This window comes from Paenibacillus terrae (assembly GCF_000943545.1).
Lineage (GTDB): Bacteria > Bacillota > Bacilli > Paenibacillales > Paenibacillaceae > Paenibacillus > Paenibacillus terrae_A.
The window spans coordinates 57,672-115,342 of the sequence record NZ_JTHP01000006.1; the positions used below are offsets into that span (position 1 = coordinate 57,672).

The 57,671-nt window shown below is 47.5% G+C and carries 52 protein-coding genes and 1 other annotated feature (2 of these 53 cut by a window edge); of the genes, 8 read left to right on the forward strand and 44 right to left on the reverse strand.

Going from position 1 to position 57,671, the window contains the following annotated elements:
- The 14 genes from QD47_RS05155 to gpr all read right to left on the reverse strand — a co-directional run.
- On the reverse strand, positions 1-26 hold the start of the coding sequence (locus tag QD47_RS05155; RefSeq protein ID WP_044645107.1) for a 2-hydroxycarboxylate transporter family protein. 1,321 nt of this gene lie to the left of the window's left edge; the window shows 26 of its 1,347 coding nt (coding positions 1-26); its start codon is at positions 24-26; its stop codon lies beyond the left edge, outside the window.
- Between the two features lie 121 nt (positions 27-147).
- Entirely contained in the window at positions 148-855 is a 708-nt protein-coding gene (gene dcuR, locus QD47_RS05160) for a two-component system response regulator DcuR (RefSeq protein ID WP_044645108.1), read from the reverse strand.
- A complete protein-coding gene (gene dcuS / locus QD47_RS05165) occupies positions 848-2,503 on the reverse strand; it encodes a DcuS/MalK family sensor histidine kinase (protein WP_152643765.1) in 1,656 nt (551 codons plus the stop codon). Before dcuS ends, dcuR begins: the two co-directional genes overlap by 8 nt.
- 200 nt (positions 2,504-2,703) lie before the next feature.
- A complete protein-coding gene (gene dnaJ, locus QD47_RS05170; protein ID WP_014282519.1) occupies positions 2,704-3,834 on the reverse strand; it encodes a molecular chaperone DnaJ in 1,131 nt (376 codons plus the stop codon).
- Between the two features lie 251 nt (positions 3,835-4,085).
- Positions 4,086-5,930 (reverse strand): molecular chaperone DnaK, encoded by a 1,845-nt coding sequence (gene dnaK, locus QD47_RS05175; protein WP_044645109.1) that lies wholly within the window; start codon positions 5,928-5,930, stop codon positions 4,086-4,088.
- An 85-nt stretch (positions 5,931-6,015) separates the two neighbouring features.
- Complete coding sequence (gene grpE, locus QD47_RS05180; protein WP_044645110.1) at positions 6,016-6,588, reverse strand: nucleotide exchange factor GrpE; 573 nt, start codon at positions 6,586-6,588, stop codon at positions 6,016-6,018.
- 181 nt (positions 6,589-6,769) lie between these two features.
- On the reverse strand, positions 6,770-7,801 hold the full coding sequence (gene hrcA / locus QD47_RS05185; RefSeq protein ID WP_044645111.1) for a heat-inducible transcriptional repressor HrcA: 1,032 nt from the start codon (positions 7,799-7,801) through the stop codon (positions 6,770-6,772).
- Positions 7,802-8,158: 357 nt separating this feature from the next.
- Complete coding sequence (locus QD47_RS05190) at positions 8,159-9,037, reverse strand: hypothetical protein (RefSeq protein WP_044645112.1); 879 nt, start codon at positions 9,035-9,037, stop codon at positions 8,159-8,161.
- A gap of 141 nt (positions 9,038-9,178) precedes the next feature.
- A complete protein-coding gene (locus QD47_RS05195; protein WP_014282525.1) occupies positions 9,179-9,655 on the reverse strand; it encodes an N-acetyltransferase in 477 nt (158 codons plus the stop codon).
- 156 nt (positions 9,656-9,811) lie between these two features.
- Complete coding sequence (gene hemW, locus QD47_RS05200) at positions 9,812-10,999, reverse strand: radical SAM family heme chaperone HemW (protein WP_025681999.1); 1,188 nt, start codon at positions 10,997-10,999, stop codon at positions 9,812-9,814.
- A 319-nt stretch (positions 11,000-11,318) separates the two neighbouring features.
- A complete protein-coding gene (lepA, locus tag QD47_RS05205; RefSeq protein ID WP_044645113.1) occupies positions 11,319-13,133 on the reverse strand; it encodes a translation elongation factor 4 in 1,815 nt (604 codons plus the stop codon).
- 71 nt (positions 13,134-13,204) lie between these two features.
- Entirely contained in the window at positions 13,205-13,714 is a 510-nt protein-coding gene (locus tag QD47_RS05210) for a hypothetical protein (protein WP_044645114.1), read from the reverse strand.
- 27 nt (positions 13,715-13,741) lie between these two features.
- Entirely contained in the window at positions 13,742-15,013 is a 1,272-nt protein-coding gene (locus QD47_RS05215) for a stage II sporulation protein P (protein ID WP_044645115.1), read from the reverse strand.
- A gap of 226 nt (positions 15,014-15,239) precedes the next feature.
- The gene (gene gpr / locus QD47_RS05220) at positions 15,240-16,241 is read right to left on the reverse strand and encodes a GPR endopeptidase (protein WP_044645116.1); all 1,002 of its coding nucleotides are present in this window, start codon (positions 16,239-16,241) and stop codon (positions 15,240-15,242) included.
- Between the two features lie 198 nt (positions 16,242-16,439).
- On the opposite strand from gpr, the gene rpsT reads away from it, so the two are divergent.
- A complete protein-coding gene (gene rpsT / locus QD47_RS05225) occupies positions 16,440-16,712 on the forward strand; it encodes a 30S ribosomal protein S20 (RefSeq protein WP_044645117.1) in 273 nt (90 codons plus the stop codon).
- A gap of 134 nt (positions 16,713-16,846) precedes the next feature.
- Here rpsT and holA read toward each other — a convergent pair whose 3' ends face one another.
- From holA to QD47_RS05250, 5 genes are all read right to left on the reverse strand, one after another.
- Positions 16,847-17,878 carry a DNA polymerase III subunit delta gene (gene holA / locus QD47_RS05230; protein ID WP_044645118.1) on the reverse strand — a complete coding sequence of 344 codons (1,032 nt, stop codon included), beginning with the start codon at positions 17,876-17,878 and terminating at the stop codon, positions 16,847-16,849.
- Positions 17,879-18,092: 214 nt separating this feature from the next.
- Positions 18,093-19,565 carry an anti-sigma factor gene (locus QD47_RS05235; protein WP_044645119.1) on the reverse strand — a complete coding sequence of 491 codons (1,473 nt, stop codon included), beginning with the start codon at positions 19,563-19,565 and terminating at the stop codon, positions 18,093-18,095.
- The gene (locus QD47_RS05240; protein WP_014282534.1) at positions 19,562-20,110 is read right to left on the reverse strand and encodes an RNA polymerase sigma factor; all 549 of its coding nucleotides are present in this window, start codon (positions 20,108-20,110) and stop codon (positions 19,562-19,564) included. Before QD47_RS05240 ends, QD47_RS05235 begins: the two co-directional genes overlap by 4 nt.
- A 232-nt stretch (positions 20,111-20,342) precedes the next feature.
- Entirely contained in the window at positions 20,343-21,332 is a 990-nt protein-coding gene (locus QD47_RS05245) for an iron-hydroxamate ABC transporter substrate-binding protein (RefSeq protein ID WP_044645120.1), read from the reverse strand.
- Positions 21,333-21,486: 154 nt separating this feature from the next.
- On the reverse strand, positions 21,487-22,458 hold the full coding sequence (locus QD47_RS05250) for an aldo/keto reductase (protein WP_044645121.1): 972 nt from the start codon (positions 22,456-22,458) through the stop codon (positions 21,487-21,489).
- A 174-nt stretch (positions 22,459-22,632) separates the two neighbouring features.
- Between QD47_RS05250 and QD47_RS05255 the strand changes: the two genes are divergently transcribed.
- A complete protein-coding gene (locus QD47_RS05255; protein ID WP_044645169.1) occupies positions 22,633-23,301 on the forward strand; it encodes a TetR/AcrR family transcriptional regulator in 669 nt (222 codons plus the stop codon).
- 92 nt (positions 23,302-23,393) lie between these two features.
- Here QD47_RS05255 and QD47_RS05260 read toward each other — a convergent pair whose 3' ends face one another.
- The 3 genes from QD47_RS05260 to QD47_RS05270 all read right to left on the reverse strand — a co-directional run bounded on the left by QD47_RS05260 (position 23,394) and on the right by QD47_RS05270 (position 27,551).
- A complete protein-coding gene (locus QD47_RS05260; protein WP_044645170.1) occupies positions 23,394-26,069 on the reverse strand; it encodes a ComEC/Rec2 family competence protein in 2,676 nt (891 codons plus the stop codon).
- A 233-nt stretch (positions 26,070-26,302) separates the two neighbouring features.
- Positions 26,303-26,821 (reverse strand): deoxycytidylate deaminase, encoded by a 519-nt coding sequence (locus QD47_RS05265; RefSeq protein WP_044645122.1) that lies wholly within the window; start codon positions 26,819-26,821, stop codon positions 26,303-26,305.
- Between the two features lie 85 nt (positions 26,822-26,906).
- Complete coding sequence (locus QD47_RS05270) at positions 26,907-27,551, reverse strand: ComEA family DNA-binding protein (protein WP_044645171.1); 645 nt, start codon at positions 27,549-27,551, stop codon at positions 26,907-26,909.
- 281 nt (positions 27,552-27,832) lie between these two features.
- On the opposite strand from QD47_RS05270, the gene comER reads away from it, so the two are divergent.
- Positions 27,833-28,678: a late competence protein ComER gene (comER, locus tag QD47_RS05275; protein ID WP_044645123.1), complete on the forward strand. Its 846-nt coding sequence runs from the start codon at positions 27,833-27,835 to the stop codon at positions 28,676-28,678.
- On the opposite strand, the gene leuS is transcribed toward comER, so the two are convergent.
- Positions 28,659-31,097 (reverse strand): leucine--tRNA ligase, encoded by a 2,439-nt coding sequence (gene leuS / locus QD47_RS05280; RefSeq protein ID WP_044645124.1) that lies wholly within the window; start codon positions 31,095-31,097, stop codon positions 28,659-28,661. The genes comER and leuS overlap by 20 nt on opposite strands.
- 61 nt (positions 31,098-31,158) lie before the next feature.
- Positions 31,159-31,416: a binding site (T-box leader), on the reverse strand.
- 175 nt (positions 31,417-31,591) lie between these two features.
- Here leuS and QD47_RS05285 point away from each other — a divergent pair.
- Positions 31,592-31,978, forward strand: a complete 387-nt coding sequence (locus QD47_RS05285) for a tautomerase family protein (RefSeq protein WP_044645125.1) — start codon at positions 31,592-31,594, stop codon at positions 31,976-31,978.
- Positions 31,979-32,063: 85 nt separating this feature from the next.
- On the opposite strand, the gene QD47_RS05290 is transcribed toward QD47_RS05285, so the two are convergent.
- The 15 genes from QD47_RS05290 to spoVAC all read right to left on the reverse strand — a co-directional run bounded on the left by QD47_RS05290 (position 32,064) and on the right by spoVAC (position 44,954).
- Positions 32,064-32,837 carry a class I SAM-dependent DNA methyltransferase gene (locus QD47_RS05290; RefSeq protein WP_044645126.1) on the reverse strand — a complete coding sequence of 258 codons (774 nt, stop codon included), beginning with the start codon at positions 32,835-32,837 and terminating at the stop codon, positions 32,064-32,066.
- Between the two features lie 3 nt (positions 32,838-32,840).
- Entirely contained in the window at positions 32,841-33,749 is a 909-nt protein-coding gene (locus QD47_RS05295) for a CvfB family protein (protein ID WP_014282544.1), read from the reverse strand.
- Positions 33,746-34,093 carry a ribosome silencing factor gene (gene rsfS, locus QD47_RS05300; protein ID WP_025682016.1) on the reverse strand — a complete coding sequence of 116 codons (348 nt, stop codon included), beginning with the start codon at positions 34,091-34,093 and terminating at the stop codon, positions 33,746-33,748. The genes QD47_RS05295 and rsfS overlap by 4 nt, the downstream gene beginning before the upstream one ends.
- Positions 34,090-34,686, reverse strand: a complete 597-nt coding sequence (gene yqeK / locus QD47_RS05305; protein WP_044645127.1) for a bis(5'-nucleosyl)-tetraphosphatase (symmetrical) YqeK — start codon at positions 34,684-34,686, stop codon at positions 34,090-34,092. The genes rsfS and yqeK overlap by 4 nt, the downstream gene beginning before the upstream one ends.
- Positions 34,670-35,260 (reverse strand): nicotinate-nucleotide adenylyltransferase, encoded by a 591-nt coding sequence (gene nadD / locus QD47_RS05310; protein ID WP_044645128.1) that lies wholly within the window; start codon positions 35,258-35,260, stop codon positions 34,670-34,672. Before nadD ends, yqeK begins: the two co-directional genes overlap by 17 nt.
- A gap of 18 nt (positions 35,261-35,278) precedes the next feature.
- Positions 35,279-35,575, reverse strand: coding sequence for a ribosome assembly RNA-binding protein YhbY (gene yhbY, locus QD47_RS05315; RefSeq protein ID WP_014282548.1), 297 nt, complete (start codon positions 35,573-35,575; stop codon positions 35,279-35,281).
- Between the two features lie 68 nt (positions 35,576-35,643).
- Positions 35,644-36,513: a shikimate dehydrogenase gene (gene aroE / locus QD47_RS05320; protein ID WP_044645129.1), complete on the reverse strand. Its 870-nt coding sequence runs from the start codon at positions 36,511-36,513 to the stop codon at positions 35,644-35,646.
- Positions 36,514-36,618: 105 nt separating this feature from the next.
- Positions 36,619-37,746, reverse strand: a complete 1,128-nt coding sequence (gene yqeH / locus QD47_RS05325; protein WP_044645130.1) for a ribosome biogenesis GTPase YqeH — start codon at positions 37,744-37,746, stop codon at positions 36,619-36,621.
- The gene (locus tag QD47_RS05330; RefSeq protein ID WP_044645131.1) at positions 37,739-38,269 is read right to left on the reverse strand and encodes a YqeG family HAD IIIA-type phosphatase; all 531 of its coding nucleotides are present in this window, start codon (positions 38,267-38,269) and stop codon (positions 37,739-37,741) included. The genes yqeH and QD47_RS05330 overlap by 8 nt, the downstream gene beginning before the upstream one ends.
- Positions 38,270-38,442: 173 nt before the next feature.
- Positions 38,443-40,635 (reverse strand): transglutaminase TgpA family protein, encoded by a 2,193-nt coding sequence (locus tag QD47_RS05335; RefSeq protein WP_044645132.1) that lies wholly within the window; start codon positions 40,633-40,635, stop codon positions 38,443-38,445.
- Positions 40,632-41,879, reverse strand: coding sequence for a DUF58 domain-containing protein (locus QD47_RS05340; RefSeq protein ID WP_044645133.1), 1,248 nt, complete (start codon positions 41,877-41,879; stop codon positions 40,632-40,634). The genes QD47_RS05335 and QD47_RS05340 overlap by 4 nt, the downstream gene beginning before the upstream one ends.
- 3 nt (positions 41,880-41,882) lie before the next feature.
- Positions 41,883-42,842: an AAA family ATPase gene (locus QD47_RS05345; protein ID WP_044645134.1), complete on the reverse strand. Its 960-nt coding sequence runs from the start codon at positions 42,840-42,842 to the stop codon at positions 41,883-41,885.
- 239 nt (positions 42,843-43,081) lie between these two features.
- A complete protein-coding gene (spoVAE, locus tag QD47_RS05350; protein ID WP_014282555.1) occupies positions 43,082-43,432 on the reverse strand; it encodes a stage V sporulation protein AE in 351 nt (116 codons plus the stop codon).
- Entirely contained in the window at positions 43,429-44,451 is a 1,023-nt protein-coding gene (gene spoVAD, locus QD47_RS05355; protein WP_044645135.1) for a stage V sporulation protein AD, read from the reverse strand. Before spoVAD ends, spoVAE begins: the two co-directional genes overlap by 4 nt.
- A complete protein-coding gene (gene spoVAC, locus QD47_RS05360) occupies positions 44,448-44,954 on the reverse strand; it encodes a stage V sporulation protein AC (protein ID WP_044645136.1) in 507 nt (168 codons plus the stop codon). The genes spoVAD and spoVAC overlap by 4 nt, the downstream gene beginning before the upstream one ends.
- Before the next feature lie 185 nt (positions 44,955-45,139).
- On the opposite strand from spoVAC, the gene QD47_RS05365 reads away from it, so the two are divergent.
- Positions 45,140-46,219 (forward strand): M42 family metallopeptidase, encoded by a 1,080-nt coding sequence (locus tag QD47_RS05365; RefSeq protein ID WP_044645137.1) that lies wholly within the window; start codon positions 45,140-45,142, stop codon positions 46,217-46,219.
- Between the two features lie 98 nt (positions 46,220-46,317).
- On the opposite strand, the gene QD47_RS05370 is transcribed toward QD47_RS05365, so the two are convergent.
- Positions 46,318-47,034: a metal-dependent hydrolase gene (locus QD47_RS05370; RefSeq protein WP_044645138.1), complete on the reverse strand. Its 717-nt coding sequence runs from the start codon at positions 47,032-47,034 to the stop codon at positions 46,318-46,320.
- 157 nt (positions 47,035-47,191) lie between these two features.
- Positions 47,192-48,343 carry an iron-containing alcohol dehydrogenase gene (locus tag QD47_RS05375; RefSeq protein WP_044645139.1) on the reverse strand — a complete coding sequence of 384 codons (1,152 nt, stop codon included), beginning with the start codon at positions 48,341-48,343 and terminating at the stop codon, positions 47,192-47,194.
- 278 nt (positions 48,344-48,621) lie between these two features.
- Here QD47_RS05375 and exlX point away from each other — a divergent pair, with 278 nt between their 5' ends.
- Both exlX and QD47_RS05385 read left to right on the forward strand, forming a co-directional pair.
- A complete protein-coding gene (gene exlX / locus QD47_RS05380) occupies positions 48,622-49,335 on the forward strand; it encodes an expansin ExlX (RefSeq protein ID WP_044645140.1) in 714 nt (237 codons plus the stop codon).
- Positions 49,336-49,610: 275 nt separating this feature from the next.
- Complete coding sequence (locus tag QD47_RS05385; protein ID WP_044645141.1) at positions 49,611-51,872, forward strand: AraC family transcriptional regulator; 2,262 nt, start codon at positions 49,611-49,613, stop codon at positions 51,870-51,872.
- A gap of 175 nt (positions 51,873-52,047) precedes the next feature.
- On the opposite strand, the gene QD47_RS05390 is transcribed toward QD47_RS05385, so the two are convergent.
- From QD47_RS05390 to QD47_RS05405, 4 genes are all read right to left on the reverse strand, one after another.
- Positions 52,048-53,589, reverse strand: coding sequence for an extracellular solute-binding protein (locus QD47_RS05390; protein WP_044645142.1), 1,542 nt, complete (start codon positions 53,587-53,589; stop codon positions 52,048-52,050).
- 215 nt (positions 53,590-53,804) lie between these two features.
- Positions 53,805-54,698, reverse strand: coding sequence for a carbohydrate ABC transporter permease (locus QD47_RS05395; RefSeq protein WP_044645143.1), 894 nt, complete (start codon positions 54,696-54,698; stop codon positions 53,805-53,807).
- A gap of 18 nt (positions 54,699-54,716) precedes the next feature.
- On the reverse strand, positions 54,717-55,712 hold the full coding sequence (locus tag QD47_RS05400) for an ABC transporter permease (protein WP_044645144.1): 996 nt from the start codon (positions 55,710-55,712) through the stop codon (positions 54,717-54,719).
- Positions 55,713-56,053: 341 nt separating this feature from the next.
- Positions 56,054-56,941, reverse strand: a complete 888-nt coding sequence (locus tag QD47_RS05405; protein WP_044645145.1) for a DMT family transporter — start codon at positions 56,939-56,941, stop codon at positions 56,054-56,056.
- Between the two features lie 189 nt (positions 56,942-57,130).
- Between QD47_RS05405 and QD47_RS05410 the strand changes: the two genes are divergently transcribed.
- Positions 57,131-57,671: the 5' portion of a YdcF family protein gene (locus QD47_RS05410; protein WP_044645146.1), read on the forward strand. Its footprint extends 209 nt past the window's final position; the window shows 541 of its 750 coding nt (coding positions 1-541); it begins with the start codon at positions 57,131-57,133; its stop codon lies off the right edge, out of view.

The following is a 57,671-nucleotide window of genomic DNA, read 5'->3' on the forward strand; positions in this document are numbered from 1 at the left end:
ACCGGCTGGTTTGTAGCATTTTCCATAAAGCTCCCTCCTTGTAGTGAAGAATGATGACCATGCTTCCATTCTACACTTTAGAAAACGCTTTATTTGGTTTTTAAACTAATCATTCACTTTAGTAATTAAAGTAATCAAAAAGAGGGCTTAAATATAACCGCTCATAATTTCCTCCGCCTGCGGTAAAATTCGATACTGATAAACAGGTCGTCCAATGGTGCCGTATATGGTTTCCATGGCAAGTGCCTCAATTTCCGTCAAAAAAGCAAGATACTTGCGCATAGATACTCTGGATATCCCTGCACTCTCCGCAATATCCTCGGTGGAAAATAACATCGCTTCATGCTGCCGAATACAGTTCCATATCATGGCCAGCGTGGATTTGGTTACTCCTTTGGGTAGCCGGGCCAGCTCTTTGGTCGAGCTTTTATGATAAAGCAGCCGATCCAACTCCTCCTGCGAAAGCAAGCTGCGCTCACGTACGATACTAACATGCTCCCGATAACCCGTGAGCGCCTCCAGAAAACGATTAAAGTGAAACGGCTTAATCAAATAATCCACCGCGCCGAAATTCATCGCTTTTTTGATACTGTTCATATCGCTTGCAGCCGAAATCACGATGACATCCACATTCACTCCTGTCTCACGAATAAAAGCCAGCAAATCAAGTCCATTGCTTTCCTGCATATACACATCCAGCAAAATCAGATCAATCGCTTGTTTTTCCAGAAATTCCTTGGCATCTTCCACGGAAGCAGCCCAGCCTCCACATAAAAAGCCCTCTACCTGCTCTGTATATTTGCGGTTAAACTCGGCAACCATCGGATCATCTTCTACAATTAAGACATTAATCATGTTCATCATTCCCCATTATGGTGTATGGAATCTTAATCTGAAAACAGCACCCTTGCTCAGCCGGAATCAGCTTTATGGTTCCTTTTAATCTTTTCACACTTTGCGTTACCAGATAAAGCCCCATTCCCCGTGACTCTCCCTTGGTCGAAAATCCCTTTTCAAATATCGCCTCTACGAGAGGTTCCGGTACACCAGGTCCGTTATCACTTATTACACATGTCAGACAGCCGTTCTTCTGATTTTCCTCATAATAAAGCGTCAAGGTAATCTGCTTGTGCTCCAAAGATTCCATCGCTTCCACGGCATTATCAAACAGATTCCCCAGTATGGTTATCAGTTCATGAATCGTTTGAGTTCGACCGGTTTCAGGCAAATAGCTGCCCGGAGTCAATTCGAAGCTCACACCAACCTCTCTGGCCCGGCTTAATTTTCCCAAAACAAAGCCCGCCATCACTGGGTCCCTAATCTGCCGGGTAATCGAGCCAATCTCCACTTGATGGTGCTCAACGGCATCCAAGATGTAATGCTCCAGTTTATCGTACATTCGTAAATGTACCATCCCCATAATGACATGCAACTTGTTCATAAATTCGTGAGCCTGTGCACGCAGCGCCTCCGTATACAGGGAGACTCCTGTCAAACGTTCGGCAAGCTGGTTTACCTCCGTTTTATCCCGAAAAGTTACAATTGCTCCCACAATTCCCCCTTTGACCCGTATCGGAACACTGGTGGTGAGCAAGGTTATCCCCCCCAGTTCCATGTCCTCATCCATTCTTGGAGTGCCTGCCGCCAAAACCTCTTGTAATCGAAAAGCGGACAAATAAGCGGTAATCTCCTGCCCTGAAGACGAGATATCCTCAATTCCCGCTTGCCTGAGCAGACGAATCGCTTCCGCATTCATTAACATAACACGTCCGGATTCATCCACCGCAATGACGCCTTCCTTAATGGACTGCAGCATAGCGTTGCGTTCCTCCAGCAAGCGTGCGATTTCCGGTGGCTCCAGACCAAACAGCATATTTTTGATTTTACGGGCCAGCACAACAGCCCCTCCGGCACCAATTAACATTCCGACGCCAATGGCGATAGCAATAAGGCGGTAATTGCCTCCCTGAGCCCTCAGTACATCTTGCATGGATATACCGACGACAATCGCTCCCAGCTGCTTCCCCGTCGAGCTGAATACGGGAGAAAAAGCGCGCATGGACAGGCCCAATGTTCCCTTCGCAACAGATACACTCTCATGACCATGAAGTGCAGTGTATTCATCTCCACCAGCAAAGGCTTTGCCGATCATCCTGGGATCCGGGTGTGTTTTGCGAATGCCCTTCATGTCCATAACTACGATAAACTGAACATGATTAGCAGATGAAACCTTCTGCACATACTTCTGCATGGAGGAAGACGAATCAGACTGCTGCAAATGCTCAATAATAAGCGGCGTATGGGAAAGTGTACGTGCGATGGACATCGCTTTTTCCTCCAGTCCCATTTCGGTTTCATGCTCAACTCTCTCGGCAAATAACAAAGTTACAGGCAGGAGCACTAGTGCCATAACCAGACAAACCAGCAGCGTAATCAGCCCTCTGAGCTTAAATAGCGGTTTCCCCCGACGCTGCTTAGGCTGTGACTTTTTGATAGAACTCACCCTTTCATGCATCATGCTTAAAGCTAAATAGTCCATATGCTTATACAAAAATGGTTATGTATGTGTTTACGTGAATTTGCATAGTTATAATCTTATACAGCTTCCTTCCACTCTTTCGTATAATAAAAAAGGGAACTACTCCGCAATAGCGGAACAGTTCCCTCCGATTCATGGTTGATGCTCCGCGAGTCTACCCTGGCTTAGTCGCCTCGGAAGGCGCGCTTCACACGGTCAAAAAAGGATTGCTCATTCTCATGTGTCTGCTCACCGCTAAGCGAAGAGAACTGACGCAGCAATTCCTTCTGTTCCTCACTCAGCTTGCTAGGCGTTACCACAACCACCTTAATGTGCTGGTCACCCTGACCTACGCCACGAAGTTTTGGTACACCCTTGCCTTTAAGACGGAAGTATGTTCCTGTTTGTGTACCAGCTGGAACTTTCAGCTTCACTTTCTCGGTCAGCGTCGGAATTTCGACTTCATCTCCCAACGCTGCCTGCGAAAACGTCAGCGGAATTTCACAGTAAATGTCGTCTCCCTCACGCTCAAAGAAGTCATGCGACTTCACACGGAAAACGACATACAGATCACCTGCTGGTCCTCCGTTGACACCGCCTTCGCCTTCACCATTGATACGCATTTGCGCGCCGTCATCGACACCCGCCGGAATGCGGATATGAATTTTACGCTGCTTGCGCACACGACCAGAACCGCTACAAGTGGTGCATTTTTCTTTGATGATTTTACCGGAGCCGCCGCAGTTGGAGCAGGCCCGACGATTAACCATCCGGCCAAACGGTGTATTCTGCACAACTTCTTCTTGTCCGCTACCGTGGCAGACGGAACAGGTTTGTGGTTGAGTACCCTTTTTGGCTCCCGTACCATGACACGTATCACACGTTTCCGTGCGCTCAATGTTAATGTCGGTTTCCTTGCCGAATACGGCTTCCTTGAATTCGATCGTCATCGTATATTGAAGATCATTACCACGCTGCGGTGCATTCGGGTCACGTCGACCATTGCCGCCACCGCCAAAAAACATATCAAAAATATCGCCAAATCCGCCACCAAAGTCGGCTCCACCACCGAAGCCGCCTCCCATGCCCTGATTCGGGTCTACATGACCGTATTGATCATATCTTGCCCGCTTCTGACCATCACTGAGAACGTCATAAGCCTCTTTCACTTCTTTAAATTTGGTTTCCGCGTCCGCAGCCTTGTTCACGTCCGGATGATACTGACGCGCCAGCTTACGGTAAGCCTTTTTAACATCTTCATCCGAAGCGCCCTTCGCGACGCCCAGCACCTCATAATAATCGCGCTTATCAGCCAATGTTCCACCCCCATGCCTACAACGTGTCTGCACTACATATAAAAGGAAAGTCAAAGGCACGGGATGACCCGGCTTTGACCTTCCCATCATTTCAAGGCAGTACAATCCGTAATATGCTTATTTATTCTGAAAATAACTGTTACCCTTCGGCTAATCGTTATTTATCAAGGCAGCTACGCTGCTTCTTTTCACTCAGTATATTATAACGCACCGGTGTACCGTAATGCTACTACCACTACCCGATCCGTAGCTTAGTCTTTCTTCTTGTCTTCGTCAACAACTTCATAGTCCGCGTCAACCACATTATCGCGGCCTTTGCTGTCTGCTGCGCCGTCTTGAGCTTGTTGAGCCTGTGCTTCTTGAGCAGCTTGCTCATACAGCTTCACGGACAACTGCTGAACGATCTCAGTCAGCTCTTCAGTAGCCTTTTTGATGTCTTCCAGGTTGTCAGTTTCCAGCGTTTTTTGCAGATTTTCTTTAGCTGCATTCGCTTTTTCGACTTCGCCTGCATCCGCTTTTTCGCCCAGATCTTTAATCGTTTTGTCTACAGAGTAAATCAGTTGGTCCGCAGAGTTTTTCGCTTCTACCAGATCTTTGCGTTTTTTATCTTCTTCCGCATGCAACTCAGCGTCTTTCATCATACGTTCTACTTCCTCGTCGCTCAAGCCGCTGGAGGATGTGATCGTAATTTTTTGGCTCTTGCCTGTACCTTTATCTGTAGCGGATACGTTCACGATACCGTTGGCATCCAGATCAAAAGTAACTTCGATTTGCGGTACACCGCGTGGTGCTGGAGGAATATCTCCCAGTTGGAAACGGCCCAGCGTTTTGTTGCCTGCTGCCATTTCACGTTCACCTTGCAATACGTGGATTTCCACGCTAGGCTGGTTGTCGGCATACGTCGAGAACACCTGCGATTTGCTCGTAGGGATCGTCGTGTTACGCTCGATCATTTTAGTGAATACGCCACCTGCGGTTTCAATACCAAGGGACAGTGGAGTTACGTCGAGGAGAACGACGTCTTTCACATCACCTGTCAGTACGCCTGCTTGAACTGCGGCACCCAAAGCTACCACTTCATCAGGGTTTACACCTTTATGAGGCTCTTTGCCTGTCAGTTTCTTAATGGCTTCCTGTACAGCCGGAATACGTGTGGAACCGCCGACCAGAACAATTTTGTCGATGTCGCTGGCACTCATGCCTGAATCTTTCATCGCTTGACGAGTAGGTCCCAAAGTACGTTCTACCAGACCTTCAGACAATTCCTCAAATTTCGCACGAGTCAGGTTCAACTCCAAATGCTGTGGAACGCCGTCAGCTACCGTAATGAACGGCAGGGAAATCGTCGTTGTCAGTACGCCGGACAGCTCTTTTTTTGCTTTTTCCGCTGCATCTTTCAAACGTTGTACAGCTGCTTTATCTTTGCTCAGGTCGATGCCTTGATCCTTTTTGAACTCTGTTACGAGGTAATCAATAATCACTTGGTCGAAGTCATCGCCGCCCAGCTTGTTGTCGCCGCTTGTCGCTTTAACTTCGAAGAAACCGTCGCCCAGTTCCAGAATGGATACGTCGAATGTACCGCCACCCAGGTCATAAACAAGGATTGTTTGGTCTTCGGATTTTTCCATACCGTATGCCAGTGCAGCTGCTGTTGGCTCGTTGACGATACGCAGCACTTCCAGACCCGCGATTTTACCTGCATCCTTGGTTGCTTGACGTTGGCTGTCATTGAAGTAAGCTGGAACCGTGATAACGGCTTGAGTTACCGTTTGGCCCAGGTAAGCTTCAGCATCGGATTTCAGCTTTTGCAAAATCATAGCGGAAATTTCCTGTGCAGAATATTCCTTGCCGTCGATGCTTTCTTTATGATTTGTACCCATGTGACGCTTGATGGACATAATTGTACGATCCGGGTTCGTGATTGCTTGGCGTTTTGCTGTTTCACCTACAGTACGTTCTCCATCCTTTTTGAAACCAACAACCGAAGGGGTTGTGCGCGCGCCTTCCGGATTTGGAATTACAACGGCTTCGCCGCCCTCCATAACAGCCACACAAGAGTTGGTTGTACCTAAGTCAATACCGATTACTTTACTCATCAGACAATTCCTCCTTCTGTATATGCGAGGCCCTCAGGCCAAAATAGTTAAAGCAAACGATCTATTGCTAATGTATATTAAAAAGCTACATGCTCACTTTTACCATAGCCGGACGAAGCACCTTGTCCTTCAGCATGTATCCTTTTTGCACCTCTTCAACGACGATGCCTTCCTCATGCTCTTCGCTTTCCACCTGCATGATCGCCTGATGGAAATCAGGGTTAAACGGTTGGCCCACCGCATTCATGGCTGTCACTCCCTCAGCCTGAAGCACGCTCTCAAACTGACGGAAGATCATCTCCACACCTTTGGTGAATGACTCAGCCTCCGCTCCTTGCGGTGCTGTTGCCAGCGCACGCTCGAAGTTATCCAGAACAGGCACCAATTCGGTAACCAGTTTCATGGATGCATATTTGGCAAGGTCCTCTTTCTCTTTTAGCGTACGACGGCGAAAATTATCAAAATCTGCCTGTGCACGTAAAAACCGCTGTTGATTCTCTTCTGCCTCCACGCGAAGCTTAGCCAGCTCTGTATCACCCTCCTGGGCTTCCAGTGCTGCCGCTTCGTTCACCGGCTCTTCCTGCTGGTTCGTCTCAGTGGCTTCCTCTGTGCTTACATTTTGTTGTTTTTCTTCTTGGAACGCTTGTTCTTCCTTCAAAATGTTTCACCTCCTTCAAGTCATAACTACCATTACATTCATATTTGTACATTCAAACTTGTTTGCTGCACTTCATTTCAAATTGCTGTTACTTTGCAAAAACACGCAGCAATGCACCCGCGCAGGATACATACCGTATCCCGGCGCGGACATGTAGTACCGCAGCATGTGCAGTCTTATTCTATTTAAACCGCTGCGTAAGCATTGCGGTCAAATCCTTAGACAGGATACCCAAAATATTAATAACTCTCGCATACTCCATCCGTGTCGGACCCAGTATACCTATTGTGCCCAACGCTTCGCCATCTACCGCATACGTCGCGGTAATCAGACTGCAATTGGCAAATGCTTCATGGTCATTTTCTGTGCCGATGCGGACTTGAATTTCGGGCGCTCCGGCAACAGGCGTCATCAGCTTGAGCAGCGTCGGTGTTTCCTCCAGCAGATCGAGAATATGTTTGACCTTTTCAACGTCCTTAAATTCAGGCTGGTTTAGCATGTTCGTCGCACCGCTCAAATACAAGCGCTGATCCGATTCATTATCCAGTGCTTTATCCAGCACCTTCATAGCGTCCTCAAAATGAGACACATGCTTCTCCATCTCCTGACCAAGCGCAGTGTAAAGACGTGATTTAAGCTGATAAATCGGTACGCCGACCAGCTTGCTGTTCAGCAAATTCACAACCTTCTCCATCTCGGAAATCGAAATTCCCGGCGGAATATCCACTGTCTTGTTTTCCACTTGACCGGTATTGGTCACGATAATCGCTACAGCCGTCGTTTCGTTGAGCGGCAATAGCTGAAAATGACGCAATGAAGTATGAAAAACCTCCGGCCCAAGCAGGATGGAAGTATAATTGGTCATATGGGACAAAATACCAGATGCATGCTGGATTACTTGTTCCATTGCATTCAGCTTTTCGGCGTAAAAGGCTTTTAGTTCCCGCGTTTCCATAGGCTTCAGCGTATCCAGTGGTACCAAATGATCCACATAATAGCGGTAGCCTTTATGAGACGGGATGCGTCCCGCAGAAGTGTGGGGTTGCTCCAGATAGCCCTGTTCCTCCAAATCCGACATTTCATTACGGATCGTGGCGGGGCTAAATCCGACATCCTGCCTTTTGGATATGCTGCGGGAACCCACTGGCTCAGCCGAACGAATGTAGTCATCAATAATCGCATTCAAAATGAGTCTCTGACGTTCGGTTAACAAGCGAATCCCCCCTTTTGTTTATCCATAATAGCATGATTGTTCAATGGAATCATTAGCACTCGTTCGCGATGAGTGCTAACCGATAATACAAAAATACCAAACCGACCTGATCATTGTCAAGTCAGATCCGTATTTTCAATTATATAAGCTTCTGGACGGTCAAAAGTTTCTTATCGTGCCACTACGCAGTCGGATAGTGCTTCCCATCGCCACCGCCCCCGGATTTCTTGAATAACCTTATAAGGGTAGAAATCCGGGGACAAAAGCGACCGCTTCGCTTGTACAGCACCATTCCGCCTACTCCATTTTGATGTTCATTTTTCAAAATAAGCCTATAAAGCTCTAAAATATATCAATTTAAAAGTAATTATCAATATTACTTGCGTTGAAATAGCCTAGTTTCAATTTACTAACTATTTGGTCTTCTGTTAAATTATTTATAACAATTTCTCTTTCGAGATTCTCCAACCAACCAATCTTCATTCGTTTCATAAAAATAGTGAACAAAAATTGAAGCAGTATTACAATAATGACCAAAGCTAAACCATCAAAAATTTGTTTCCACAATATATTATTAAAATTGTAATTTATACAAATATAAATGGTGAGTAGAAAAGTTAGTATGACTTTATACGAATTACTAAATAGAAGCCACATTAGAAATATCAACAACTGCTTAAGAAATTTATAGGCCTCCATTTTAGAACTGTTTTGTTCGATTTCCATTTTGATAGCTTTTCTATCAAACTTTCTCTTCTTATTTTCTAAGAATATATAAATAGAAGCTTGCACTGCTTCAAGAAGATATCTTACACAGTATATTGTAAAGTATAAGCTGAAGAAAAAATTTACTGAATGAAAAAAAAGAAAATACCCATTAGATAATAAAAATGACGTAACCAAAATAAGCTGGTATCTCCAAAGAATTTTCAATCCTTTTACATCAGTTGATGTAATCGGGGAACTGTATCTCTTTATTTTTACTTGCCTATAAAAATTATTAAAAAAATCAAAAAATGTGGTTGCTATATTTCCGAATACCACATAACCAATTAAAACAGTATGCCAATTTTTTTGCATTGCTATGATGTCTGGATATATCCAATAAGCAAGACCTAAAACGGCCAAAAGTAAAGTCCAATTGGTAATACCACTTGAAATAATTTTTTGCCGCTCTCTTTCTTGTAGTCTGTTAACATAATCAAGCCAGTCTTTTTGTAATTTCATTCTTTCCATTGATGTTAGGCCCTTCACTTAAAATTAGCTACAAAAATAAAGCTTACCTTTTTGACTTCAACGATTGCACCTGTATCACTGAGAACAATCGCTGAATAACTATCCGTGGCACAAAAACGAACTGACCTGATCATTCTCAGGTCAGTTCAGCATTTTCAACACCGCAATTTCATCACAATTGTTTTGTTTACTACAGTTAATGCAATCAGTCCATACCTTTTCAGGGAAAATCTCTTTGTTTACCACATCAAAACCGTTTTTTATAAAAAAGGAGACCTCGTAGGTCAAAGCCATAATCTTAGGGATACGCTGCCGCCGTGCTTCTATAATGAGGCCCTCTACGAGCTTGGAGCCGATGCCCATGCCTTTATGTCCCTCAGAAATACCAAGTGAGCGAATCTCTACCAAATCATCACCCAGTTTGCATAAAGAACCACAGCCGACGACTTCGCCGTCCACTTCTGCCACAATAAACAGCTCCAGTTGGCGCATAAGCACTTCCCTTGAACGTGGGAGCATAATTCCCCGCTCCGCATAGCCGCTAATCATTTGGTATAAAGGCTCCACATCCTCAGGAACCGCACTTCTGCACAATACATCTTTACACACTGAAGCCATCTTGCTCTCCTCCTGCCGCTTGCCGCATATAATGAATAAATATACAACATTACGCATAGAATCGCAATACTCCATTTACCCTGCCGTGACAGAATTGTGTTATAAAATGAATGTCCCCGCTTATGGTGTGCAAACGTACCGTTTTGAAGCTACGACTTATGAATTTACTGTAATGGAACCGATGAACTCCGCAAATACATCATTTCCGAACAAAATACCACGCTCGCTCAGACGATAACCGTCCTCGACCGGCTCGATCAATCCAGCATTCAGCATTTTTCCGAGAGGGGCCGTAAATGTATCCTCCAGTGACTGACCGAATTGAGCCTCGAAGCGGGACTTCGAGACACCTTCCAGCATTCTCAAACCGACCATGAGAAAATCCTCCATCGCTTCGGCCGCTGGCACCTCAAAGCTATCCAAACGCGGCAGTCCGTTACGGGTAGCCTCCACATAAGGATTAATGCCCTTAATGTTCATATGGCGCTCTCTGCCAACATATCCGTGCGCCCCTGCGCCGAGACCATAATAGTCCTCATTCCGCCAGTAGGTCATATTGTGTTTGCTCCCCAGACCTGGTTTCGCGAAATTGCTGATCTCGTACTGCTCATAGCCCGCCTCTTTCATGCGACGCATCAGGAGCAAATACATTTCCAGTTCGTCGTCCTCATGTGGAAGCGGAAGCTGATTTTTCTGGTACAGCGTATGGAATAGCGTGTTCTCTTCAACCTTTAAGCTATAAATGGAGTAATGAGGAAGCCCCAGCTCCAGTGCCCGGCTGACGCTTTCATGCAGCATTTCTACGGTCTGATTCGGTAAACCAAACATCAGGTCAATCGACAGATTGTCCAATCCGACCTTACGTGCATTTTCCAGACTACGATAAACGTCATCTGTATTATGAATACGACCAATGCCCGTAAGCAATTCGTTTTGAAAAGCCTGCACGCCGAAGCTGAGCCGGTTCACGCCGCCTTCTTTCATCACGGTGAGTTTTTCAAAATCAGTTGTGCCCGGATTGGCTTCCATGGAAAACTCAATATCTTCCGACCAGTTCGGGAAGTAGGTACGGACGCTTTTCAGGAAATATTCCATTTCCTTCGGATTCAGCGTTGTTGGTGTTCCACCCCCGACAAAAATAGTTTTAATTTCACCTGGCGGGTGAAGACGAACTGTATGCTCCATCTCCCGTTCCAGTGCATACAGGTATTCCATAACAGGCTGATCCTTGAGCACGTAAGAGTTAAAGTCACAGTAAAAGCATTTGTTCGTGCAAAAAGGTATATGCAGATAAACCGCTTGAGGCGCGGATGAATATTCATGTTTGTGTATGGATGCGGTCATACCGATCCTCCTTGTCAGTGTTGAGGTGAGGTGAAAAAAGGGCGGTTGAGGTGGAAGGTTACTTCGTGCCATTTTTTCACTCCGTCTTTGAATAGCTTGCTCAAATAAAGAACGTCCATTCTCCATGCACGGCAAAGGCCACATGAAAGAATGGACGAATACCGCTTGGGAACAAGCGGACCGTAGTATCTTGCGGTGCATCACAGAGTGTGTACCTAAGCTACTACGGGATCATGCTGTTGGTACTTATTCGTATTCAATTCGTACACACAATTGTGATGTACTAAATTGAATACGGTGCTGCTTGTTTCAAGCAGCTTTACTCATCTATTTTCAGTACCGCCATAAATGCTTCCTGTGGTACTTCTACGTTACCTACTTGCTTCATGCGCTTCTTGCCCTCTTTTTGCTTTTCAAGCAGCTTCCGTTTACGGGAAATATCGCCGCCGTAGCATTTGGCCAAGACGTTTTTACGCATAGCCTTAACGGTTTCACGCGCTACAACCTTCGTTCCGACAGATGCCTGGATTGGCACCTCGAACATTTGGCGTGGGATCAGCTCACGCAGCTTCTCGCAAATAATACGTCCGCGATGGTAAGCGCGATCTCTGTGGACGATGAACGATAACGCATCAACCTGTTCGCCGTTTAACATAATATCCATTTTCACCAAATTAGACTGGCGATAGCCTGAAATTTCGTAATCGAAGGAGGCGTAGCCCTTGGTGCTGGATTTAAGCTGGTCAAAGAAATCGTACACGATTTCGGACAGTGGAATCTGGTACGTAATAGTTACCCGTGTCGTATCCAGATACTCCATGGTCACATACTCACCGCGCTTGGTCTGGCAAAGCTCCATAACCGTACCTACGTAATCATTAGGCACGATAATGCCTGCTCTTACGTATGGCTCCTCCACATGATCAATTCGTCCGATTTCTGGGTAATTTGACGGGTTATCGATCTGGATCGTTTCGCCATTCGTCAGCTTAATGCGGTAAATAACGCTCGGCGCCGTCGTAATCAGCGGGATGTTAAATTCGCGTTCAATCCGTTCCTGAATAACGTCCATATGAAGCAGACCGAGGAAACCACAACGGAATCCGAAGCCCAACGCGCTTGATGTTTCCGGCTCAAAGCTGAGCGAAGCATCGTTCAGTTGCAGCTTTTCGAGCGCCTCACGCAGATCGTTATACTCGGATGTTTCGATCGGATACAGCCCGCAATATACCATCGGATTAATTTTCCGATAGCCCGGCATCGGTTCTGTTGTTGGATTTTTGGCATCCGTCACCGTATCCCCGACACGCGTATCGCCCACATGCTTGATACCGGCAACGATAAAACCAACATCTCCGATGTTCAGCTCGTCCACGATGCTCATACGTGGCATGAAGGCTCCTACCTCGATAACCTCAAACGTTTTATCGGTCGCCATCATTTTAATTTTAGAACCAGCCTTGATGCTGCCATCCACGACGCGGACATAGACGATAACGCCTTTATATGGATCATAATGCGAATCGAAAATAAGCGCCTTCAGCGGATTATTCGGATTCCCTTGCGGAGCAGGTACGCTTCTGACCACCTGTTCCAAAATTTCCTTGATACCGATTCCAGCTTTGGCCGATGCGTGTACAGTCTCGCTCGTATCCAGGCCGATAACATCCTCGATTTCCTGCTTCACCCGTTCAGGATCGGCACTTGGCAAATCAATTTTGTTAAGCACCGGCAGAATCTCCAAATTGTTGTCCAACGCCAAATATACGTTAGCCAACGTCTGTGCTTCAATGCCCTGTGCCGCGTCTACAACCAGCAAGGCACCTTCGCAGGCCGCCAAGCTTCGGGAAACCTCATACGTAAAATCGACGTGCCCCGGTGTATCAATCAGATTCAAAATGTACTCTTCGCCGTCATCGGCCTTATAAGTGAGTCGCACTGCCTGGAGCTTGATTGTAATCCCGCGCTCCCGTTCCAGATCCATCTGATCAAGCACTTGCTCCTGCATTTCACGGGATGTCAGTGCACCGGTGTATTCCAAAATCCGGTCAGCCAGCGTGGATTTACCGTGGTCTATATGTGCAATGATACTAAAGTTCCGAATTTTACGTTGTCTTGCCAAAATGTCAGTCATGCCTTACCCCCACACAATGCCTAGTGTCAATCAGCTTATTATAGCAGTTGTATAGGGGGTCAGCAATATTTCTATTCCGTTACTCCGTCAAAAACAGACACAACCCAGCGAATACCCTGTCTTGACAGGTTTTGCAGCAGTCCGGCCGTTTTGTCTGCCATGGTATCCACCGAGGTTTGCTCTGCCTTGACCGCCAACAGTTCACGCGGTGTCTCCAGGTTCTGTGAATTGGCATCCTGTGCAGTTGAATACCATTGGCGGGTCTCGCCTGTAGTTTGGGCCTTACTTCGTTCTTTTGCATTAGCTTCGCTCGCAACAGTTCCCGTTCCCGACTCCATTACGACGTTGCCATTTCCGTTATACGTGCGGGTATAAGTACGAACATCCGCTGCCGGTGTGTCTTCAATAACCGTTTGCTCATATCCGACTTTCTGCTGAACCCCGCTTTGAACCGTGTCCCCAGCCCACTCCGGCCCATACACAGAGCGCAAGCCAGAGCCTGCCAGCTGCATGCCGAGCAGAACTCCCGCCCCCATCAGAAGTACAAATCCAAGCGCTTTTTTACGAAAATGTCCGGACATTGCATTTCCTCCTTTACTCCGCCTCAATTAATTGCCATCGTTGCTCTTTTTCGCATCGGATACGTTAGTACCCGCTTTCTGTGCTTTCTGATCCTCCCAGTACACCTCACCGATCATATCCGCCAGAACGTCAGAGGTACGTTTCAATTCTTCCTCGGTATTATCAATCCCGCCAATTTCGATCAAAATGCTATGGGAGGACAAGCTCTGATTGTACTCACCGTTGTTGCCTTTACCGCCATCCTTTCCCCATATCCCACGGGAAACGCCGTGATACGACTTTTCCAGCTTCTCATGAATACGAGCGGCGAAAGCTTCATTCTTGCGCCAGTTTTTGTTGTCATGGCCGATAATAAAATACACCTTGGCATAAGAAAGTCCGTTTATTGTTGCTGTCGTTTTGCCGTGACGTTGAGAATCTCTGTGGATATCAAGCAGATAGGTTAAGCTTTTATTTCCAGCCAAAGCTTCCTTGACCGCTTCACGCGAATATTTATAGGAATAATTCCAATTGTAATTTTGAACGATTTTGGCATAGTCCTTGTTCACATGCAAAGTAGATATCCCTTGCTTCTCCAATCTCTTTTTTACAAAATCCCCTACTCTCGACACATTGGCTGATTTAGAGCCAGAATTAGGATTGGAGCTGGTTTTACTGAGCAAAGGGTTGTATGCCTCTCTCGGATGAGAATGGTAGATTAATATACGTTTGGCACCTTTGACTGCTGTATCACTCGGATCATCCTCTTGCGCAGGGTCCGTTTCTGGCGTTGTCGGAAGATCTGGCGTTGTAGAGCCATTGTTCGATGGATTGGTAGAAGCATCGGGGCCGCCAGGAGCATCCGTCGTTCCCTGATCAGGCTGGTAATCCGTAGGCGCCTCCACCTTGTTGTTCCCTGAGCCCTTGCGCAGCAAGACAGGCGTACCCGCAGACATCCCAGGAATTTCGCGAGCTATGAGACTTTTGGGGTCCTGTGGATTAATACCTGTGAGCATTTGGAAAACAAAAGGCGACCATTGTTCACCCGACAACGAAGATTGTTGCTTCTTCTGTGCCAAACGAGGTACTTCCATGCCGAGCATATCCGCAAAAAAACCGCTGGAAACCGAGCCTGCAAATCCTTTCATCGAAGACACCGGAGACGTTTGCAAACGATTTTCCGCCAGTCCTCCCAGTCCCAATACAACAAATAAAAGCGCCGAGCCCATAATAAGCAGCACAAGCGTATGTCCCATAGCCAAAATTTCAAGGCCCTTTCTTCTCCATCTTCCGACGTTCCAGGTTTGAATTTTTTTCATGTGGGTCTTGTCCTCCTTCGTCCCGTCGAAGCCCGCCTCATATTCAGAACCTATAGGTTCCAGTCAGCAGCGGAAATCTCTTATACTTCAACTCTATGAACGGAGAACAATTGCTAGAACACAAAAAAATCTCCACCCCCAGGTAAATCCCACCCCTTATTACAAGAGATAGGATGCCTGCTAGATAGAGAATTTTGTGTATGAAATATGCTTTTGCTAGCCCTCATTAATGTGTATAAGCGGCGACATTGCCGGGATCGACGGCTTCATGCAGGGCGGCGTTCAATCCGGTTGCAATAATATTCGCAATATCTTCTATAAATTCATCAATCTCCTTGGGGGTCACAATCAGATCATGTCCCAGCGGCTGAAGTACCTCTCTCACCAATCCCAGTCTCTCAGGCTCTGAAATATCATCCAGCATCCCCAATATCGCTTTCGTAGAAGCCTTTTCCTTGGCAAAATGTGTTTTCATCAGCTCAATTACGTTATTCACGATGGTGGAAGCGTAGCATACGGTTGGAACGCCGATGGCAATACACGGGACACCCATAATATCCTTGGTGATGCCACGCCGCTTGTTACCAATACCTGAGCCCGGATGAATCCCGATATCTGCCACCTGGATGGTCGTATTGACGCGCTCCAATGAGCGTGACGCCAGAGCGTCAATAGCAATAATCAGTTCTGGCTTCGTGCGATCAACGATACCCTGAACAATTTCGCTCGACTCGATCCCCGTAATGCCAAGAACCCCCGGTGCAATCGCGCTCACATCCCGATAACCCGGATTGATTTGATCAGGTGTCAGTTCAAAAAATTGACGGGTCACCATCAAATTTTCAACGACAAGCGGACCTAGTGAATCGGGAGTGACATTCCAGTTGCCCAGACCTACCACAAGTACGCGTGCCTTACTGGAGATCCCTATTTTTTGTATAAATTGCTCCATCTCCTTCGCGAATGCAATGGCTACCCGTTGCTGGAGCCCCGTGTCACCTTCACGTAAGCCGGGCACTTCCAGCGTGACGTAATGCCCCTGTACCCGTCCAATACGGTTAGCACCCTCTTCATTAAGTACATCCAGACGCGTGATTTTAATACCGTTATCTTCCTCCACGTCCTCATTGATGCCCGCCAGCGGCATTGGCTGCTCCCGCTCCGCCAACTCTCTTGCCTCCAGCGCCAAATCCGTACGTACCGCATACTTCTGCAAATCCAAATCCATCATTTACGCCTCCTTTTATACCATCTCAGGTTATAGTGTGCGAGACACCCGGCAGGTTTATGCACATCCATTTTCATCCTATAATCTACCCAAGCCCGGAATGTTTTCTTATTGCAATTTGAGGTGTGGCGTGCTAAAATATTTTAAGTTGTGAAACGTTTGTGTTCATAAGTAATGCCTTTACAGGAGGTGAATGTAATGCCAAACATCAAATCCGCTATCAAACGCGTTAAAACAAACGACAAACGCCGTGCGTTGAACGCTTCTCAAAAATCCGCGCTTCGTACAGCAGTAAAAGCTGCCGATACAGCGTTGGTGAATAACGAAGCTGAAAATGCTACTGCTGCTTTCAAAGTAGCTTCCCAAAAGCTGGACAAGGCTGTAACTAAAGGTCTGATCCACAAAAATGCAGCTGCTCGCAAGAAATCCCGCTTGGCGAAAAAACTTAACGCTCTTACAGCTCAAGCGTAAGCAAGAGCTACTTTTATACGTTAATGAAAAAATCCTGACCAGCCTTGGCTGATCAGGATTTTTTAGTTCACCACGATTGGATTCTGCGTTACACTAGTTAACCTTTCATTAAACCGCTCGGCAAACGGGCCGGATTAGACCGAAGCCCCCGCGCCCATTTTCAGCAAAAACATCTCCAGCCCCAGCACCTTGTCAACAACCCCGGTTTTCATACAATAATCCAGCTCGCCCAAGTCGTAGAGAAGCTGTCGCAACTGCTCAGGACGGAATCTCCGGGCCTGCTCGCCGGCAACTTTCACCCCATATGGATGCAAACTAAGCTGACTCGCAATTTGCTGCTGGGAATAGCTTTGACCCATCAGCTCCTTGACCTGCAACATAATACGAAACTGTCGTGTGATCAAAGCTGCAATCTTGATCGGCTCCTCTTTTTGCTTAAGCAGCTCATAAAAAATACTAAGCGCCTTATCCAGCCGCAAATTAGCCAAATCCTCGACCATCGCAAACACATTTTGTTCCGTGCTGCGAGGCACAAGTGATTCAATATCGGCTGTGGAGATGGTACCCTGCGCTCCCGCATACAGGCACAGCTTGTCTATCTCGGCAGCCAGTGATTGCAGCCCGGTCCCCGTATATTGAATGAGACTTTCAGCAGCTCCCGCCGCCAATTGGACTTCTCTTTCCGCTGCACGCTTATGAATCCATGCCACCAGATCATCTCCACCCAACGGAGTGAAGGCAATAACCGAGGCGTCACTTTTCAGCCTTTTAACAATCTTTTTCCGTTCATCAAGCTTTTCAGCCTGAACCGTAAAAATGATAATGCTATAGTCAGCCGGGTTATCCATATAAGTCAGCAGCGCTTCAATGTGGTGCTCAATCTTACCGCCGTCCTTGCCTGCCGCAAATACACTGGTGTCCCGTACAATAATCAGCTTTTTTGGCACCAAAAAAGGCGCAGTCTCGGCTTCCTCCACGACTACCTCAATCGGCGTCTCGGTCAGATCGTAGGGAATAATGGCAAAGTCACGATGCTCCTCTTCCACTACTTTTTCCTTAAGCATATCGACAAACTGCTTCATTTGATATTTTTCGCTGCCGTAAAGCAAATACACTGGCGAAATATCGCCTTTGCGAATAGCCTTAGCGGCTGTTTTTGCATCCATTCTCCGTACCCCCCATCCATTGATCGTACCCGACATCTGGTCGGAAGGCAAGTCATTATACAAACGAAAGGACCCTGCCTATAGGCAAGATCCCTTCACCACCATCTATATCAACACGGCAGCAGAAAGCTCTAGAAACTTTCGGCCGTCGGGATACGACGTCGGTTCATACAATCTATTCTCTGCTTTTAAAAATGTGCCATCTTCATAGCAACTATTTTCCAAAGGTACGCGGAATGGTGTACGTATATTTACTTGCTGTACCATCCTGCTCAGTCTCATACATGAAGGTTTGGCTGTCTTCTGACCAGCTTCCTTTGACCCAGGCACCCTTCAAAGTACGCACTTCCAGCGTTGTCCGGTCTACACCATTGTCGGAAAGCTTATACACTTTCAGTTTTTTGCCCTCAATAACCACCGCATAGCTGCCATCAGGTGAATTAAGCTGATCTGTAGACGTCGACTGGGCGCTAAAGCCGGAAGCATTATTGCTGTCCGGAGAGATTATTGAATTAGATGAGAAACCTTCATTGCGTACCGGGTTTTGCGACACGGAGGGTTGCTGATCATTTGAAGCTGTATTGCTGCTCATATCTCCCGTCGTAGTTCCCGAATCCTTGGTAACCCCTTTGGAGGTCGTGTCTTTCGACGTTTCATTTGAAGCAATCCGATTCTGTAACATCATATCCTGACTGACAGACAATGACGAATCATTAGTAGCCGTGCTGTTGTCATTACTGTCTTGAGCAGTACCCGTACCCGCTATAGGTGCTTTTTCTAATTTTGGTTCTCCCTGCTGTTCAGGGGCAATCGTTTGTTGTTCGGATTTTCCCTGCTTTGACTGTTTATCATCGGACTTAGGAGTACCCGCAGCAGAACTTTGCCCGGCAGAGTTTTCTTTTGTCGCCTGACGATCCGTGTTTGGCTGTCCCTGCTGGCGATCCTGACGGGAAGGATGCCCTGCTGGCGTATGCTTCATTGAGCCTTTTTCACCAGCTCGCTGATCGTCACGTTGTGCAGCATCCTGTTTGGAAGGGTTCTTTTCATTATCCGCACTGTTCACATCCAGTTTGCTCGGATCAGATTGCTCCCCTGTGGATGGCTGAGATGCGTCCGTTCCCTGATCCTGCTCTGACGGCTGCTTGGTCGAATCCGATCCAATAGCTGCATCGCGGCCTCCGCTTCCATTCACCGTACCTGGAATTTCTGTCTGTTCCTGCTGACTCATCACTCCAGGCGACTGGGAATCAAGCAAGCCATCCGCATCCTGCACCGTTTTCGGTTCAAAATTGAATACCACGATGCCCAGTACAACAGCAGCGGCAGCCACGCCCATCGCAGCTCGCCCGCTCATCCGATTCCACCAAGGTATAGGCTGAGTACGCTGTCTCGGCCCCGGTCCAGGATCGGCAGCTACAGGCTGCATCTCCTGAAGCGCGCTTCCCTGCTCCTCACGTGCGCGGTCAATGGCATCAAGCTGAGGCATGATGGAATCCACCAGGCTGAACGCCGGGGAAACCGCAGGCAATTCCTCCAGCTCGCGGGAAAGCGTCTGAAGAATATGAAATTTTTCCGCACAGTCTGGGCAAGTCGCAACATGGTTCATTAATTGGGACGTCTCTTCTTCGCCCAGCTCATGATCCACATAACGCTGCATCCAATCCATCACCTCTTCCCCACACTTCATCCTGATACACCACCTTTCTGATATTCCTGAAGTAGCCCTTGCAATTGCTGTCTTGCACGATACAAGTATGACTTGACCGTATTTAGCGGCAAATCCAGAGAGTCGGCAATCTCGTTATAAGAAAAATCCTGCAGATATCTCAATACGATCACCGTCCGGTGGTGCTCTGGAAGCTGCTGTATAGCCTCACGAACATCCTGTGCCAAGTAAGAGGTCAGGACCTCGGCCTCCACATTTTGGGGATCGTTGAATATCATGTCGTGCTCGTCAATGGATACCGAGGGCTTCGTCCTCCTGAATTTGTCGATACATATGTTCGTTACAATGCGTTGAACCCAGGTTTTGAACTGCGCCTTTTCCTCATAAGAGTTAATTTTGGAATAAATCCGTATGAGGGCTTCTTGTGAAGCATCCATGGCGTCCTGTTCATTGTTTAAAATGTAATATGCCGTACGGTACACATGCTGTTCTATCTCTCTTAATAGGGTAATGAGAGCGTCGCGATCGCCCGATTGAGCGGCTCGAATGAGTCCCTGCTCTACCACAAAGGATCCCCCTCTCCCTGCAATATTACAGACGTTTCCCCTTTGCAAATTGTTGCAGGATAGACGTCTGACGATAATTTTATTTTTTTATAGTGTAAAAAATGTTACCAAAAAGCCCATATTCCCCATTATAGCCTCCCTTAGAATAACAGAAAAAGGGAAGGTAGTCACCTTCCCTTAGCCCTTACTCACATAAATCTGCTGGAATCTGTCGAATTGAACTTGCATATTGTTACTTCTTGGAAATCAGGAAATCCGATATGAGTTCTAACTGGTAATTCAGGGCAATCGAGTCCTGAAAATAAAAGTCGTCAATCGAATACTGATATACTTTCCCTGCTTTAACAGCAGGGAGGTTTTTCCACACACTTTTAGATTCAATATCTTTCCCCTGATCTACTCCATCTCCCCTAATCCCCAGCATCAGGTAATCGGCATCGCCTAGCATCTCCGGTAAAGCCTCCATCGAAATGCTGGCCCAGCCCTGTTTGAACGCCGCCTTTTCTACCTTCGCCGGGGCATGAAGTCCCAGCTCATCGTAAAGTATGGCTCCTCCCCGTCCGTAGGACTTGCCATAGAGATATAATTCTTTGCCCGTTATCTCAAAAATAGCAATTTTTTTACCTGATTCAATAACATCAGACAAAGCCTGTTTCTTCTCAGCAATCTTGGCCGCAAAATCAGCCAGGCATTTCTTCGCTTCCTGCTCCTTGTTTAACACTTTGCCCAGTTCTATCAGACGGTCCTTATAATTATATGTACCATATGGAATGAATACAGTAGGCGCTATTTTTTTCAGATTTTCATAAGCTTTCTCATCATAGGTAATGATCAGATCCGGATTCAGGGTGGTCACCTTTTCAAGGGACAGTGCGGAGCTATCACCGATATTTTCAACACCATGCAAGTATTTTTTATAGTATGGAGCATCGAATACAGTGTCTGGAGCCCCTACAGGTGTAATCCCAAGTGCAAGAACATCGCCTACATAGTCGCCGACCGCTACAACGACACGCTGTGGATGTTCAGGAATAGTAACTGTACCTTTATCGCTTTCATATGTACGTGTGGCAGTTGTATCTCCAGTAGATGCAGTTTTGGAATCAGCCGTTGTCCCATTACCCGTTGCCATTCCTCCTCCATTCGTAGCGCATGCGCTCAGTACCAGCATTAATGAAATAATCAACAAGCAAGCCGAAATTCGGAATTTTAAATAGTTCACAATATCCCTCCCATTAATAATGATTCTCATTTTCAATGATTCTTAGATTTTATCAAAGCTCACAAGTTATGTCCATGCAGGTTGGATTAAAAGCAAAAAGCCCACTCCTTAGAGTGAGCATATCTTTAGTATTTTTCCTGGGTCGCTCTTGCGCTTACTGATCCAAAGTGTCCAATTGGGCATCAGCATATCGGCCGCCATACACCTCATTTTTTGGACTCACGGCTTCGATGAGAGCTAAATCTTCTGTGGTCAGTTCAACATCCACGGATGCTGCATTTTCCTCCAAATATTTTACACGTTTGGTTCCCGGAATTGGCAATGCACCATTCGCTATGGTCCATGCTAATGCTAATTGGGAAGGAGTGCAATTCTTCTCTTGGGCAACTTCTTTAATCTTATCGACAAGATCAACATTTTTCTGGAAATTATCGCCTTGGAATCGTGGCAGGTATCTGCGAACATCACTAGCTTCAAGATCCTCAAATTTACGCAACTCGCCGGAAATAAAGCCTCTGCTCAAAGGGCTGTAAGCCACAAGCGTAATTCCCAATTCTTTTATCGCAGGAAGAATTTCATCCTCAATCTCCCGACTCCACAGAGAATATTCGGTTTGTAAAGCAGAGATGGGATGTACCGCATGTGCGCGACGAACTGTAGCAGCAGATGCCTCCGACAAGCCGAGATAACGAACTTTCCCGGCCTTTACAAGCTCAGCCATAGCCCCTACGGTTTCCTCAATAGGGACATTCGGATCTACCCGGTGCTGGTAATAAAGATCAATATAGTCCACACCTAACCGACGAAGACTTTCGTCCGCTGCCTTTTTTACATAATCCGGATGACCATTAATACCTTCAAAATTAGGGCCAAAAGCAAACTTTGTAGCAATAACAGCTTGTTCCCGGCGGCCTTTTAAAGCTCGTCCCAGCAGCTCCTCATTATGTCCATTACCATATACATCCGCAGTATCCAGCAAGGTGACACCTAAATCCAAAGCGCGATGAATCGTCCGAATCGATTCGTCATCATTAGTTTCACCGTATATTCCAGGAGACATGCCCATTAAACCCAAACCAAGAGATGAGACGACCAAATCACTATTGCCCAGGTTACGTGTTTTCATGTAGTTGACCTCTCTTCCAAATCTTCATTTTTTAACTTCGAGATTCATCATAGCACATCACAAAACACAACTCAAACAAAATATATGTTTTTTGTCTATGTTGTTTTTGGAGTGTATAATGTATATTCCATTATGGATATCAGTTATAATAAAGCAGGATTGGAGGTTCATAATGTGAACGACGGTAGCAAAATAACAGATAAAAAATACGACACATGTAGTAAACTGAGCGTGAAGCTGGCTCCCTATGTAAAAAAAAACGGATTTCAAACATTACGTATGGAAGAAATCGCTAAAATCATGGATATCAGTAGAGCAACCCTATATAAATACTTTTCCACGAAAGAGGAAGTTATTGAGTTTGTTGTGAACAACTTTATTGAGTTTATCAATGAACTGGTTGTGGATTCATTAGATACAGATCAATTGTACGGAACCCGCTTTCATCAGCTATTTGAACAATCGATTTTACTTGCCGTGTACATTACAGATATTTTCTTAAAGGAACTTGAGCACATACATCCAGAGAAGTATGACCGTTTAAGGGGAGCCATGCAGTTGCGAGAACAGCAATTGTTAGAATTTTATGACGAGGGCATGCAAAAAGGGGTGTTCAACCAAGTCAATGGCAAACTATTAATATTGCAGGATGAGCTATTGCGGTCCATGACTGATGTTAAATACTTAATGCTAAATAATTTGACGATTCATCAGGTCTTGTACGATTACTACCAGTTAAAAAAGATTCAATTATTTAAGCCTGAAAAGATTCAAGCTGTAGATGATGCACCGATGATACCTAAAATTGAGTATTTGGCTCAAAAAATCTCCCGGGATCTCTAACTAACTTCGTTTAGGAATGAGTCCATTCCGGTCAAGTTAAAAGCAGGCTGCCACAGCGCCTGCTTATTTGTATTTGAGAATTTTGCAATACCTCATTTTTTGTGCCGCACACTCAATTTGCCTTGCTGCACACGGATTTGGACCTCTCCCATCGTATCTGTTCGATATATAGCAGAACCCACCGTCGATAAACGATCCAATACCGCTTCATTCGGGTGTCCATATGTATTGCTCGCTCCGACTGAAATGACGGATACCTTCGGTTGCCAGTAGGATAACCATTCTTCCGAGGTAGAGTACTTGCTACCGTGATGTGCTATTTTCATGACGTCTACAGCTTGCCTTACAGCCAACGTTTCCCCTTTTCCTTCGGTATGGGATGGAGAATGAGCTAACTCGGAGAGCAACAACGATTCTGCTGCATCATCCATATCTCCTGTGAACAAAAAGGAAGCCCCCTCCATCTCCAATATCATTGCAACGGAATAATGATTTTGTTCCTTCACAACGGACAAACTTCCGGTTTCTTCCTCCTGCAACGGAAGCGGATGAATAAAGCGGATTTTCGTATCCTGATCCGGGCTCCACTCCATACCATAATACGCACCGTACAGCTTGACCTGCTTGTTTACAGCCGTATTCAACAGCTTGCGGAAAGGTGCCTTATCTGTCAGGGTGCCGTTAAAAACCAAGGCCGATACTGGAATCTGGTCAAGTACTGCCTGCAATCCTCCGGCGTGGTCATGATCTCCATGCGTTAAAATGACTGCATCCAGCCGATGTACACCGCGCTGCTTCAATAAGGGCACAATCGTATCCTCACCTACCTCGTAGGGGTCTTTTCGCTTACGCCAGGCATTTTTTCCTGTCGTAAAATCCATCGTGCCCCCACCATCCACCAAAATGTGTTTACCACTCGGCGTTGTAATCAAAATGCTGTCGCCTTGGCCCACATCCAGATATTGAACCATTCCCGTATTCCCATCACCTGGAGTTATATAACCTATACACAGGATGCCAAACCAGGCAATACCGCTTACGGCCAGCGCCAAATGACTATAACCATTCCACTGTCGACGTGCATATTTGCCTGCTCCTTCAGGCTCACGCTCCGTCTGCAATATAGCCGCCCACTCCGCAGATGCCGCTAATCCTGTATGTATGGGTGATGGCATGGGAACGGATGTGCTTTGTCCCGCCGAATTGCGTCCGGCTGAAAGCCTCCCCTTGTCCTTATCCAGCGCTACCTCCAAGCCCAGAGATTCTTCTGTTCGCCTTCGAGATATCATCCATGTTTTGAGCCAGTACAGAATACTGTACAAAGCAGCATAATACGCTATGACCCACAGAATGGAGGAAGACGGCCAAATACTCACATAAGTGTCATCCACGTTCATCCATTTTACAAGCCAAAAGGTCAGTTCGTTCAGCTGCTCTGCTGGCCACGCAAGGATACGTCCCCCGTCCTCCCATAGAAAGGCGATTCCCATCGCCACCGTTCCCAGTGGAAGCACGATATACGTAATAAGTGGAACAAGCACAAAATTAGCCGCAAACGATAGCAGCGAAAACTGATTAAAGTAGAAGACTGTCATCGGAAACGAAACAAGCTGCGCTGTGATCGTAATCGCAATTTCGCCGCCAATCAGAAGAGGCCATTTGGCGAAAAACGGCTTCATCAGCGGCATGTAAATGAGCAGCCCGGCTGTTACCAGAAAAGAAAGCTGAAAACTGACACTAAGTAGGTAGTACGGATTCCAAAGCAGCATCAATAATGCGGACACACTCAAAATACTAAGCCCGTCCTTGAGCATTCCCCGTCTGGCTGCAAACAGGCCGATCATAGCCATAATTCCAGCCCTCACAACAGAGGGAGAAGCACCTGTCAGCAGTACATAAGCCGGAATAAGCACCATCACGACCGCAAGAGACGTCTCGCGACTCACTCGCAATAGCTTGAGTAAATACAGTAGCGTAGCTGCATATACCGCCACATGCATACCGGATATCGCTAAAATATGCGTTAATCCAAGCTGCGTAAATTCATTATACGTTGCCGGGTCCAGCTCATCCGTAACGCCTAGCACCAGTCCTTTCATATATCCTGCGTGATGAAGAGAAACAAATGCTGATTCCATCCGTTGGCCTAATTGCTCCCTAAGCTGATCATTCCACCTGAACAAGGTGTAACGGTTCCACTGCGAAGCTTGCTGCTTCTGTAGCGAAGCGGCCCCATTCCCTTTGAAAAGCCAGTGAATCTCCTGTGTATGCAGGTATTCATTGTAATCAAAGCCGCCAAAGTTCCCCGCTTTTGCAGGAGCCTTTAAGCTGCCGTGCAGTTGAATTGCATCTCCACGCTGCCATTCTGCCGCAAGTTGCTGTTCCTGTTTGGCAGCCAGCTTGATATGCACGATAACCTGTTCAGAAATAGCTTCGCTCTTTCCAACTCCGCCCTGAAAAGTGTCATTTTGAGTATCACTTCCCATACTGCTTATTGCAGTAACCCTCATCTCAAACTGTGCCCGATCACCGTCTACCTGCACCTCGGAAGCGATAAATCCCGAAGCTTGAACAGGCATATCTTCCAGCTTGGAAGCAGATACATAAAGGGCATCGGGAATATGGCTCACATTATGGGTATCATGCCAAGCCCAATGGAATCCACCCCCGCTCAAGGCAAGCCATAGCAACACCACGTGCCGGACTGGAATTTTCATCAATAGAGCTATAAGAGGAAAAATCAGCGTGACACCCGCCCAGAGCAACAGAAGCATACGTCCGGAATACAAACAAGCTCCTGCACTTCCCGTAATCCAACATACGGTAAGGGTCAAGATAGGTCTGCTTAAAACCAGTTTGGCTTGAATACAACCACCTCCCGGTAGAAAATATGGTTCTGTGTCCAAACCGCAAAACAAAAAATAACCCCTGACAAAATAGCATTTGTCAGAGGTTCTTCCTCGTGTACTCTTTAATTCATCATGTCTTAATTCATCACATCTTAATTCATAACATCCATCAGCGTTTCTTTCGGTGGATGATAGTTATCCAGCATACGGAAGGCAATTCCTTTTTGCTCCATCATGGCACGAACCTTGTCGGCATCCTTTGGGTAAGGTCGGTGGTATACGATCTCCACAATACCGCTGTTCGCCAGCATATTGGCACACGTCCAGCACGGCTGGTCGGTCACATATACTGAGGACCCTTCACGATCAATGCGGTCGGTGAACAGCAGCAAGTTCTGCTCCGCATGAATCGTGCGGATGCAGCGCTGCTTTTTAACCATTTCCTCCCGCCCCTCGCGATGTACGACCTCGTATTCCTCCGAAATCATACAACCTGCCTCAGAGCAATCAGGTAACCCGGATGGTGCACCATTATAGGCTGTACCCAAAAGCTTTTTACCTTGTACAAGTACGGCTCCAACATGACGCCGCGAGCAGCGCGAACGGGTGGATACCATATAAGCGATATCCATAAAATAGGTGTCCCAGTCCTTGCGTACATCTGCACTCATATCCATCTCTCCCGTAAAAACAAGTTACCACGTAAATATATCCGCTAAGCCATTCTGATAGCCTGCACATCGTCCACTTATGTATTTATAAGCTGACGTAAGGCTTCATTTTCGCCAACATTTTGGCGCCAATTCCCTTCACATGATCCAAATCGTTCACACGTTTGAACGGCCCGTGCTGATTACGATAGCTCAGAATCGCTTCGGCCTTTTTAGCTCCAACCCCTGGCAGTTCCATTAACTCGGCAGCAGTCGCCGTGTTGATGTTCACCTTTTTTTCACCGGAAGCGGATGAAGCAACGGGATCGCTCACTGCATTCGTCCTGTTCGTCGTGGTGGTATTCGAGTTGTCAACGCCAGTAGCGGAAGTAACGGAACCAGAATCCGTCGCCTCAGGCTGCTTTACAATACTGGAGCTTTCGCTCCCGTCGACCGATGCACTAGCAGAATCCTGTACAGCATCACGCTTCACATGGCCAGCTGCTCCTTCGCCACCCAAACTACGTTCAGTTTTGCCTGAGGTTTCCGTTACAACACGCTTTCCTTGAGTCTGGCCGCTATTGCTCCGTGACTCATTTTGCTCCGGCTCTACCGCTAAAGCCTGCTCCACCTTACGATTAAGCACCTGCCACTCTTCTTCCGGCTCTGGACGCTGTCCACCAGCAAACAGAATAAGCCCACTGCCGATTAGGGAAAGCACTATTGCCGTTCCAGTCCATACGCGGTTCATTTCCATTTTGTCCCCTTCTCCACATAGATTTTAGGGAAAGTGAGCCACTCAATACAGCGTCTCAATCGAACAGAGCAAGCCTGTCCTATTCCCGTTAACCGGAGGATGTAAACAACCTCCATACGGTCTCGCTGTGAGCCATTTTCCAAAGAGTGGTACGACCTTGGGCACGATCTAACATGCTCAGACATAAAATTCGTCATGTCGGCCAAGACCGGGTGCATACACTAAGAAGAATGACAGCGTCTATACCGCAAAGTATGAAAGGAGGACGTTGAACGATGAAAGTTGGATTTATCGGGACTGGCAGCATGGGAAGTCTGCTGATTGAATCTTTTATTCATTCCAACGCACTTAAACCACAGCAAATATCAGCAAGCAATCGAACGTATTCCAAGGTAGCCGAGCTGGCCCATCGTTATCCAGGATTGCATGCAGCCCAAAGCAACCGTGAGACGGCAGCGGATAGCGATATCCTGTTTATCTGCGTGAAGCCGCTGGAATCAAAAGCCGTGACGGATGAAATACGCAACGTCATTACAGAAGAGCAAATCGTCGTTTCTATAACTAGTCCGGTACAGATACGCATCCTGGAGCATTCATTGAAAGCCAAAGTGTCCAAAATTATTCCCAGCATTACCCACCAGGTAGGCAGCGGAGCCTCACTATGCATCCATGGCAGCCGGATTACAGAGGAGGATCGCTCCCTTCTGGAAGAGCTTATGTCCCACATTAGCAGGCCGATTCGGGTTAAGGAATCCCATACACGTATTACGTCGGATTTTTCCAGCTGCGGCCCTGCTTTCCTGGCCTTTTTTATGGACCAGTGGATTCATGCTGCGGTTCAGGCCACGGGTATAGACCGTACGGAGCTATGCGCCCTGGCTGGTGAAATGATTATCGGCACAGGAAAGCTGCTTACTGAGGGCGGAATGACACCAGCCGAGTTGCAGGCGAGGGTAGCAGTTCCCGGAGGTATTACCGCTGAAGCCCTCGCACTGCTGGACATCAGCCTGCACAGCGTCTTTCCCGAGCTGATACGGGCCACACACAACAAGTATGAGGAGGACATGCAAAAGATAGATACCTCCTTCGGCTTAAAGCCGATTAACCCGCAACAATATTGACCAGTTTGCCTGGTACTGCAATCACCTTGCGAACCGTTTTACCGGCCAGCGCCTGCTGAACGTTGTCCAGCGACAGAGCGAATGCCTCCATCGCTTTGGCGTCAAGGTCTTTGGAAATCGTCGCACGCTGCACGATTTTACCGTTCACCTGCACCACAATTTCCACTTCGGCATCCACCGTCCATGCTTCATCATAAGCAGGCCAAGCCGCGTAGGTAATGCCTTCGCTGTGTCCCAGCAGCTGCCACAGTTCCTCGGCCAGATGCGGTGCAAGCGGCGACAGCATTTGCACGAAGTTTTCCATTGCTGCACGCGGCAAACGGTCTGCTTTGTATGCATCATTGGTAAAAATCATCAGTTGGCTGATCGCCGTATTGAAGCGCAGCGCGTCCAGATCCTCGGTTACTTTTTTCAGCGTTTTATGCCAAGTCCGATTGAACTCATCACTGCCGCCTTCATTTGAAATTTTATCGTTCAGGCTACCATCCTCGGAAACGAACAGACGCCATACACGGGACAGAAAACGATGCGCTCCCTCAACCCCGTTTTCGCTCCATGGCTTAGTCGCTTCCAGCGGGCCCATAAACATCTCGTAAATGCGCAGCGTATCAGCGCCAAACGTATTCACAATATCGTCAGGGTTGATGACATTACCGCGTGATTTACTCATTTTTTCATTATTGTTGCCTAGAATCATTCCCTGGTTGACCAGCTTGTAGAAAGGCTCTTTTGTTTCTACAACGCCGATATCATACAGCACCTTGTGCCAGAAACGGGCATACAGCAAGTGAAGAACCGCATGTTCCGCACCACCGATGTACAGATCCACAGGCAACCATTCGCGCTGCTTCTCCTTGGATACAGGCTCTTTATCATTGTGCGGATCAATATAGCGCAGGTAATACCAGGAGCTTCCCGCCCATTGTGGCATGGTGTTTGTCTCGCGGCGTGCTTTCAAGCCCGTCTCGGGATCAATAGTTTCTACCCAATCCGTCGCATTCGCCAACGGGGACTCCCCTGTGCCTGAAGGCTTGATGTTGTCCATTTCCGGCAGTAAGAGCGGCAGTTGATCCTCAGAAACTGTTTTGATCGTTCCATCTTCCAGATGAATCACCGGAATCGGCTCGCCCCAATAGCGTTGACGGCTGAATAGCCAGTCGCGCAAGCGGTACGTCACTTTTCCTTGCCCTTTACCCTCGGCTTCCAGCCATTCAATCATCTTCGGAATTGCTTCCTCATTCGTAAGTCCATTCAGCAGACCTGAATTGACGTGCGGACCATCCTCGGTGTATGGCTCTTTAGCCACGTCCCCACCTTGGACAACCTCAATGATATTCAGCCCGAATTGCTTCGCAAATTCCCAGTCACGTGTGTCGTGACCCGGCACAGCCATAATCGCGCCTGTTCCGTAGCCAGCCAGCACATAGTCGGCGATCCAGATTGGCAGCTTTTCACCGTTCACCGGATTCACCGCGTAAGCGCCTGTGAAGACACCCGTTTTATCCTTCGCCAAATCCGTGCGCTCCAGATCGCTTTTACGGGCAGCTTGTTCACGGTATTGATTTACGGCATCCTTTTGCTCAGGTGTAGTGATAACATCCACCAATTCCTGCTCAGGAGCCAGCACACAGTAGCTTGCGCCGAACAGCGTATCCGGGCGGGTTGTAAATACCGTCAGTTGCTTGTCATGGCCCTCAATCGGAAAATGAACCTCTGCTCCGGTAGACTTGCCGATCCAGTTTCGCTGCATATCTTTAATGCTTTCGGACCAATCCAGCTCCTCCAAATCATCCAGAAGACGATCCGCATATTCCGTAATTTTCAGCATCCATTGACGCATAGGTTTGCGAATGACCGGATGACCACCACGCTCACTCTTCCCGTCAATAACCTCTTCATTAGCCAGCACCGTACCCAACGCAGGACACCAGTTCACAGGTACTTCAGCTACATAAGCAAGGCCGCGCTTGTACAGCTGGATGAAAATCCATTGAGTCCATTTATAATAATCAGGGTCAGTCGTGCTGATTTCACGATCCCAGTCGTATGAAAAGCCTAGCGATTTAATTTGACGGCGGAAGTTATTTACATTTTTCACCGTAATTTCACGTGGATGCTCTCCCGTATCCAGCGCATGCTGTTCAGCAGGCAGACCGAAGGCGTCCCAACCCATCGGATGCAGTACGTTGTAGCCGCGCATTCTTTTATAACGTGAAACAATATCCGTTGCCGTATATCCTTCCGGGTGGCCTACATGCAGACCAGCTCCAGACGGGTACGGGAACATATCCAAAGCATAAAACTTCGGTTTACCCGGCTCTTCCCCGGTACGGAACGTTTTGTTCTCATCCCAATATTTCTGCCATTTTGGTTCAATACTTTGCGGTTGATAGCCGTGCTTCGGCTGTGTGTCTGTCATTGTCATTTCCTCCTCAAACGGTATGCAACAAAAAAACCTCTGCATCCCGTAGCGTGTCAGCGCTAGGGACGAGAGGTTATATTCCCGTGGTACCACCCTAGTTAGCAGAAAGCGTTCTTCGCCTTCTACTCCCTTTGCACCTGATAACGGAGGTGATCCGATGCGGGTTAATAACAGGGTACAAGCACCTGTATAGGGCATTCCTGCGTTGGCCGCATATCTCCGAGGCGAGTTCACTTTGCACTGTCAACCGGCTTGCACCATCCGCCGGCTCTCTACATGTCCAGACAAAGCTACTATTCCTCATCAGCGATTGTTTAACCGTTAATAATGGCACTATTATATTGAAAACCGCGAAAAAAGTCAAATAAGGACTACATCTGGTGCTAAACACCAACTTCATTCGTTTGCTCCATGACACATGGGAGGCAAATGTTTTATAATAGCTCCGAACCAGATTGAGATGAGTTGAGATGAGAAAGGTGAGATGAGATATGGCACAAATTAAAATTTACGGAATAAAAGAAGCCCTGAATCCGATCAAGGAGCACCTTTCGGATGTGATTCATTCCGCTGTGGTGGATGCGTTCCATTATCCCCCCGACAAAAGGTTTCATCGTTTTTTTCCTATGAATCAGGAAGACTTCATATTTGCCCACGATCGCTCGGAGGCATACACCATTATTGAAATTAGTGTGTTTGAAGGCAGAACGACAGAGGCTAAAAAGCACCTCATCCAACTGCTATTCCAAAGAATTAACGATTTAGGCATTGCCCCGCAGGATCTTGAAATTACTATATTTGAGACACCGAAACAGAATTGGGGCATTCGCGGTGTACCGGGTGATGAACTTCAACTGAACTATAAAGTAAACATATAATTTCGAAGCTCTTATGCAAAAAGACGCCCTTCATGTCATCATGAAAAGCGTCTTTCTTTTTCGATATTCGCTTGATGAAGGTTCACTATTTTACAGCAACATAAAATAATCTCGCCGCGTCATCTACTGCTTCTATCCATTCAAAGTCCGCATATACCTTCACATCGCGAAAACCGGCTTTGGACAATTCCGTTTTCATCCAGTCCGGGTCATAGGCACGTTGCACATGAATTTCCTCGAACCGCTGGTATACATCGCGCCCTTCATTTTCCGCTCTCGCAAAAATGCTGAGATGATGCTCAATTTCACAGCGTGGAGCATCCAACGCACAAGTCCAGATATATGAAATGGAGCGCTCATCCAGTACAAAGGGCTGCTCTTCATCATAACGCACAAACGTCTGGGGATGATGTACATCGAACAGAAAGGTTCCGCCAGGCTTAAGACCGGCATACGTTCTGCGAAAAGTAGCAGCAATGTCCTCTTCCTCCAGCAAATAATTCAGACAATCGCAAAAAGAAATGACAGAATCCACAGGCTCCGGTAAATTCCATTCCCGCATATCCTGCTCTATCCAGCGAATGCTCCCCTCACGGAACAAACGCTGTCCTTGCGTAGTCGTTTCCATTTTGCGACGGGCTACCGCCAGCATATCTGAAGACAAATCGATGCCAGCCACCTCGAAGCCCGAGTTGACCAGTGGAATCGTAATGGAGCCCGTCCCACAGCCCAGCTCTGCCACCGTATGCGGCATACCATGCTGATCCCAGGCCTGCCGAGCAAAACGCAGCCAGTCCGGGTACGGCATGTCCTGCATCAGCTCATCATACACATAGGCAAACTTCCGGTAAGAAGCCATTTTTTATTCCCCATTCCCGTCCTTCGGTTCAGGCATTTTCTCCACCAGGTAGGTCCAGTTTTCCTTTTGCGTAACCAGCCCTTCCTTCATCAGCTTGCCCATCGCACGCTTGAAGGCGGATTTACTGATACCGAACCGTTGCTTAATAATGTCCGGCGGCGTTGCGTCGGAATAAGGCATACCGCCACCCGGGCGCTCCTTCAGAAAGGCAATGAGACGATCCGCATCCTCATCACGGCCCACTTCCTTGCGTGGCGACATCGCTAGATTCACCCGACCGTCTTCACGAACCAGCGTGACCCGTACCTTCACCTCTTCACCCAAACGAAGCATCCGGTTGCGTTCCGAGGAGTGAATCATGCCAATCGCGCCAAAACCAAGCACACCTCCGTCCACCAGGACAAACGTACCCATCTGAAGCGGCTTGTACACCGTCGCCTGCACCCATGTATTTAGCCATGAATCAGGGGCATGGAAGGACAACGGAGCCAGCTCCTGCTCACCCGCCAGCTTCGCCCGCAGTCTGCCCTGCTTATCATGCTCCATGATAGCATACACGTAGTCGCCCACCTGAGGATGCAAATCCCGGTTCTCAGGCAACTCACGAATCGGCAGCAGCAATTGACGACCCAATCCCATTTCCAGAAAACAACCCAGACGCGGATGCACATCCGCCACCTGTAGCTTTGCCAGTTCGCCTAGCGAGAGGAACGGTTTTTTCATAGTAGCGGCCAAACGGTCCTCTGTATCATGAAAAATAAATACTTCCAGCCGTTCTCCAACCTCGATCTCACGTGTCAATTCTGTATAATGCAGCAGTACATCCTGATCGCCGACTGTGAGAAAGTAGCCGAAGGGGGATACCTCACGATCTACCATAATCGTGACATAAGTACCAGCAATCAGATTCATACCTTCTCCACAACCTTAGCGTCCGACCAAAGTCTTTCAATGTTATAGTATTCGCGCTCGTCACGATGGAAGACATGCACTACGACATCACCCAAGTCCATCAGAACCCAGCGACCGGAATCCATTCCTTCGATCCCTTTGATTGTCGTACCTTCATCATGAGCGCGTTTGCGAATTTCCGTCACAATCGCCTGTACCTGGGTATCCGAATTACCGTGGCATATTACAAAATAATCTGCGACAAGGGATACCCCCCGCAAGTCAAGGGCTACAATATTCATGGCCTTCTTATCTTCAGCGGCCTCAACCGTAATTTGCATTAATTTCTCATTAGTTATGGTCATTCATGAACCTCCGATTTTCTCTGTTTAAGTTGTTGGATCAGATCATTTCGCGACAGTACCGTCAGCGGAAAAATAACCTTTTTCTTCTCCAGCAGCAGTGAAATCGTGGAATCAAATCCAGCGACAAGACCCTGCTCCAAACTTTTTTTCGCCTGCTTGCGGATGTGCTCGACCCCGGGGAAATCCCGTCCCGGCTCGATGTAATCAGCTAGACACACGACTTTGTCCAGCAAACTCATACCCACACGCCCTGAGGTGTGCCAGCGAATGGCATTCCGTATTTCAGGGTCTTTCACCCCGTAGTCTCTAGAGGCAACGCAATATCCTACCTCAGAATGCCACAGTTGCTTGTCATGCTGTAAAAGCTCCTGGTCACATTCGGGATGATTGCGAATTACTTCCTCCATCTGCTGAACGGGCCAATATTTCGCTACATCATGCAAAATAGCCGCCAATTCGGCCTTATCCGGGTCCGCGCCATACCGCTTGGCAAGCTCCACCGAGGTATGCATGACCCCCAGAGTGTGCTTCCAGCGTTTTTCAGGCATTTGACCGGATACGGCCTCCATCAATTGCTCACGGCTGTACTTCATACAAACCGCCCCTTGTAATGTAGTCATGCACACGATCAGGCACAAGATAACGAGTGGTGCGCCCTTCCGCAACACGTTCCCGAATATCCGTCGAGGAAATATCCACCACCGGCATATCCGCCAGCAGCACCTTGTTCTGCAAATAATGCGGTAGTTCATTCAGCGCAAGCTGGAAACCGGGACGCCGGACACCGATAAAACAAATCCGCTGTGCCAGCTCCTCAATCCCCTGCCAATGAGGTAAGTAATTCACCATATCCGCGCCGATAATAAAATAAAAATCTACAGCAGGATGCAGCTCCTGAAGCTCTTTGATCGTGTCAATAGTATAAGATACCCCACCTCGAAGCACTTCAATATCCAACACTCCAAAAGCAGGATGGCCCGCCACCGCTTCACTCGTCATCTCCAGCCGCTCTGTGCCGCTCGCCCCCGCCTGGTGCTTGTGCGGAGGGATATGGGAAGGCATGAACCATACATGGTCCAGCGCATAGGCATCCCTTGCCGCTTCTCCAGCCAGCAGATGTCCAATATGAATCGGGTCAAATGTACCGCCCATAATACCGATTTTCATAGTCTTCTCCCCGCGTGTTTATCCTCTAGGCAGCTCGATTTGCTTGTTATCACGGGATTCCTTGTATAAAATAATCGTGCTCCCGATGAGCTGTACAAGCTCGGAACCTGTTTCCGTAGCCAGTTCTTCCGCAATTTCATGCTTGTCATCCAGACAGTTGTTCAAAATCTGCACCTTCATCAGCTCGCGCTTTTCAATCGCATCGTTAATGTGACGCATGAGATGCTCATTCGTACCGTTTTTCCCTACTTGAAAAACCGGGTCCAGATGATGCGCCATCGAGCGCAAATACCTTTTTTGTTTACCTGTTAACATGTATACTTAACTCCTTCATAACCACATATGCCATGCGGCAATTCCATAATTTTAGTGTGAAATCCGACTTACGACAGGCTTCTCAGCACTGCCGCTCTCATTTCGTCTACAGCAGGAGCTACGCCCATAAAATACTCAAAGGCCACCGCTCCCTGATACACGAACATGCCCAAGCCTCCATGCACCGTGCAGCCGCGCTGTTCACGGCTTTCGCGTAAAAATCTCGTCTCCAGCGGGTTGTAGATCAAATCACTCACAATGATTCCTTGCGGAATCAGACTCGTTTCCAGTGGAAGCTCATCGGATAGAGGAGACATTCCTACCGAGGTCGTATTGATCAGCACATCCACCGATGCAAGCACGCTCTCCGCTTCATCGTTAGAATAACCCGTCACAGGGATTGCTTCCGTCGTCCACTCCAATGCCAGCTGCTCGGCCTTATCGCGTGTCCGATTCAGAATAATGACCGATTCGGGCTGTTCCTCCAGTAAAGCATGAATCACACCTCTGGCAGCACCTCCAGCTCCGAGGACCGCAATTCTTGTGCCTTTCAACTTAACCGAAGTCTCTTCTTTGAGTGAACGCACGTAGCCGATCCCGTCCGTATTGTAACCCTTAAGACGTCCGTTGTCGTTCACAATCGTGTTGACAGCGCCGATGAGTCTGGCTCCTTCATCAATCTCATCCAAATATTTCATAACTTCAACTTTATGGGGAATCGTCACATTGACTCCGCGGAAATGCAAAGCCCGAATCCCCTTCATGGCGTCCTCCAGCTGATCGGGCTTGACGTGAAGAGGAACAAAATCCCCCTCTATCCCCGCTGCCTTTAAAGCTACTTTATGCATGAGAGGCGATTTGGAGTGCTTGATCGGATCACCCAATACGCCCAATAATACAAGACCTTGTTCGGTCACTCCAGACTCCCCGCTGCTCATCGTCGTTCTCCCCCATGTTGCAAAATATTAGGCTGCACAAATACATGAACGGCGGCAGGAACCTGAATCTGTTCCTTGCCGCCCTATCACATGGTACAACATTCGTTAAATCAACGAAGGCCGTAGAAGGACACGGATTCCCCGAGGAGCATGAACCGCTACCAAAGCCCCGTTCTCACTATTGACCCTGATCCATCCCAGACCGGAGATATAAATATCCGATTGAGATTTACGGGGAACGCGGAACTCATGTCTTGTCCATTCCGGCATATCTGCCAACTGATCACGTGTCGGCGGTGACAGCAGTTCTCCGGCATGATCTTCGAACAGTTGATCCGCCCGCTCCAGCTTGGTGCGATGAATTTTAAGGCCGCCATTGATGTAGCATGTGAACGATTGGTGTTGCCCCTCTACAAAATCAAACCGGGCCATCCCACCGAAAAACAAGGTTTGTCCGGGGTCCAGCTGATAAGCAGCAGGTTTCAGCGGCTTGTCCGGCATAATGGCGCTCAAATCCTGCCGGGACACGATTTCACTGAACCGCCAAGGGTACACAATACCCGGTGTATCAATAATATGCTTACCGTCGTCGAGCGGAATATTCACCATATCCAGCGTCGTTCCCGGGTAACGGGACGTTGTTAACTCCTGCTCCATATCGCTATGATCACGGATCAAGCGGTTAATGAGCGTGGATTTACCAACATTTGTTGCACCGACTACATACACATCCCGATTGCCGCGCAACTCGGACACCACATCCAGCAGACGATCAAAGCCTTGATTTTTTTTGGCCGAGCACAGAACGATATCAGCCGTGCGAAGTCCTTGCTCCTTAGCCTGTTTTTGTACCCAATTCAGGACCTTGTTCCAGTTCGTTACCTTAGGCAACAAATCCGTCTTGTTCACAGCCAGTACAACCGGATTAGAGCCTACAAAACGTTGTAAGCTGGAAATCAGACTACCTTCAAAGTCAAAAATATCCACAATGTGGATGACGAGCGCGTCCTTATCCCCAATCTGGCTAAGCAGTTTCAGGAACTCATCCTGATCCACGGCTACCGAAGACGTTTCATTATAGTTTTTAATCCGGAAACAGCGCTGGCAAATGACAGGCTCTCGTGTAAGCAGTTTTTCCAGAATATATCCCGGCAGCTCCGGGCTGGTGGTCTGCATCGTTATACCGCAGCCACTACATTTGACGGCAGTTCCGCCGTCAGGTCTTTCAGTCATTCTTCTTTTCCTCCTCAAGCCATAAGCCTTTCTTACGTAACCTTGTGAGCGCGATTCGCTCCAGCCGCCGATTAAAGCGGGTCATGATTCCTTCATCATGGATGGATATTGGCAGCACCAGCACCGTGTGCAATCCCAGTCGGTTGCCACCCAATACATCTGTCAACATTTGGTCCCCGACCATAATAGTCTCTTCCGGAGTAAGTCCCATCATACGGATGGCTCTGCGAAAAGACGAGTTGGAAGGCTTCCGTGCGGCATGTATAAATTCAATGTCCAAAGGCGTAGCGAACACAGATACACGTCCCATATTATTGTTGGACACGATGACAAGCTTAAAACCCGCCTGTTTGACCTTCTCAAACCAGGCCACCAGCTCGGGAGTCGCATTCGGCGCTTTTGCACCAACCAGCGTATTATCCAAATCCGTAATAATGCCGCGATATCCTTGAGCATACAAGCCTTCAAGATCAATATCAAAGACGGTATTCACCCGTAATTTGGGCATCAGCATTTCAAACAACGTCGGTCACCTCAGTTTCATACGACAAACTATACCATATTAATATGGGTTAGTAAAAAGCTATCCGCAACAAACGGACAGCTTTTTACAAAGCATATGAAGAAGATTATAAATCGGCAGCATTCGAGCCGAATAAAAATGGTTTAGCCCTTTCGTTCAGTTTGGCTTCCGGACTAACCCTTCTTATGCAACAGGGCCGCTTGCTGGCGGACCTTGCGCCAATCCTCGGCAGTTACCGAGGAAGGACTGTAGCGCGCTTGTTCAAACAGCTCCAGCAGCAGATGCAGAATTGAAGCGCGTTCCGGTGATTCAACTGACCATCTGCCGACCGATTCCCTCAGCGTCTCGTGGCTAGTACGTGCAAACCCCTTACTCCGCATGTACCGTAGCCAGCGCTCGGTTTCGACGATCACCTTTTCCTCCGGGGTCAATGGCTTTCCTTTACGCAGACGAAGCAGATAAAAATGAATATCTGCCCGATTACGCCATACGATATAAGCGCCCCACAGTACGATAACAGCCACTGCCGCCGCTATGATTACCGGATGAATCTTCGTGCCTTCCTCTGAATTGACCTGCGCTGTCTGCGCAGACTGTTCCGGCTCAGGCTGATCTTTCACTTCTGGAGTATCAGGCGTTTTCGAATCCTCCTGCTCCGTAAGCAACGGCATATCAAAGCCCGGTGTGGCTTCTACAGGAACCCAGCCGTATTCACCCAGATACACTTCGGCCCAGGAATGAGCATCCGCGTTGGTAACGGAATAGGAAGACATATTTTCGTTACCATCGCTGGTCGTAGCATCATCCGAAAATGTTTGCTGACCAGGTGCATATCCTTTGACCCACCGTGCCGGAACACCAACGGAGCGGGCCATCATAACCATCGAAGTGGAATAATAATCGCAATAGCCTTCCCGAATCTCAAACAGAAAGGCATCCACAAAATCCTTGCTTCTTTTGCGAGAAAGATCCGGATTGTTTGTATATGCATAATTTCGCTGTAAATATTGCTGTAGCAGTCCGACCTTTTCATAAGGTGTCTTCGCCGATGACGTTACATTTTGAGCCAAGTCACGCACTCGCTTCGGCAGCTCATTCGGGATTTGCAAATAGGCTTCCTGCTTGTTCTTTCCATACAGCTCATTAAACGTTTTCTTGCGCAGCTCTTTCTCCGGGATCACAGGTACATGTGACACCAGAGTATACGTTTTCGGATAAGCAGTTCTTCTGGAGGATGAATTCCAAAGCAGTTCTGCCTGTTCCGGTTTCCAACGCAACCCGTCTGCCCTCGAGTCTCTGTCCACCGATTGAACACGATGTACCGAATACGCGCCGAACAAAACCGGATAGCTCTGATCATTTTGCATCGTAATGGTCTGAACGACCTGCTCGGTCGAATGCCGTGTTTCTTGTGTATTTTCCAGCTCTGCTGTCATTGGCACATCGTTCAGCGTTTGATCATCGTTGCCTGCATCACTCCAGCCCGTCCCGGAATACGTTCGCTTCGTCTCGCCTCGCCAGTAGCTTCGCTGGTTGGTCGTGATCGTCATCACCGGAGAATAATCAAAATTAAATCCCCCGCCCAACAGATTGTCCTGCCTACTATAGCCCGATGCCGTACTCATCCGCTGATTCATAGCCCCGGCTCCATTGTTAATACCAACGGTAGATGAGCTATTTCGCTGGGTCCATGCTGTATAAGGATCAGTTAAGGTCGGCTCTATCTCCGGCATATTCACGCCAGCCATAATAATCAAAGCAAAAATGACCGCAATATTGGCTGCAATTTTGTACGGGTAACGGCGAATGTGTTTCCAGCCTTGAGGATAGTGCTGTCGAAAATACTGCAAATGCTGAGTCACCAGCCAACCCATACCCGCAAAGACCATCCATGCGACTTCTTCCCACAGCACGGTTGGTGTGAATGAGTCAAGTACTGCCAGCGCGGCAATATTAATACCCACAAAAACCAGAATGCGCTGCTTCGTCGTAACGATGAGTGGTAACATCTCAATAACAAGCCAAGCGATCAGTGAAAACCAGATATACGGAGACATATTCGATATAAATTGATCCAGACGGTTTGCAAAACCCCTAAAAGGAATAATAATCGAGTAGGACACGAGCGTCCGGTACAAAATAAAAAATAACGTCGCCGCTTTGACGATAAATTCAATCCAAGGCCGAAGCGGCAGCAAAATTTTCACCAGGGCCAGCATCGTAACCGTCGCCAATACAAGTGTTCTTGTCTCTTCAAGCCACAGCACTGAAGCAAAGGACACCCATTGCATGGCAATAATAATAATCCATAAAAATGTAAAAGCCGCAGCCCAGGAGCCCTTCAGAGATTGTAGCCAGTTCTTCATAGCGTCCCTCCCCCCATTACAGCTGGAAGCTCTTCAAGACTCGGAACATGATAACCCTGAATGCCTCTTGTACGAAGCATGCTCATCCATTCTTCTGCCTGTCCCTCACTTGAGCCTTCTCCGATATAAACGTGGCACGGGGTCATCCCCCGGGTATCGACCCAGCGAAGAAGCTCCAACGCCTGATGATCCTTCAACGGACTAATCAGCACAAAATAGCAGCCTTGTGGAAATTGCCGAACACCGCTTTCTACAGCGGCCATAAGACTGCCTTTGGAAGTGGTGTGTATGTCTACCAAATGATGCATCATCCGTTGCCGTTTCATCATCTGCTCACTGGGCTGAAAAACAGTGCCTGTTTCCCCTGCCGTACAAAGACCTACTCCCATCCGCTCCCGTCCGCCATATTCCAGCAATGAAGCGATTGAGGATACGGCCAGTTCAAACTGATCGGCATTTACATAATGTTTCGTGTGTATGTCCAGTACAAGCATCGTTTTCGGAACCGTCTCATGCTCAAATTCCTTGGATTTCCAGCTTCCTGTACGTGCGGTCGCATTCCAATGGATACGTGAAAAACGGTCCCCATATACATAGTCCCGCACTCCGTTAATTTGTGTCGTTTCGCGGCGTGTTCGAGTCTGGACGGTCTGTGGCCCGGACATCCGCGATCGACGGTCATTTAACTGCCAATAGGGAATGAATACCGTGCGGGGCAGTACCCGAAATTCACCAGGTGCGTTTAACATGCCTTTATGCTCCAACAGGCCGAAGATATCCTCGCTCACACACTCCGTTTCCGCAAAATAATAGCTTCCCCGCTCCAACGCAGGGGTCTGGAAGGCAAGTTTTCCGCTTCCTTTCATGCTGGGGATAACACTGTCCTCAAACGACCAGGATTCACCTGTATGACGCTTGAGCACCTCGCGAACAATGATATACGGCAGTGGAAGAAAGCCTGGAAGGCTCAAGCTCAGCTTTACATGCACCTGATCTCCCGCATGCAGTAGCTCCCCGAACTCTGAGCCTTGCGAAAGCTGCCTTGAACCCTGAACACGGCGTACCCCGCTCAACCCGACGATCCATAAATAAATACCTAACAACGTAACCATGGACAATAGCATGACTGACGTCTTGCCACCCTGAAACAACAGATATAGCAGACATACCACCCATATGACCATCAGAAGCCAGATGCGGCCTGACAGCCGGAGGAGCCTGCGCTTCCTTTTGACTTTCTTCATTCCCTACGGACGCTCCATTCGCACGGGTACGTTTACCTGCCGAAGGACAGCCTGAAGCACAGAATGGGCGTTGGAGCTGTCAAGACGCGCCTCGGGACGAAGCAGCAAACGATGCGCCAGTACATAAGGTGCCAATATTTTCACATCGTCAGGAAGCACGTAATCACGATTTTCCAGAAAAGCGTACGCCTTGGCCGCCATCATAAAAGCAAGCGCCGCCCGCGGGCTGGCTCCCAGCAGTACCGATGAATGCTCTCTGGTCGCACGTACAATATCAAGTAAATAGGACGTAACTACGTCGTCCATGTACATTTCTCTGATTTCCTGCTGGATCGCGGCAATCTGTTCCATATGCGCTACCGCCTCCAGACGATCTGCCGGCTGCCCCTCCTGATGACGAAGCAGCATGTTCCGCTCAGTCTCCATATCAGGATAGCCGAGACTGATTTTGAGCATAAAACGATCAAGCTGCGCTTCCGGCAGCATATAAGTCCCTTCAAAATCAATCGGATTTTGCGTAGCACACAGCATAAAAGGATGGGGCAGCATATGCGTTTCTCCATCCACGGTTACACTGCGCTCCTCCATCACTTCCAGCAAAGCCGATTGGGTTTTCGTCGTGGCCCGGTTAATTTCGTCTGCCAATAAAATATTTGTCATTACAGGACCTGGACGAAAATAAAAGCGCTCATCCCGTGGATGAAATATGGAAACCCCTGTAATATCACTGGGGAGAATATCAGGATTACATTGAACACGGCGGTAATCACCGCGCATGGATTTGGCAAGAGCCTTGATCATTTGCGTTTTTCCCGTACCCGGAACGTCCTCGATCAGAATGTGCCCACCCGCCAGCATAGTCGTTAGCAGTAATTTTATTTCAAAGGATTTACCTAATATGCATGATTCCAGATTAGCTCGGATTGCAGATACAATCTGCACAGATTCTTGACGCACGGGCATAGCCTGTAAACCTCCTAGATAGCAACATGTTTCCTATTATTGTACATGAAGGAGGGCATAGAGTACACTTGAGTCCTTTTCCAGATGTTCGAGCCAGCTTTACAGTTTGGCAGTATTTTGTATGCAGACATATAAAAAAGCCCTCCGGTCATTCAGATCCGAAGGGTTGATTTTTTATGCTTATTTAATTCAGCATTTTGCATCATTCGATTCCCAACGCTTAAAAGTACAATATAAGTTTATCCTTTTGGACGCACGACCAAGGCCGCCAAAAAGGAGAAAATAATCGCCGAGGAAATACCTGCACTTGTCACACTAAAGATCCCTGTAATGACACCAAGCCATCCATCCTTTTCCAGCTCGGTCAATGCGCCGTGTACGAGTGAGTTACCAAAACTGGTAATTGGAATCGTCGCACCCGCTCCGGCAAATTTAATAAGCGGATCGTATATCCCAACGGCATCAGCAATTGCACCTGCTACCACCAACGTACTCATCGTATGTGCCGGGGTCATTTTAATGACATCCATCATCAACTGACCCACGACACAAATGGCACCACCGACTAAAAAAGCCCATAGATATATCATACTTTTCCTCCCGCTTCGAAAGCTACAGCATGTGCAATGCAGGGAATGCTTTCACCCTGCTGGGTGGACAAAGGAGACAACAATGCCCCGGTCGCCACGACCAGCACTTTCTGGAGTTCTCCCTTTTCAATCCGCTTTAGCAGATGTCCGTAAGTTACGACAGCCGAGCATCCGGCACCACTGCCGCCTGCAATAACTTGCTTTTGTTTGTTCAAATCATAAATAAGTAAACCGCAATCGTTGAATTCCGTCTGATTCATATCAATATTTTGTTTTTTTAGCAGCTCCTTGGTAATCGGTAAGCCCACAGATGCCAAATCTCCCGTTACAATGAGATCATAATAACCAGGGTCCCTGCCTGTATCTCGAAAATGTGACAACAGGGTATCTGCCGCCGCCGGAGCCATCGCTCCGCCCATGTTAAACGGGTCTTTAATGCCCATATCCGTAACACGTCCAATGGTAGCGCAATCCACCACCGTTCCTGTTTTGGCATGTCCCACCACTACGGTGCCAGAGCCTGTGACGGTATACTGGGCCGTTGGCGGCTTCTGGGCTCCGTATTCCGTAGGATAACGGAACTGCTTTTCCGCAGTACAATTATGGCTGGTCGTACCGGCCATCACATAGTCGCCTGCCTCTGAATCCACAATAAGCGCGGCTAAGGCCAAACTTTCCATCGACGTAGAGCAGGCTCCGAAAACACCCAAATAAGGAATCGCGAGCTTGCGTGCCGAAAAGGAGCTACTGATAATCTGGTTCATCAGATCACCACTGATAAAAAACTGCACTTCCTCTTTGTTCAAATTGGCATTCATTAACGCCAGCTCAGTGGAGTGCTCAAACAATCTGCGTTCCGCTTTTTCCCACGTTTTTTCGTTAATTTCGAGATTGTCATAAATGTAGTCAAAATCCGTGGACAACGGTCCCTCTCCTTCATCCGGGCCAACAACGGTTGCACTTCCCACGATGCGCGGTCTGGATTCGAACTTCCAGGTTTGTCCTCCCTGTCTTCTCATAAATGGTTGCCTCCCACTCCAAGAATGGCGTAGATGACACCTACAACGAATGCGGCAACAACCCCGAATACGATAACCGACCCTGCCAGCTTGAACATATTCGCGCCTACTCCGAGCACCAGCCCCTCAGAACGATGCTCCAGTGCAGCCGAACACATTGAGTTGGCAAAGCCTGTAATCGGTACAGCGGTTCCCGCACCCGCCCATTGGGCAAACTTGTCGTAAACCCCGAAGCAGGTCAATATAACCGCCAACAGGATCATCATGGATGAGGTCGGCGGTGCCGCCTCCTTGGCCGAAATGTGCATCCCTGCCATGAAGGCTTCCTGAATCGCCTGACCAATCACACAGATGCCGCCTCCAACCAGAAAAGCCCGCACACAGTTGGCAAAAACTTTTCTGGATGGCTCGTGCTTTTTGGAAATACTTTGATAGTCCTTCTCATTTATGGACAGCGGCGGCGTATTGGTACGAAAACCGCTTTGCCCGGATTTAGCTGGCATCATTCACCACCCCTTGTTCGTAATTTCCGCACTTGGCGGTTCGGATTCATTGTGTCCTTATCATTATTAGCTTTATGGGGAATTGTTATGTCAGGAAAATGATATCGTGGACATTCCGTACAAATCCATTCATACTGGATGGATGACGACCACTGGTTAATTAATAAGGAGTGAGGTATAACATCATGGAATCAAAAACATTAGAACTGTTTAAAACTTTAACGGAGTTTCCTTCCATTCCCGGGCATGAGCGAGAGCTGCGGGCATGGGTTAAAGAGCGGATATCCGGTTATACGGACGAAATCGTACAGGATCGTTTGGGCAGCCTTTTCGGCGTGCTGCGCGGTGAAGAGAACGGACCGCGTGTCATGGTGGCAGGGCATCTGGATGAAGTCGGATTTATCGTCAATGGCATTTCGGAAAATGGCATGATTCGTTTTCAGCCGGTTGGAGGCTGGTGGAGTCAGGCCATCATGTCACAGCGTCTTCAGGTGCTGACTCCGAATGGACCAGTTATCGGAGTCGTTGGCTCTGTCTCCCCCCATTTACTGGATGAATCGCAACGCAGCAAGCCTATGGACATCAAGCATATGTATCTGGATATCGGCGTGGACAGCCGTCAGGAAGCGCAAGAGCTGGGTATTGTGCCGGGAACAGCCATTGCGCCGATTTGTGATTTTACTCCACTGGCGAATCCGAAAAAAATTATGGCTAAAGCGTGGGATAACCGCTATGGTGTAGGCTTGGCTATTGAGCTGCTTGAAGCGTTACATAAGGAAAAGGACAAACTGCCTAATACGCTGTATGCGGGGGCTACCGTTCAGGAGGAAGTGGGATTGCGCGGCGCACGCACGGCAGCCAATCTGATTCAACCGGACGTTTTCTTTGCACTGGATTGCAGTGCGGCCAACGATATGGGTGGTGATCCGAACGCTTACGGGCATTTGGGTAAAGGCGCGCTGCTGCGGGTATTTGATCCGGGTATGATTACACATCGCGGGATTGTGGAATACGTGCAGGATATGGCGGAAACGCACAAGATCAAGTATCAATATTTCATCTCCACAGGTGGGACCGATGCAGGTCAGGTCCATTTAAGCGGAATTGGAGTGCCATCCACCGTCATTGGCATTTGCGGACGATACATCCACACTTCCTCGTCCATTATTCACACCGACGATTACGATGCAGCCAAAGAACTGATCGTCAAGCTGGTACAAAACCTGGATCGTACGACACTGAATACGATTATTGAACGAGCTTAAGGTATTCTCAGAAAAGTACAATCTATTAAAAACAGCCAAAACACGTTCTACATGTTTTGACTGTTTTTTGATTTAATAGAGCTACAAAATAGAGCGCTTCATATCAAATGCTTATAACGAAGTAAAGCGATAATAACAAGTACAGCCGTCAAGGCAATGCAGATGTTCTCCACCTGCGCCCCTTTGCGCGTTCCGGTACTCATCAGCTTAAATCGCAGCTTCCATTTGAAAGGTGGCAAAGGTTTAATTCCGTTATTCGTCAAGGAATCTGCCAACAAATGCAGCAGATACGCCAAACCACCAGCCAGCCATATGCTGTCACCGTGCAGGCGGGTTGTACCGTACAGCAACGCAGTCCATACGACTGTTCCGTACACCGTATGCGTCAATCCCCGGTGCGGGACAAGCGTACAGATAATCAGCAGGCACCCGGCAATGTAATTCCATGGCGCATATGCTTCCCCATACCAGGCTAAGCCAACCCCAATCAAAAAGATAATAACCTTTCGCATCGATCGTGAAGGCATAAAGGAAGCGCTGATCATCAGCAAAGCCAGAACAAGATTCCACGGCGGTGGAGCCATACGGGTGAAAAATACCCAGCCCGCAGCCCCAATCATCAAAAGCTGTACGAGTCTGAGCATTTTGGTAGGCAACGCACGACTCACGAGCATGGAGTTAGGCTCGTCAATATCCGGCAACAGTGAACCGACTACAGCGGCAGCCACGGCAGTCGGAGTCACTTCGTATCCGTTCAAGGCTAATACCGACAGGGAGACCCCGGTTCCAATAATCAAATGGGCTCTTCCCATCATGGTGCATAACATCCTTTCGTTGCAGCATACAACAGAGTTCGACATCACTCTATTTGAATCAGCATGATTCGATTGTATACGACAAACAAAAGGAGAACAATAGTTCGCTTATTCTATTTAAAGGATATCGTCCAAAAGTCCCGGTCAAAAATTCGCCTTAGAGTATTTTTTGGAACAGTGCGATAACTTCCTCTTTGGTTGGCTGAAACGGATTACTGGGCGCACACGCATCCTTCATCGCATTGTCGGCTAACAGATTCAGGTCCGGGTCCGTTACTCCCAACTCAGACAAGCGTTTCGGGATTCCGACCTCCTGTGCCAACCCACGGATGGCATCCACGACAAATTCAGCACACTCCTCGTCCGTTCGCCCTCTGACCGAGAATCCAATCGCTTGAGCGATAGGTCTGAATTTACGAGGAACATGCTGCGCATTGGCCTCCTGTACATAGGGCAGTAGCATCGCATTACACACCCCATGTGGAAGATCATACACACCTCCAAGCTGATGAGCCATCGCATGCACATATCCCAACCCCGCATTGTTGAAAGCCAGCCCTCCCAGAAAAACAGCATACACAAGCTTTTCCCGAGCCTCAATATTTTGACCATTCTCCACAGCATCAGGCAAATAACGGAATATCAGCTCGACAGCAGCCAAGGCAGTGGCATCGGTGACCGGATAAGCTCCCGGGGTAACCAGCGCCTCAATCGCATGAGTAAGCGCATCCATACCTGTCGCAGCAGTTAATTCGGCTGGCTTACCCACCATTAATTCGGGGTCATTTACAGAGATGGAAGCCAGACTGTTTTTATCAACCATGACCATTTTGACCTTACGCTTCTCATCAGTAATGACATAGTTAATGGTGACCTCGCTGGAGGTACCCGCCGTTGTATTCACTGCCACAATAGGAACGGACGGTCGTTTGGATTTGTGAACGCCTTCATATTCTGAAATATGTCCTCCATTGGTGACAATGATGCCAATGGCTTTGGCCGCATCCTGAGGCGACCCACCACCTACCGAGACGAGAACATCACATCCGTTATCCTGAAACACCTTGACTCCTTCGTGAACATTGTCACAGGTAGGGTTAGGTTGCACACCATCATACACGATATATGGAATTCCATGTTGCTCCAAAACAGCAATAATCCGGTCGGTAATCCCATTTCGACGCAGCCATTTATCCGTCACGATAAGCGCTTTCATAAATCTTTTCTCTTGCAACATCGGTCCCAGATCTCTAAGACATCCAATCCCCATCAAATTCACTGGCGGTACATAAAAGATGTTCCTCCCCATACGTAAACCCCTCCTCTGTGTTAATCGTTCTCCAGTCATCTCTGCTCTGTTATCATGCATCTTCTTGATACTACCATCAGATCGAGCAGACATCTGCGAAAAAAAGCACAGTTCAGCAATTCCCATAAAAACATGCAATAAGGCCTAGAAACATGTTGACAAACTTTTGCAATATTTTCTTTTTGCCTCAAAAGCCTATTGAACTATTTGAAATATTATGTAATATAGTGTTTATATTTACTATATGAATCTATTAAATGAACAAGGAGGAAATAATTATGCAAAAGAGTTCTGCGATTCGCAAGTTCAAAACGGTTGGTCTGGCATCATTGCTAAGTCTTGTTTTGTTCGCTCTCCCCGCTTCTGCTGCTTGGAATGATACATACACCGGGTATGCCACCTATACCGGATCTGGCTACTCAGGAGGAGCACTGCTACTTGATCCAATCCCTTCCGATGCAAAAATTACGGCTCTTAACCGCACCCAACTGAATTATAACGGAATCAAAGCCGCATTGGCAGGAGCATATCTGGAAGTCCAAGGTCCCAAGGGGAAAACAACCGTCTATGTAACCGACCTTTATCCTGAAGGTCCAAGTGGTGCGCTCGACCTGTCCCCAAATGCTTTTAACCAAATTGGCAACCAAATTGATGGAAAAATCAATATCTCATGGAAAGTCATCAAAGCCCCAGTTACTGGAAACGTCTCCTACCGCATTAAAGAAGGCAGCAGCCGGTGGTGGGCAGCTATTCAGGTACGCAATCATAAATATCCTGTCTTGAAACTGGAAGTCCAACAGAACGGACAGTGGATCAACCTCGAAAAACAGGACTACAACCACTTTCTGGGTACTAACTTAGGGAACCAGCCTCTTAAAATCCGGATTACAGACATTCGCGGTGTGGTGCTGAACGATACCCTCCCGGCTCTAGCAGAAAATGGCACGGGCGATGCCTATATTGTCAAAGGTAATGTGCAATTCCCTGACTGATTGTAGATATCTTCTCACAGCTTGAATCCTGTCAGGCATAAATGGGCGCTTCCTACCCATGTGCTGTCCAATTCGTGACAGGCTTTATGTAATCCCCAGGCTGGGAACCGACGCAAGCGATTTTGCGTGTCGGGTTCCTGGCCTTTTTACGAAAAAGTCATTATTTTTCATAAAAAATTAGTTTGTTCACTGTCCTGTTCACAGGAAGGCACGTATAATGAATACATATTAGGGTGTATTTTGGCTATATGAACATAGACAGGAGACCTGCCCACATGAGCAATTTCAAAAAGCATCACAAGCTTCACAGCAAATTGATGATCAGTATCACGTTATGTATTACGCTGACGTTGCTGGTATCTACCACAGTGTATTATTTTTATTATATTCGGGTGGAGAAGGAGCAAGCATTCGAAGCCAATCATAGCAGCCTGGCACTGAGAAGCAGAGAGGTCATTAACATGACATCTATCGCCCAATCGTTGGCCTTCCAAATGTACCGCAGCAGCACCCTGTCTAAGTTGTTGTATTATCCCAAACCCAATGTATATGATGTAACCGCTGCCATGTCTGAGTTGAACAATTATCTCAATTCTATGCCGTACATTGAATCCATCTATGTGTATAATCCGAAAAGCGACGCCTTCTACATTGCATCCTCACGGGGGCAAAACGGGTTATACAGCAAAAGTGAACTGGTTGACACGGATATTATACGCGTGCTGGATCATTATGAGGATTATAAGCCATTTACACCTATTCCACGCACCTATCCTTTGCTATCTGCGTCAGACTCCGTTGCCGGAGCAGATCAAGCCAGCACAGACATTGCCGCCTATACGTATTTATGCTACGACGCAATCAACTCGAACGAAGCGATGAATTCGGCTGTGATCGTCAATGTATCTGCGACTTGGATGAACAAGGAAATGGCGACGAATCCGGCATCAGGCGGAACGGCTTATATTTTGGACGATCAAGGCAGACTTTTATCCGGCGCGACACTGGCAGAAGAACCATTGAACGAAAAAGAACAGCTATGGCTGCACACCCGAGTCAAAAAACAGGAAACAGGATATTTTGTAGAAGATTTTCACAGTAAAAGATCACTCATTTCTTATACCTCCCAAGACGGATTGGGTTGGCAGTATATTAGTGTCACCCCGTATGAAAGCGTTGTCAAAATGGCGAGTGTTATCCGTAATGCGATGCTGTTCATTGCCGCCGTCATTGCATTGGCAGGGTTCGTGGCTTCCTGGCTGCTGTCCAGAATGCTGTATACCCCCATTGGGCAGATCGTTGTCCATATGAATTCACTCGAATCAGAGAAACGAAACAGCATGTATACGATCCGGCAAAACATTTTACAGAATATTATTCGGGGGGTTCAATTGCTTCCTGCTGGAGAGGAACCGGAGCGGTTGCTTGAGCTTGGAATTACATTCCAGTTTGACAAAGACTATCGGCTGGTGCTGCTGCGTATAGATGAATATGCCCGGTGGCAAAGCGAACGCGGTCCTGACCTGCTACCCTATAAGTTTGCCATAATGAATATTGCTTCTGAAATATGCGGGCAGACGTACCAGGTGGAAGCCGTGGATATCGACGAAGACAGCGTCCTATTGCTGCTCAACATTCTTGATCCTGCGGAGCATACGGATACCGTGCTGCTGGAAACCTTATTGCGCCAAATACGCGAAGCTTGCCATGAGTATTTAAAGCTGAGCGTATCGCTAACCTATAGCGCCATCGCAAGCCAGTCGGAACGGCTGCATCTGTTGTACCGTCAGGTACAGGAAGCGTCCATGCACCGATTTTTTCAAGGGCACGGGTGTATCATTGATGCGCAGAACACAATTGAGGCACATGCTCAAAATGCCTATGTATATGCGTCGGATAAGGAGAAAAAATTGCTCGACACGCTGTTATCTGGTCATACGGAGGATGCTCATGGCATGTTCAAGGACTTGCTGATGCATATGGAAAAATATTCGTTTTCCGTTGTGCAGGTGGCCATATCCCGGTTGATGATGAGTGTGAATCATGCCATTCAGCATATGAGTGAGCGTAATGGATTTGCTGCCGAATCTATACCTGAATTGCCGTCCGCAGATCAGTTGGAGACGGCCCTGGAGCTTATCGAGCAATATCAATTGGTCTTTGATCATGTCCGCTCCAACCTGTTGGAAAAACGAAACACGAAACAAGAGCGGCTAGTACGGCAAATTAACGAGCGAATAGAGCAAGCCTATGCTGATCCGGATTTTTGCCTCAACCAGATCGCTGAAGAGCTGGATATGTCGCCGATCTATGTCAGCAGACTATACAAGCAACAAACCATGTCTACCATCGTAGATGTCATTCAACAGCTACGCATTCGCAAAGCCTGCGAGCTGCTGGAGCAAACCGACTGGTCGGTAGCTGACGTGGCAGAACAAACCGGATTTGGGAGCAGCTCTTATTTTCACCGCATGTTCAAGCGTAGCTTGGGCGTGACGCCAACAGATTTTCGTCGTTCTAAAGCAAATGCGCAATAAGGTAGACTGACAAAGGCGACGGCTATCGCTTGTACGCAATCGTTCCGTCCTCTCCGCTGATTTTAACGTGACCTATCACTCCTTGTAATAGACATTAAAAAAGCAAGCCTCCAATATCCTGGAGACTTGCTTTTTCTTTTTATCCCAACTGTTAAAATCTCTTTGCCTTGCCCAATTACTTAATGTTCTTCTCCTTCACGTAGGCTTCCCATTGCTTGGTATATTCCGTCTGGATTTTCTCCAGGCCAGCCTGGTTTGCCTTTTGCAAGAAGGTCTGCAATCCTTGATCCACATTATCAATCAGTCCAGCTTGGAGCGGATACAGATACTGCTTCTCAACCTGCTCCAAAGCCGCTTTTTCCGCTTGATAGGTCGTATAATCCTCTGCAAAGCCGGTAAACACGTCAGGCTTCTGGATTTTATCCAGCTCAGCAAAAATCTTCTTCACCCGGTCAAAGCCTGAATCAAACAGCATGTATTCCGGGTTACGCCAAGCCCAGCTATTCATACCTTCCCGTGAAAAGCCGTTCGTGCTGCCGGTACCTATCATTTGATAGTAACCGTCTTTGACTTCATAGTTTTTGCCTTCAATTCCGTATTGCGTGAGCAGGTTATAACGTTTGTCTGTGACAAGCTTTTCATAAAAGGCTAATGCGCGTGCAGGGTTAGGACTGCTTTTGGGAATCGCAAAGCCGTTATGAATCGGATGCACTGGAGTTGCAAACCCCGTTGTCAGCGGGAATGGATAGTAATCCAGCTTCCAGTCCGGGTGAGAAGCTTTGAGCTTAATCACCATGTCATTAAATCGGGTCGGATTGTCACCGAAAATACTCGCTGCTTTACCAGAAGTCACCTGATCCTGAAGCGTATCTTTTACGTTCAGTACGTTTTTAGGAATAAATCCTTTGTCGGCCCAGCGTTTGTAAATGCTCAGCTCTTCTTTTTGCTCATCTGAACCCCAATATTTATAAACCTCTGTTGGTTTTTCATACTTAATACCGATGCCATAAGGCAAAGCCCCTACACTCTTTGTTACCAATTCGGAATAGCGATCATGCAGGTTCCCTTTAATATCGCTGTTCAGAGAGACCGGTTTCATATTAGGCTCATGCTGACGGATACCATCCATATAAGCCTCGTAGCTTTTTATATCCGTAGGTTTAGGCAGATTGTACTTCTCGCGCAAATCCTCGCGCCATACAAATCCATTGGTTACATACTCCTTGTATGTGCCTGGCACAGTGTAGATTTTGCCTCCGATTTTAACGCCATCCCACATCTCCTGAGGCACAAATTTTTGCAAGGCAGGTGCGGCCTTCGGCAGCAGATCATCAAGCGGCAGAAATGCACCTTTCTTGGCATACGCCTGATACTGCGTCCAATCTGCAGTGAAGATCAGGTCAATCGGCTGGCCTGAAGAGAGCAGCAGCTTATACTTCTGATCCCAGTCCGTCCACGTCGTATAGTTGAATTTGACGGTGGCATTCAAATCTTTTTCCGCCAATTTATTAATCTCTGCTTCAACGGCAGGCAGATCCTTCGGAGCATCACCCAGCATATAAAATTGCAGCTGTACCTTCTGGGATTTGTCATCCGTTCCATCTGATTTTTGTGCACTACTTCCGCCACCGCCTCCACACCCGGCTAATAGCGCCATGATGACCATAACTGCAATCAGGATGGACATGCGTTGCTTTCTTTTCTTTGTAAATGTCATGTGAATCCTCCTTTTGAAGTGGTTGCTGGTTTAAAGCCATCTATCTTTTAAAAGCCTGGAGAGTAGACGAAAATCATTCGCTTGTACTCAGCCGCGCCTTTAAAATTTGTAGGAAACAAACGTTACTAGCCCCTTAAATAAAACGCTTACAAAATACGCTTTCAGAATGGCATAACGTCAGCACGTCATGCCATCTTAGCTGATGAATGTCTACTTTAGCCTTTAACAGCACCAATGGTCAAGCCCTTGACGAAATAACGCTGAATGAACGGGTACAGCAGTAAAATCGGCCCGGTGACCACGATCGCCATTGCCATTTTGGTCGATTCGGTCGGCATATCGTTGGAAAGTGAAACGCCGGTACCTGCCCCCATTTGCGCGATAAATTGCATCGAGTTGATTACATTATACAGATAATATTGCAGCTGGTATTTATGTGGATCATTAATAAAGAGTGAAGACGAGAACCAGTCATTCCAGTATGCCAAGGCCAGAAACAATCCCACGGTGGCAATGCCCGGCGTAGACAAAGGCAGCACAATCCGATAGTAGATTTTAAAATCACCCGCACCGTCAATTTTGGCAGACTCAAACAGCTCTTCCGGCATGGACGAACGAATGAAGTTTTTCATTAAAATGATCAGGAACGGAGTCATCAGCCCCGGGAAAATAAGCACCGTATACGTATCGAGCAGTCCTAAATACTTCGTCAGCATAATGTACCAGGGTACCAATCCGCCCCCGAACAACGTTGTAAAGTAAATATAGAACGAGAATGCGTTCCGGTATTTAAAATCTTTACGCGCCAGCACATATCCCGCCATCGTCATCAGGAACAGGCCCAGCGTCGTACCTACTACGGTTGTAAAAATGGTCACCCCATACGCCCTTAGCACCTCTTCAGGAAAGGTGAACACCGTACGGTATCCTTCCAGCGAAAATTCCTGTGGAATAAAATGATATCCATCTCTGATAATCGACTCGTTACTGGTCAATGATGCCGAAATAATAAGTAGAAATGGTAGCAAACAAGCAATAGAAGCAATAATGATTATCGCATAAGAGAGAATTTGAAAAATTCGGGTGTATACATCCTCTTTGATCGCCATCCGTTTGGGTCCTCCTTTCTAGAACAGAGCATATTCGTCGTTCAGCTTGCGGATAATATAGTTCACAGTCATGATCAGTATAAAGCCGAACAAGGACTGGTACACGCCTGCCGCCGAAGCCATACCGACATCAAAGGTTACTTTCAGTGAACGGTACACATACGTGTCCAAAATATCCGTCGTATTGTACAGCACCCCATTGTTGCCGATTAATTGATAGAAGAGATCGAACTGTCCCTTCATAATACTGCCGAGCGCGAACAGCAGCAGCACGACGAACGTCGATTTGAGCATAGGCACGGTAATGTACCAGATCCGTTGAAAAATGTTGGCCCCGTCCATTTTCGCCGCCTCATAATACTCGTCGCTAATGCCTGTAATGGCCGCCAAATAAATCACCATACTGTAGCCGAGATTTTTCCACAGGTAGAACAGGATAATCAGGAAAATCCATACCCACGGTTTGTTGTATACATCCACACGTTCACCGCCGATTTGCAGCAGCAGCGTATTCAGAAAGCCGTTATCATAATTAAATATGTTATACACAATAACGCTTAGAATAACGAAAGAAACAAAATAAGGCAGGAACATCACAGATTGAGCGATCTTTTTAAAGTAACGCCCCCGCAGCTCATTCAGCAAAATCGCGAGAACAATCGCTAACACGTTGCCAAATAAAATAAATGCTGCGTTGTATCCGACCGTATTCAATGTCAATTTCGTCAGCGTGCCGGATTGCCATAGAAATTGAAAATTCTGAAGTCCGACAAACTTGGCATCGAACAAGCTGGTATTGAAGTCAAACTGGGTAAATGCATAATAGATACCCACCATAGGAATGTAAGAGTTAATGAAGAAAAAGATCAAGGTCGGCAGCAGCATTAAAAATAATATCCGATTACGGATCAGTTCATGGAAAAATCCATTTTTCCTGCCGCTCGCCAGCCTCCTCCCGTTCAGGCGGGAATCTGTCGTGAGCATAGCAGAACTCTTAGGCACAGGCTGATTCAATGTGAGTCACTCCCCCTCTGTATACGTTACCAACAGCATGTTTTGCAGTACCGCCGTCGTATGATCTTATTTTATGTAAGCGCATTCAAAATGAAAAGTGAAGCCTTGCGTATTTCATGAACAAAGGAGTGTCCTCAAGAGTGAACAATTCGGATATTTGTGAAGTATTGTGTGATATAAGGCGCCTGATAGACGCCCAAAACCCACTTACAAAGCATAATTAAACGTTTGAGGTTGCCCTTCACTATCATGTAACTCGAAGCGAAGTTCACCGTCATTTTTGTTCTGACCGATAAACTTGATGCCATCTTCCCTGAACCGTTTGACATTTTGAAGCAGCATCAAGCTTGCTGTACTACTCTCGCTCTGCGATTCACCAAATAAATGCTAAGCCCGATTAATACCAGACCGATCAGCAAGAAAGCCGTAATCGCTTCGCGCAGCACCAAAGAGCTGACAAACACCGAAATAACGGGCACCAAAAACGTATAAGACGCGACTTTGCTCGCATCCCCCGAGTTAACCAGTGTGAAATACAGCAACCAAGACAGCGAAATGCCCAACACGATACCGAACAACAGCCCGGACACATAAGGAACATTCCATACGATGTCTGACCAGCTTTCCGTCACTGTTCCGGCTCCCGTCAACACGATGCCTCCCAGCGTGCATTGAAATGCGACCAGCCACAGCGAATCCACGCGCTGGTTTACCTTTTTCACATAGACGGTACCCAATGCCCAGCTCACGGCTGTAATAATAGCGATAATTACACCTGCCACAGCCACATGTCCCGAAAATCCTCCGACACTTACAGCCGCGACACCCAGAAATCCGATGACCAATCCAGTCACCTTAAGCCCGGACATCGCTTCACCCAGCCACATCCATGCAAAAATGCCGACCAATACAGGCTGGAGATACACCAGCACAGAAAACAGGCCGGACGGTACGTACATCAGCCCTACCGTTTGCAGACCATAAAACAGTACCACGTTAAAAACACTCGAAATAGCATAGACACGCCAGTTCTCTTTCCAACGGATACGTTTCCATCTCGGCAGTAAAATCGCTCCTAACAGCAGACCTCCCAGCAACGTGCGCAACCCTGCAAACAAAAGTGGAGGCGTAAACTGCAACGCTACTTTATAAATGGGCCAAGATATGCCCCACAATACAACCAACAGCGCGATCATCATGATCCGCTTGGCTGTCGTTAACTCTCCCATGCTGCTTTCGCTCCTCTATGAAAAAAATGACTAGACCTCATATTTTACGCCTATAGGACAACTTTATCAAACAAAAAATATGCATTGGAAAGCACAACTCCAAACAGAGGAATCCAGTCATTTGCCTATGTTACAATATACCAAACCAAAAAGAAAAATAGAGATTAAAGGATAGGAGGATGTCTGCACTTGATTTATATCATCAAATTTTTATACAGCTTCGTGCTGCCTCCCGGTTTGTTTATCCTCGTGATGGCAGGGCTTGTGATCTGGCTGTGGAAGCGTGCGCGTAAACCTGCTGTCATTCTACTCGTTGTCACACTGCTGCTGTATGGTTCCTCTACCAATTTGGCCGGAGATTTGCTAATCAGCAGTCTGGAAAAGCAGTATCCACAGCCTCGTATCGTTCAAGGCGATGTCATCGTTGTGCTTGGCGGCGGAGCTACAGAGGGAACACCCGACATCAACGGACAAGGTAATCTGCTGGGTTCAGCGGCCAATCGGCTGCTCACTGCGGCACGGTTGCACGAAGCAACGGGCTTACCTATTCTGTTTTCCGGTGGACAGGTATTTGGCGACAGTGGCAACGAAGCGAATATTGCCCAAAGACAGCTTCTGGGACTCGGTATTCCGGCAAAGGATATTCTGATCGAAAACCGTTCCCTGAACACGCAGCAAAATGCCGTGTATACGTCCCGAATTTTAAAGCAGCATCAGCTCACCAAGCCCA

Bases quoted from the DNA above. Each gene is read 5' to 3' on its own strand.
- dcuR (WP_044645108.1), bottom strand. From the start codon at position 855: ATGATTAATGTCTTAATTGTAGAAGATGATCCGATGGTTGCCGAGTTT.
- dnaK (WP_044645109.1), bottom strand. From the start codon at position 5,930: ATGAGTAAAGTAATCGGTATTGACTTAGGTACAACCAACTCTTGTGTG.
- QD47_RS05190 (WP_044645112.1), bottom strand. From the start codon at position 9,037: ATGGAAAGAATGAAATTACAAAAAGACTGGCTTGATTATGTTAACAGA.
- QD47_RS05195 (WP_014282525.1), bottom strand. From the start codon at position 9,655: ATGGCTTCAGTGTGTAAAGATGTATTGTGCAGAAGTGCGGTTCCTGAG.
- hemW (WP_025681999.1), bottom strand. From the start codon at position 10,999: ATGACCGCATCCATACACAAACATGAATATTCATCCGCGCCTCAAGCG.
- lepA (WP_044645113.1), bottom strand. From the start codon at position 13,133: ATGACTGACATTTTGGCAAGACAACGTAAAATTCGGAACTTTAGTATC.
- QD47_RS05210 (WP_044645114.1), bottom strand. From the start codon at position 13,714: ATGTCCGGACATTTTCGTAAAAAAGCGCTTGGATTTGTACTTCTGATG.
- QD47_RS05215 (WP_044645115.1), bottom strand. From the start codon at position 15,013: ATGAAAAAAATTCAAACCTGGAACGTCGGAAGATGGAGAAGAAAGGGC.
- gpr (WP_044645116.1), bottom strand. From the start codon at position 16,241: ATGGATTTGGATTTGCAGAAGTATGCGGTACGTACGGATTTGGCGCTG.
- rpsT (WP_044645117.1), top strand. From the start codon at position 16,440: ATGCCAAACATCAAATCCGCTATCAAACGCGTTAAAACAAACGACAAA.
- holA (WP_044645118.1), bottom strand. From the start codon at position 17,878: ATGGATGCAAAAACAGCCGCTAAGGCTATTCGCAAAGGCGATATTTCG.
- QD47_RS05235 (WP_044645119.1), bottom strand. From the start codon at position 19,565: ATGAAGTGTGGGGAAGAGGTGATGGATTGGATGCAGCGTTATGTGGAT.
- QD47_RS05250 (WP_044645121.1), bottom strand. From the start codon at position 22,458: ATGAAAACACGTAACCTGGGCAATAGTGATTTGGTCGTCTCATCTCTT.
- QD47_RS05265 (WP_044645122.1), bottom strand. From the start codon at position 26,821: ATGAGTGCAGATGTACGCAAGGACTGGGACACCTATTTTATGGATATC.
- QD47_RS05270 (WP_044645171.1), bottom strand. From the start codon at position 27,551: ATGAACCGCGTATGGACTGGAACGGCAATAGTGCTTTCCCTAATCGGC.
- comER (WP_044645123.1), top strand. From the start codon at position 27,833: ATGAAAGTTGGATTTATCGGGACTGGCAGCATGGGAAGTCTGCTGATT.
- leuS (WP_044645124.1), bottom strand. From the start codon at position 31,097: ATGACAGACACACAGCCGAAGCACGGCTATCAACCGCAAAGTATTGAA.
- QD47_RS05285 (WP_044645125.1), top strand. From the start codon at position 31,592: ATGGCACAAATTAAAATTTACGGAATAAAAGAAGCCCTGAATCCGATC.
- QD47_RS05290 (WP_044645126.1), bottom strand. From the start codon at position 32,837: ATGGCTTCTTACCGGAAGTTTGCCTATGTGTATGATGAGCTGATGCAG.
- QD47_RS05295 (WP_014282544.1), bottom strand. From the start codon at position 33,749: ATGAATCTGATTGCTGGTACTTATGTCACGATTATGGTAGATCGTGAG.
- rsfS (WP_025682016.1), bottom strand. From the start codon at position 34,093: ATGACCATAACTAATGAGAAATTAATGCAAATTACGGTTGAGGCCGCT.
- yqeK (WP_044645127.1), bottom strand. From the start codon at position 34,686: ATGAAGTACAGCCGTGAGCAATTGATGGAGGCCGTATCCGGTCAAATG.
- nadD (WP_044645128.1), bottom strand. From the start codon at position 35,260: ATGAAAATCGGTATTATGGGCGGTACATTTGACCCGATTCATATTGGA.
- yhbY (WP_014282548.1), bottom strand. From the start codon at position 35,575: ATGTTAACAGGTAAACAAAAAAGGTATTTGCGCTCGATGGCGCATCAT.
- aroE (WP_044645129.1), bottom strand. From the start codon at position 36,513: ATGAGCAGCGGGGAGTCTGGAGTGACCGAACAAGGTCTTGTATTATTG.
- yqeH (WP_044645130.1), bottom strand. From the start codon at position 37,746: ATGACTGAAAGACCTGACGGCGGAACTGCCGTCAAATGTAGTGGCTGC.
- QD47_RS05335 (WP_044645132.1), bottom strand. From the start codon at position 40,635: ATGAAGAACTGGCTACAATCTCTGAAGGGCTCCTGGGCTGCGGCTTTT.
- QD47_RS05340 (WP_044645133.1), bottom strand. From the start codon at position 41,879: ATGAAGAAAGTCAAAAGGAAGCGCAGGCTCCTCCGGCTGTCAGGCCGC.
- QD47_RS05345 (WP_044645134.1), bottom strand. From the start codon at position 42,842: ATGCCCGTGCGTCAAGAATCTGTGCAGATTGTATCTGCAATCCGAGCT.
- spoVAE (WP_014282555.1), bottom strand. From the start codon at position 43,432: ATGATATATCTATGGGCTTTTTTAGTCGGTGGTGCCATTTGTGTCGTG.
- spoVAD (WP_044645135.1), bottom strand. From the start codon at position 44,451: ATGAGAAGACAGGGAGGACAAACCTGGAAGTTCGAATCCAGACCGCGC.
- spoVAC (WP_044645136.1), bottom strand. From the start codon at position 44,954: ATGCCAGCTAAATCCGGGCAAAGCGGTTTTCGTACCAATACGCCGCCG.
- QD47_RS05365 (WP_044645137.1), top strand. From the start codon at position 45,140: ATGGAATCAAAAACATTAGAACTGTTTAAAACTTTAACGGAGTTTCCT.
- QD47_RS05370 (WP_044645138.1), bottom strand. From the start codon at position 47,034: ATGATGGGAAGAGCCCATTTGATTATTGGAACCGGGGTCTCCCTGTCG.
- QD47_RS05375 (WP_044645139.1), bottom strand. From the start codon at position 48,343: ATGGGGAGGAACATCTTTTATGTACCGCCAGTGAATTTGATGGGGATT.
- exlX (WP_044645140.1), top strand. From the start codon at position 48,622: ATGCAAAAGAGTTCTGCGATTCGCAAGTTCAAAACGGTTGGTCTGGCA.
- QD47_RS05385 (WP_044645141.1), top strand. From the start codon at position 49,611: ATGAGCAATTTCAAAAAGCATCACAAGCTTCACAGCAAATTGATGATC.
- QD47_RS05390 (WP_044645142.1), bottom strand. From the start codon at position 53,589: ATGACATTTACAAAGAAAAGAAAGCAACGCATGTCCATCCTGATTGCA.
- QD47_RS05395 (WP_044645143.1), bottom strand. From the start codon at position 54,698: ATGGCGATCAAAGAGGATGTATACACCCGAATTTTTCAAATTCTCTCT.
- QD47_RS05405 (WP_044645145.1), bottom strand. From the start codon at position 56,941: ATGGGAGAGTTAACGACAGCCAAGCGGATCATGATGATCGCGCTGTTG.